We start from the raw sequence: 57,671 nt of genomic DNA, 5'->3' as shown, positions 1-57,671 counted from the left end.
TTTTAAAACTACAACCAAGTACACCAATAATTAACATAATACTGATTATTTACAGTCAATAACTATGATTCCCACCTACAAAAAAGGATAGAGCCTATAGGCTCTATCCTTTTTTGTTCTATGGTTTAACTAAAATAAAATGATTTACCTGTTATTTTAAATTTTGAACTTCAGATAAAATACCATCTAACTCTTTTGCCGCTTTTGTAAGTGTTGGCGCATCAAGCGGGGAAGACGTTGCACCAGCTTCTATTGTGTGAAGGGGAGTTTCGACCTTACCATATAGATCCGGGCTTTTAGCTTTCACGTCGTCTTCAAATGTTTGCCAAGATTCCTCAAGCTTCGCTCCACTTTCTTTTACTTTTGTAGCATCCTTGGCTTTTAGCTCTGCATTTAGGTCAGCAATCGTTTGTTTCATATCCTTCACGCCATCACTAATGGAAACAGATTTTGGAGAGGACTGTTCGGTTTTCTTGGTTTCATCAGCTTTCTTTTCGTTATTGGTACCGCAAGCAGTTAAGCTTAATGCAGCTACTACGATGATAGGAACTAGTAATTTACGAGATTTCAATTTTGTTACCTCCAGTATGTACTTTTATTTTACTATCTTTTCTTTTATTTAAAAGTGCTGCAATAACAGCAATTATAAGTAAGATCACCTGAGGGATAATACTTTCCCAGGTTGAATATACACCGAAAAAGTCAATGCTAGGGATGGGTGCTTGAGTTGCCGGTAATAACCCGGCAAGCTGCAACCCATGAATCCCCATGCCTACAAATTTAATACATAGGTAGAACATCAAAATGCTTGATACGAGGAAGAATGGACGCATTGGAATTTTCAAACCTACCTTGAGTATGAGGTATGAAACAATTACAAGGATGATCAGCCCAATGGCAATCCCAAGTAAAAGCGTTGCTAACTTAATGGAAGCAGCCATCCCGATAAAGAATAGGACAGTCTCTGTTCCTTCACGGAAAACAGCCAGAAACGAAAGAATGGCTAGGGAGAACAAGCTACCGGTATCAAGTGCTTTTGTACTTTGTGTGCGAATATATCGTTGCCATTCAGCAAGACTTGATTTACTGTGAAGCCAATAACTCATATATAGAAGCATCACTGCTGCAAATATCCCTGTCCAGCCGGATATCAAAAAATTGTTACTGCCGAATGTACCAGCAGAAAATAATAGGTTTACAATTACGCCAAGTACAAGGCTTACTCCAAGTCCGGCTCCTACTCCGTACCAGATCCATTTACTTTTCGCTTCATGGCCAGCTTTTCTCAAAAATCCAAGCAAAGCCACCACTACAAGCAATCCTTCCAATCCTTCGCGAAGAAGAATGGTCGTTGCATCAAGCATCGTATAACTTGTCTTTGCTACCAGTGGAGAGAGGTAATCACGCATACCTTCAATCGTTTTTTTTGCACCTGGTACATCTGGGTGATTGGAGGATAGCATGGCGTAGCTAGCAACCATATCCCTTTCTGCATTACCATATATCTTTGAGGATTGAGTAAGGACAATTCCCTCGACATTCAACCATGATTTTCGGAACTTCTCTATGTCCCCTCTTGCGCCTTCGATATCATTATCATTAATCTTCGAAAGAGACTGATTTAGCAGTGTCACAAGTTCTGCTACATTTCCAGTGGTACCTGAATTTTTACCACTTTTAGATGAAGAAGAATACTTACCCTCTATAAACTTTTGATTGGTCTCTTTTAATCTAATAAGTGCATTTTTTAATTTCTCATTATCCACAGGCTGCTGAGCAAAAGCGAACTGAGCTTGACCCATGTTATCTTCAATATCATGATAGGCTGGCTGAGAATGGTTTTTCACTCCATCTTCAATAGAAATCCAAGTAGATGTAAAGGTTTCGTATTGCTTAAAAGCTTCCTTTGTGTCCCCCTTATCCACAGATTGGATAGATTCTACAATTATCTCATTTGCCTTTTTCATATCATCGGATGCATTAGCTGCAAAACTATTTATTGGTAAAATGACAAAAGCTGTGAGTAAAATTAAAAAAGTCGTAACTAACTTGATTTTCATGAAGGCCCCCTATGGATTGAAAAGTATCTTGTTATGTAAAAAAAAATTTTGTAATCAGTAATGAAAATCACTATCAATTATATTCATAGAAACTATACGTTCTTTATTAATGGATGTCAATAAATATTTTGATATGAAGGGGTCGATTTAAAACAAGAAGGATGACACGGAGACGCCAGCAACATTACTAAGCTAAGACCAAGAGTCCCCGGGGCACTTAGCATGCCTCTGCCTTATGAATAGACCGAACGAAGGAATGTAAGTGCAAATGACGCTAAGAGACATGGGAGGGTACGTCATCATAAGTTTCGCAGAGCTATTGTGCATCACATAGTGGAGAAAATAGCTAATGATTTCCATTAGTTTTAGCGAAGCGTACCCTCAATTTAGTAATAAAAACCAGAATTTCAATTCTGGTTTTTATTACTATCAGTTAATCGAAAATTCATTGGATGATTTTATTGATAATTTTACGAAGAAAACTATCCAGCAATATACGAGTTAGAACAAAAAGCGTTTACAGATTGGTTTAGTCAATGTTGGAAAAAATCAGGTGGAGATATATTGAAATTACCATCATTCTTTGTTTTCCACGATGATACTAAATCATATGAGTTGAAAAATAATCAATGGATTGATGATGAAGAAAAATGGTTATAAAAAACGGTGAAGAATGCCTATATATAGGCATTCTTTTTTATTATCGATATATCAGCATTAACGAGTAACATAGCTTATTTTTAAACATCTCATATTTGCACCCAAAGCTTTGGCAGATTTAGTAACAAAATTGAATACTGAAACATAATCATCAGGCCACTAAGGATCAGTTGGCCATCAAAACAGCTGAAAATTACGAATAGGTTAAAGAGCTTGCTGCAGCTAACAATACAATTAAAAACTTGAATGCTACGCTTAAATATGGGGAAGAAAAGCTGGAAAAGCTGATAAATTAGTCACTGAACTTGAAAAGGAAATTCAAAAGGCTAATAAAGAAGTGGAGAAACACGGCAAAGAGGTTGAAAAAGTGAAAACTAAAACTGAGGCTACTGAACCAATGACAAAAGAAGAAGTGGATGCAATAGATATCACTATAGATAAAGTAGAACAACATCAACAGAAGATCTACATTAAGAAGAATATCAATTTTAGTGAAATTTCTTTTTTGTCTCAACTGTTCCTTACGATTGAGGAATTAACAGCTTAAGTACGACTGACATCTAGCTGAAAAAATTCCAAAAGATTAAAAAATTAGGAAGATTATTTGTAAAACATGGTAGAATAATATTCTAGTAAAAATGTCATAGGAGGAATTTATTAATGAAAAAATACTTAATGGCAGCAAGTGCTTTTTTGGGGGTACTATGTCTCATCTTGGTTAGCGGAGTCTTGAAGGTTTCAGCAAACGTTGGACTGGATTCCATGCAAGCAGCAAAGCTAATTAATGTAAATGCTGTTAATCATGCAATCCTTAATGGAGATGGAGATTACGAAGATTATTGGAAGTTCACGCTGAAAAAACCAGGTCAAGTCACCTTTAACATGAATAACTATCCAGGATATGCATGGGATTTTGAAATCCTGGATGGTAGTGGAAATGAGTTTACAGGTGGAACTACCGATTACAGCAATAAAGCCATGGGTGTAACGGCAAGGAAAGTAGGATTGCCAGCTGGTACATATTACTTACATATTGAAGATTATACTAATTCTATTAACAAAACCTATTATTTTGCTGTTAATTTTGAAGAAAATGCAAATGTGGAATACGAATTCAACAATAGTTCAAGTGCAGCAAATAAAATTAAATTAAATACACCTTACGTGGGTGAGATACAAAATTATAGTGATGAGGATTATTATAGATTCACCCTTCCTGAAAGTGGAGCTGTCACTCTCAATATGAGTCAAAAAGCTGGCATCGGATGGAATGCGAGTATTTTAAATTTAGAGGGTGAAGTGCTTAGTGAGTTGACGACAGAATATTCTTCGAACGTCACAAAACCGGTGGAACGGACGGTCGGACTACCTAAAGGAGAGTACTTAATCCATATTGAAGACTATTCCAGTTCAACTCACCAGCCCTATGCCTTTACCGTAAAGTTTGCAAAGTCAACTGCCTATGAAAAAGAATTCAATGACAACGCCCAGCAGGCAAACAGTATTGGATTGGGCAAAAACTATTATGGGCATCTCCAAGATTACAATGACACTGATTATTTTACGTTTTTCCTAACAAAACCATCAAGTGTATCTCTAGAGATGGGAAGGAAGCCATCTGTTAGTTGGTATATGAGCCTCTATAATTCAAACGGTGATGAAGTGGGATCCTTTAATACGAAGTATGACCAGTTTGCAAATGGAATAGAATCGAAGAGGTATTCCCTTCCTGCAGGGCGGTACTATATATCGGTGAATGATTATACAAACACCCGCAATCATAAATACCAACTGGCTGTAAAAGTTCCAACGCCGTCTATTAGCAGTAAGTCGGTACAAATAACAAATTATGTAGGCAAATCGGATAGCGTGAAAGTGAGTGCCCTTGCTAAAGGCGATGTAGTGAAGTTGTTCGATTCGAAAGGAAAGCTATTTGCTACATCTAAACCAGTTTCAGGTTCCTCTACAACTTTTAGCATCAAACAATTAGGAAAGAATGCCGGTTTTATCTATGTGTCGAACACCAAAAGTGGAATGCTCGAGAGTTCTAGAGTAAAGGTATCGTTTAAAGCAGAACCGAAGACACCTAAGCCAAGCGCTTCCAACATTATGATTAAGAATAATAAGGGGAAGTCAGATACTGTAATAGTCAAAGGATTGAAAAAAAGCGACGTTGTTAAACTCTATTCATCCTCCGGGAAGTATCTATCTAGTAAAACATCCACTTCTTCCTCTGCAACCCTTACGGTTAAGCAGTTAGGTAAGGGTTCAGGTTCTGTTTATGTAACAGTGACACGCCCTGGAATGAATGAAAGCGACAAAGTGAAGAAAACATTCAAAGCAGAATAATGCATATTAGAGTTGGGACAGTATATTAAAGAAAAGGGGGCGGCACTCAAATTGAGAGCCGTCTTTTTAGTAAAAAGAAGAGAATTAGTCATTCTTAAATAGGATGGAAAATTTGCATTGGAATTTTGGTTTATCTCATCTTTTTCGTCTCATAAGTTAAGATTTCTCTTAATAGATAGGCTATATATTTTGGGGTTTTATTACATGTAAGATTTTTTAATGACCGTTAATGTGGATTATTTCCAGAAATAATGCTGTTATTTGTAAAATACTTACTTTAAGACGGGACGCTTATGAAAAAAAACGCAACTAGCTTTAATGTTTCTCTTAATACCTCTGGCAATATTAATTTCTTTTTGGTTTTCGGAAGCCTTATTACGAGGGGAATATGATTTACTATAGATGGTTTTGTTGTAGCCAGAGCCTTAATAATTATTTACACATTACATTTATTAGGGGGATTAGGAGAATTTATTATTAAAAAAAGATTAGCCATGAGCTAATCTTTTTTTTGGGATTAATAGTTGACCAGTCCGTATTCACCGTACTTAACTTTTTTGACTTTATAATTCTTCTTTGTAATGGTATCCCCATTGTAGATATTAATGGTGTGCTTTTCTCCTGTTTCAACAGCATATTTCACTCTATCCCATATAGACTCGTCTATTAGGACCAGCATCTAATGAATAGTTTTTAGCACTTGATTTAGAAAATCCTAGACTGATGCTCAATCCTTTTATACTGCCAGATACAGTCGGACTAAACAAATCAAAAATGGAAATCATTTTGTGATTTCCATTTTTGTTTCTGTATTTTTTAGGTCATAAAATTCGTAGATTAAGTTTTGATCAACCTATTGCAGTTTTAATTTCTAATAACTGGAATGAATATAAGGTTTAACATCTTCTCCAACAAATGCTTGCCAAATAATCAATTTTAAAAGGTCGTAATTTAATATACTCCCTTTTTCATTGAGATTATATTAAAAAATTCATTTTTTGTTATTGATAGGTTTTTGTTTTACCAAATCTATATATTCTTAGGCAGCAAGGCTCATTATCTTGTGAGTTTTAAAGGAAGTCTTTTCACTCCAAAAACGAACGGACTTGGAATCGCCTCCAGCTCAGCCCCTTTTACACCCTCCAATTTTGCAAAAGTACTTAAAAGTGTCACGAGAGCTACTTCTGCCTCTAGACGTGCAAGTGGGGCACCTAAACAAAAATGAATACCAAACCCGAAACTCAAATGAGGATTTAATTTCCTTTCTAACGTAAACCGATTAGGTTCTGCAAACTTTTGTTCATCCCGGTTTGCCGAACCGACCCAGCAAATTACTTGTTCCCCCTTTTGGATTGTTTTGTCCCCAACTCTGACATGTTCCTTTGTAACACGGCCAATTGCCTGTATTGGAGGATAAAAGCGTAGTGTTTCTTCTACCAATTTTGGTATTAAAGGCAGATTTGTCCTAGCTTGTTCTTGAATGTTTTTATCTTCTGTCATGTAGCGTACGGCATTTGTAATCAAATTAGTTGTAGTTTCATTGCCCGCAACTAATAATAAAACACAGAAAGATAGTACCTCTTCTTCTGTTAATTTTTCCCCATCAATTTTTGCTGCTAATAATAGCGAAATTAAATCTTCTTCAGGCTTATTTTTTCTCTCTAAAATTATTTTTTTGAAATATTGTTTAAGAAACTCGTTTCCTTCCTTGCGTTTTTGTGTCATTACTTGGAAGGCTTCACTTGAATTGTCTTTGGCCCCTTCCACGAGAACATCGGAATAGGTTTTAAAAAGATCGCGATCCTTAGTAGGGACCCCCAATAATTCGGCAATTATAATGACAGGCAAAGGACCTGCAAGATCATGAACGAGATCCATGGTTTCCTTCCCATTAACTTGATCGAGAAGATAAAGTGTCACTTCTTCTATTTTATTTTTTAAATCCTTCACAGCTTTAGGAGTGAATGCCTTGTTCACTAAGTTTCTCATTTTCGTGTGTCTAGGAGGATCCATTGTCAAAATGCTTCCTTGAAGAGTTCCAGACCCTCGTTCCGATGAAAATAGTTTTGGGTTTTTTAGAATATAATGAACGTCTTCATATCGAAACACATCCCAGCAGCTTCGATCCTCGTCGTACCTTACAGGAGTTTTTTGTCGTAAACTATTAAAGATTGGAAAAGGAAATAATTGATCTGTGTTCAAAGCAATTTCACTCATGGGGATGAGATTAGCATACTGCTCCACTGCGCTTGTTGATTTACGTTCTTGTGTCATGGTTTCATCTCTCCTTTTATTGTGACTAATATTCAAACAGAAAATAGTCATGAACCGGTTCATTAACTAAGATAACAAACACGTAATTTGGTTTCAATTGACATAAATTGAGATATTTTTCAATAAGAAGAAAGTAATAACTCAGTATACCTATATTTACTGCACCCTTAATTTTAAGTCTGCCGCTGAAGTTTTTACCTGAAGCAATAGGTGGGTTTCTGAAAAGGGTGTGTCAATCTAGGGATGCTGGCTGCAGTTAAGGGAAACTTCATAACTATCGGGCAGAAAGGAAGTCGTAATAATTGGATCTAATGGTTTGGAGGGGTATATCAGCTGGAATTTTCTCTTTAGCCCCCATCATCCATTTCGAGATTCAGAAAAAGAAAACGTTCCAGTCGAACCTATCCGTGTTGATGAGTTAACAGGAAAGAGGTTTACTTCTTTTTTGGTTAGCCAAAGAAAAAAACAAATAACCCATATACCTATCTTGAATACATTTATTAGGCTTTCTTACGGTTTTCACGTAGTGAATAGGGTGCAATTGAATTTGAACATCGAAGGGATATAAGTTTTGATGGGGATATTTTTGAATCATAACATGAGCGGGCTCTAAACGGGTTTGCTCTTTTTGTGTGATTGAAATAATGTTGTCCGCGGTCTGTACGGGATGTCTTTTTGCTAGTTAGCGATGTGCCACATCCAGGTGAGGCGTATAAAATTTGGAGGCAAGAGTAAGCTAACATACGTATATAAGCTGCCGTGGGAGGTGAATAAGTATGAGTAATGATGCAAGAGGTTCTAAAAAAAATAAACCAAATGATGCAAACCATGTGAATGCTAAGACGAAAGCCAATCAAAGACGAATTTCAGAAAAGAATAACCAACAGAATAATGGTAAGGTTCAGTAGGGACTGATTTTTTTGATTCACTAAAAATTTCTCTCATTTAACAAATAAAGAATATAGAAATTTTAACAGAGAACTGATATACCGACATCAGTTCTCTTTATTGATTTATCACTTGAAAAGGAAGGGCATATTCAAGAACGTTAACCTCGTTAGAATATATAATATTTAATATGATCTCTATAAATATAAGATAGTTTCCTTTTGTCCTAGAGTTATTGCCTAATTGAAAACCATATTTACATAAGCTCTAGATTTATGAAGAGAAAGAGAGTGTGGCAAATTATATTTATTAATTTTTGCGTTAAATATCTATTTTACGAATTATAAGAGTGACTAGAAGGCATGTTACGGTTATTTTATATCCCACAATATTAAGAAGAGGTTAATTAATGGTTGCTGAAATGGCTTGTTTTAATTCTTCCCACACCTCTTCGTCTTATTCCATTACTAATCTTTTATGCAACCTCGATAAAACCACTTTACTACCAATAAAACTTAATGCAAAAGCGGCGTAAACTCTGATTTTTTCATTTGTGTCGTCAATACATTATCGATAAAGGGTGAAGCAATCTTTCGTAAGGAAATATGGAAAAGGATGTTGTTTTACATGGTCTGGCGATTTGAAAGACTTTTAAAAGAAGACGGCATTTAGTTTGCTATTTTTTTCGTCTCATAAGGTAAGATTACTTTTTTTAATGAGATACAATAAATAAAAGCCTCTAAGATGAACCTAGGGGCTTTTATTCTTTGTTTAAGGCTGATGTACAGGAAGAACCGTAACAGAGAATAATGAGATTGCCAATATTATATAATAATATGCTTCTTAAGTGAGGAATATAGGATAAAAATCCAGTCATTATTAACTGAAAATTCCCAATTTAAACAAAAATAAGTATATAATATTATAAAACAGTTATCTAAGTTTGTGGGTTACTACTTCTAAATAAGGAGGCGATACTCTTAAACATGTATGGAAATTTATTTTTTAGAAAGGAAATATTTGTAGGATGCAGAAAAGGAGAAATTTATTAGTCTAGAAAGGAATTAAAGCAGCTACAGTAGCCGCTGGTAATGCGGGTTTAGGTATTGCGTTTCCACCAAGTCGTTCAATGTTTATTTTATTGGGATTCGCTCCTATTGCAGCACTAGTTTCGGAAGCTCAACTTTATGTAGCATTACTTGCTGGGGGAGATTATACAGAATATTTTTAACGATGTGATTAGTTCGACGTTATTAAATTAAAGCGCTTTCAACATAATTTGTTCAGCCCATTAGCCAGTCATTTCGTGTTCCTATTCAATTAATCTATGTATTAATTAATATATACAAAAAAATACTATATATCATACTGGAGGTTTTAGGATGAAAAAGAAAAAAGCATTATCCGGCCTGATGGCTGTGAGTTTACTAACTGTAATTCCGTGGAGTTCTGGACATGCTGAGAAACCTCAATGGACAAATGTGAATACATATGAGGAACAGGACGGAAGCAAGTTTAATAGCGAAAACTATGACTTTGTGAAATTCTCACAAATTGGTTCCAAATTAAAAGAGATTGAAAAACTTTCAAACCGTGTGAAAGTTGAAGTCCGTGGAACATCAGCTGATGGAAACCCACTCTACGTTGTCACGATTGCTGACCCAACAACGCAAGGGAAGTTCGGAAAAGTGAAAGCACTTAGAAAGCAAATGTTTAAGAATCCAGGCAAAGCTCAAGAATGGATCGCCAATAATCCTGACTTTAAAGTTCCAATCATGATTAATGGTTCTATTCATGGGACTGAATTTGTCGGAAGCGATGCAATCCTTCAATTAATTGAACGTTTTGCTACCCAAAATGATGCAACGACCAAAGACGTTTTAGAGAATAATATTCTTATTTTCAATGTCGTACAAAACCCTGATGGACGTATTGATGCCACCCGCTTTAATGGTGAAGGAATTGACATAAATCGTGACTTTATCACCCAATCGCAACCAGAAACAAAAGAGATGGTTGAGCTCATTAAAGAATGGAACCCGATGGTGTTCCTTGATACTCATGGTTATGTGAAGAATTATCAGCCAAATCTACAGGGGTTAATTGAGCCTTGTACGCCACCGCATAATCCTAATTACGAGTATGACCTATACGGAAAATGGGCCTATAAACAGGCAGAAGCGATGGAAGCGGAAATAATGAAGGATCATGAGAACTATTCAGGATCCTTGTATCAAAACATGAAAGGTACATATATTCCGCTGCGCGATGACTCCGCTGGCTGGGATGATTACCCACCAATTTTCACACCAATGTATGCGATGTATCATGGTGCTTACGGTCATACATTAGAAGCTCCAACAAATGATTGGGATGGCGTACGATGGATGTATAATTCGATTATGGGGGCACTGAAATTTGCAACAGCTAACAAGCAATCCATGATTACTGACCAAATTGAAGTTTTTAAAAGAGGAATTAACTTTGACCATCCTTTTCATCAGGAAGGGTTATTTCCAAAAACCTACATACTTCCACTAGACCCTAAGGATCCGACTGTTACGAATAAGGCTGTAAATCATTTGATCAATAATGATATTGAAGTTGTTCAAGCCGTGAATGCATTTGAAGCGGATGGAGTGTCATATCCAAAAGGAACGTATCTCGTTGAGATGGATCAGGCGAAGGCAGGATTAGCAAACACGATGCTCTGGGATGGGGAAGACATCACGAACGATACCCCAGCAATGTACGACATTTCCGCATGGAGTTTACCGGAGCTTTGGGGATTCGAGGCAGTAGCCACACAAAATCCTATTAAAGTCAATGCAACGAAAGTAAACAAGATTACAGGTCAAGGAACGGTCTCAGGAAAAGGACCGTTTCTGATTCCGAATAGTTCTGTCCAATCAGTAAATTTAGTAAATGCATTGCTTAAGCAAGGAATACCTATTGTACGTGATGCACAAGGTAACTTCTTTGCAAAAGCTGTAGCTAATCAGGTATCAGCAGCGGTGAAAGAATCAGGGTTACAGGTTGGAACTGCTGAGGTACCAGCAAATGCAGTGGCTATTACGTCTTTAAAAGTGGCTATATTAAAGGATGGAGGTATGGGTAAACAGAAATCACACGCAGGAACAAAGCTAGCTTTGAAAAGACTAGGTTTTGATGTGACAGAAGTTACTCCAGTCGAAGTGGCTAAAAATACCCTTAACGGTTTTGATATTTTTGTCTATAGTGGAACGGAAAGTCTCATTTCTACCAACCTATCTGAAGCTAATAAAGAATTTGGGTTACAAAACGCCGGGCAACTTAATGAGTTTAAAGCCAATGTGACAAGCTTCTTAAATGAAGGAGGCAAATATATAGCTGTAGGTGCTGGTGCATCTAGAGCAACTAAAACACTCGGTCTTACAGACGACATCATTAATGTAGGAGGTTCCAACAGTAATGGTATCGTAAAAGTCGATTATGAGGGAAATGGTTTAACAGCAGGATATGGAGAGGATGATATCGGCTTTGTCTATCGTCCAACATGGTTCACTGGTACGGATAATGATGAAGTCGTCGCGACCCTTGCAGATTCAGATAATTTCTTCGTAGCTGGTCACTGGAAAAATAACATAACCGCCAAAGGCCAAGCTGTAATCGTAAAAGAACAGAATAAAGATGTAACTCTTATTGGGTTAGAAGCAGGTTTCCGCGACCACCCGGATTACTTGTTCCGTCTTCTATCAAATGCAATTTTCGAAAAATAGTAGAAACAGCCAAAGCCGGATTCAGCACTGAATCCGGCTTTGGCTATTTGAGTAATGCTAAACGCTTGCTCTGAACTTATTACTTTTAAATCATCTGTTGCAAAAACCGCTGAAACACGATTCTTATCAATAAGTAGTTTTTTTGCCGATTAATAATGGTGATTACTCTTATAATTCACAAGCTGGATATGGATTCACTAACCAGGAATCATTGCAGATGAAGTTAAATGATTGGTTTAGCTGAACAAAATATTAGTATCTAAAGCTTCTTTGAGCGTTTCTTGTTCATAAGTAATATCGGTTGACTTATGGAGGACGAGAGACCAACGAATTTAGCTCAATTTAAAAAGCATGAACCAAGTAGATTACCGGTTCCTGCCCTCAAGTTGCCAAATTAACTATAAAGGTTTAATTTTTTGGTTTACTTCAGGCTTTTAAATAATCAAGGTCTTTTTCAGTGCTCACCCAATATTGACTTGGGCTTTTCATGGATAGATTTCGCTATTGGACGTTCGTTAAGTATTTTCCATATACATAACCTGTTTCCTTACCGTACTTAATTTTGTACCAAGAACTGCTATTAGTAATGACGGTAACAGTTTGGCTTTTCTTCAAAGAGCCAAGAACTTTCCCTGATATGGAGGGTTTGGAACGGACATTTAACTTTGTAGCATTGACCCTACCAGTCATATTCTTCGCTGCCGGTTTGTTTAATGTGTTGGAAGTCGTCGTTGCACGGTTTGTTCTTACTTGGATCTATCGCTGTAATGTTATATACGTATACTTTCCGTTCAAAACCTTTGATACATCCCATGATGCACTTTGGACACCGGCATTTTTATTAGTATTATTGGTCAGTGTCGCCACGGTTTTGCCTTTTGCATCTTTTACTTGAACAGTTACCTTCGCCTTTTCGTTAATCTCATACTTCAAATCAACTTTATTCGTTCTTGAATCATATGAAGTTTTTATATACTTAATGGAAGGTGAAGTTGTATCGGGTTTTGTTAATGTAAATGTAACCGTTGCCGAGCTTTTATTTTGATTACTATCGATCGTTGCAATTTCAAATGAGTACTTACCGTTCAAAACCTTCGATACATTCCACGATGTCCATTGGATACCGGCATTTTTCTCTGTATTATTGATCGGAGTAGCTAGGATTTTACCTTTTGCGTCTTTTACTTGAACAGTAACCTTTGATTTTTCATTGGTCTCATACTTTAGAAAAACCTTATTCGCTTTTGAGTCATATGATGTATTTGTATTATTAATAACTGGTGCCGTTGTGTCAGGCTTTGTTAATGAAAATGGAACAGATGCTGAACTTGAATTATTACTACTATCAATCGTTCTAATTTCAAAGGTGTATGAACCGGTGCTTACCCTTGAAGCATCCCAAAAGACTAATTGCGATCCTGATGGCTTTTCGTCCCCTGAAACAAGAGAAGCGACGATATCCTCTTTTTCATCCTTAACTTCCACTGTCACATTCGCTTTTTCATTCGTATCAAAGGTTAATTTGACTTGGTCTGTTTTAGTATCATAATACGTTTTTATATCATTAATTGTTGGCGCTGTTTCATCTTTAGGGGCAGGGTCCGGAACTGGTGTTGGGATTGGCGTTGGAATGACAGGTGAAGGGTCCGGCTTTACTGGTTCTACTTCCTCAGGTTCTGGCTTATAAGCTTGTTTTAAGCTTGTCCCTTCATAATAGAATGCAAGAATCTCGCGATACGTATTTCCCTGTTCGCCAGCCTTTTTCGCGCCATACTGGCTTAGTCCGACACCATGGCCGAAGCCTTTTCCTGAAACGTTAATCGTATCCTTTGCAGTATCCACTTTGTCTATTAAAAAGCTTTTCATGAAGCTCAGACCTATAATGTCTCTAATTTTGGAAGCCGCTACATCTTCTAATATTACACTTTGTTGTAGTGCTTTCCCCTTTTCTTTCACCATAAATTCAATCGTAATACTTCCTTTACTCACCCTGCCGCCACTTGTTGGTGCTTGAAGGGTGAGGTAAAGGGACAGCGATAATTCTAATATCTTTGCCTGTATAGCCATTTGACTGTAGCCATGCTTTTATATTAGAAATTTCTTGTGTTTGTTCGACTTCCTTCGTATTAGCCCACCATGTATCTGGTTTTGTCAGATCTAAGTTTGTAAGGTCTATTTGATGCTTCTTCACACTAAAGCTCCATGCAGTTTACGGATCATATGGATCGTTTTTGACCATTAAATATGGTCGCTCTGTGCCGCCCCAAACATTTTTGTTGGACTCCGTTTTTCCACCATTGCTAGAGTAAAAAAGAGCATCTGATCCTATGTCGATACGAATACAAAGGTAGTCAATAAGGTTGCAAAAAGAAGTAATTCAAATACAAATAGATTCGTAACGACACAATGGCAAGTAGACGCACAGCTTCCATGTCCATATTGTGGTCAGTGGTTGGCAGCGACTAACTTCTCCAGACATGCCAAGCGACACTTAACAACCACACAGGATATTTTCACGAATGAGAAATTTAGAGAAAAAATCAAAGAAATGATCCAGGCGAAAAAAGAAGAATTAAATTAGAAATTATTATCATTACTAGGATAATCAAGCATTCTCCCTGTAAGGGTGGGGGTTAAATCTTACAAGAAGAATATGTGTTTATCTACCTGCAAAACCAGGCTCTGAAAGGAGAAGAAAGAACCGGAGTAACGTATATCCAAGTAAATAATTTGGATCAATAAGGATTATTATTGTATAACTAGAGACGAGATTTAAAGATTGATTTCAAAGTAGCTAAGCTTGATTCTAATAATTAAGAAGGGACGAATGGACCATGGCAAAACAACAAATCGGTGTGATAGGTTTAGTCGTAATGGGTGAAAATCTCGCATTAAATATTGAAAGTCGAAAAAGGTGGTGAGCGGAAATGAGTAAGGATAAGAAAATCAAGCTAAAGAAGCCAAAGAAGTGGTGGGGATGGGTTCTAGCAATTATCGTCATTGCTAATTTAGCAAGTGGTTGGGACCAAGAGGAAGTTGTTAAAGAAGAGAAGGAGGATGCCCCTAAGCAATCTTTACTGCTGCAAGGATTCTCGCGAGTCTCGCAATACGTCAATTTTCTCTTTTTCCATACATCAATTGTGATAAAAATATAGACAATATTACCTTCCCCCATCTATAGATCTAGACGTATTTTCAATCGACAAAATGCCTAAATCCTTCGTTATTCTAAGCATAGTTCAAAAGTGGATTGGTTTGCACCTACGATACAACAAATTTGATTTTGCATAGCTAATAACTTCTAATTTATGAACTGTCAGAAAAAAATATCGTCTGCGTTTAAAATTCAGAAAATAGGGATTTTTCGGATAGTTGTTGAAATTCCCATTAAAACCCGTTAATATACAACTATTAAAGCAACTTTATATCAGCGGATGATGATTGTGGGAGAGACTAAACGTTGTTTAGCACCGAAGGAGCAAACCCTAAAAAACAGGGAACTAATCTCTCAGGTAAATGGACTACAATTGGACGCGTCTCTGGAGAGAGCCCAAGGCCACCGAAGGAGTTAAACTCTCAGGTAAAAGGACAGAGGAAGTTAGGAAACCCCCTATCTTTCCCCTGCCCTTTTTGTATTTGGAAAGATAAAAAAGGAAAAAGAGAGGAGTGTGCATTGAAATCTGTTAAAAAGAGTTAATCTTTTAATTTCAACGATTACCGCACAATATTTTTTTCAAAAAGGTTGGTAGATTAGAAAAAAATTAAAAAAGGGGACAGAATATGAATCTATTTTGATAAAAATCTATATCCAGTACCTATTAAGGAAAGCGCTTACATTAGTGGGGTCAGTCTCCCAGTACGCTAAGTATTTAACTCATTGAAGGACTGACCCTTTATAAAGAAAAAAATCCAAGTAGCCTATAAAAGTAGAAAGTGGGGAATCGTATGCAGGAACAAAAGTTGGATAGAGGGTTAAAAAACAGGCACGTACAACTCATAGCTATTGGTGGTGCAATCGGAACGGGATTATTTCTTGGAGCGGGTAAATCTATTCATTTAGCTGGGCCATCAATTTTATTTGCTTACTTGATTACAGGCGTCATTTGTTTTTTAATCATGCGCGCTCTTGGAGAACTACTCTTATCTAATTTGAACTATCATTCTTTTGTTGACTTTGTAAAAGACTATTTAGGTAATATGGCGGCATTTGTTACTGGCTGGACCTACTGGTTTTGCTGGATTTCAATCGCAATGGCCGACTTAACAGCAGTTGGTCTTTATACCCAGTATTGGTTTCCTTCCGTACCACAGTGGATGCCAGGTTTAATTGCGCTTGTCATTTTGCTATTTATGAATCTAGCCACCGTAAAACTTTTTGGCGAAATGGAATTCTGGTTCGCATTAATTAAAGTTATCGCTATTCTAGCACTAATTGGTATCGGTATTTTCATGATTATTAAAGGCTTTTCCACAGATTCAGGCGCAGCCAGTTTCACAAATCTATGGAGACACGAAGGTATGTTCCCAAATGGAATAAATGGCTTTATCCTCTCATTCCAGATGGTAGTGTTTGCGTTTGTTGGTATTGAACTTGTAGGACTTACAGCGGGTGAAACAGAAGATCCAGAGAAAGTTATCCCAAAAGCAATCAATAATATTCCTATCCGGATTATAATTTTCTACATTGGCGCACTTATTGTCATTATGAGTGTCTATCCGTGGAACGCAATCATCCCATCGGAAAGCCCATTCGTCCAAGTATTTGTGGCAGTTGGTATCGCTGCAGCTGCCGGTATCGTCAATTTTGTCGTCCTAACATCGGCCGCTTCGGCATGTAACAGCGCAATCTTCAGTACAAGCCGGATGGTATACTCACTTGCCAAAGATAAAAATGCACCTGTGCCATTTGCAAAACTTAATGCCCGTAAAGTACCTTCCAATGCATTGGCCTTTTCAACTGTCGTCATTCTAACTTCCGTTGTTTTGAACTATTTAATGCCCGAAGGAGTATTTACGTTAATTACAAGTATTTCTACAGTATGTTTCATCTTTATTTGGGGAATTACTGTCATCAGTCATTTGAAATACCGCAAAACAAGGCCAGATCTAGCGAAAATGAACAAATTTAAATTACCACTTTATCCAATTTCTAATTACTTGATCCTTGCTTTCCTAGCGTTCGTACTTGTTGTGCTTGCACTTGCGGAAGATACTCGTGTTGCCTTGTTCGTAACTCCTGTTTGGTTTCTTTTGCTGATTGCGATTTATAAGATGCGAAAAACGAAGGTAGATCAGACGAATCAGAGGAAGGTAGTGGGAAATTAAGTGGCAGTCTGCCCGCTTTAATAAGCAACCATTAAGATATATGAATGCTTATATTTTGATGAGAAAGGGATTATTTTAGAATAGTGTTGTTAACGCTTTCAAAATTGCTTGACATAATTAATCACAACTACTATTCTAAATGTACCAAATTGAATAAGCGAATGACAGTTGTGGGAGAGTGCAATGCGACACAAGCCACCGAAGGAGCAAGTTCCAAAAAGACCCTTGGAACAAATCTCTCAGGTAGATGGAACCACAACTGGACGCACCTCTGGAGAGCGCGTATAAACAAGGACGCCACCAAAGGGGAAAGGTTCTATTTAAAATGGAGCTAAACTCTCAGGTAAAAGGACAGAGAAGGGTAGAGAACGCTACGTTACCCTTTTCTGTCCTTTTTTGCGTGCAAAAAAGGTAGTAAATCATACTGTTTTTAACAGTCTTCATAGAAAAGTAGATGTAGCGGGAAAGAGATTTTAGTGTCTCGAACCGTATTAAAATTCAGAATAATCAAAAAATGATTAGGGGGAAAATGAAATGAGTTTAAAACAAAATGATTTAACCATTTTTGAAGCGATTGAGAAGGAAGGACAACGTCAACATCAAACCCTGGAATTGATTGCATCAGAAAACTTCGTTAGCCCAGATGTATTAGAGGCAATGGGAAGCGTGATGACAAATAAATATGCAGAAGGTTATCCAGGAAAGCGCTATTATGGTGGATGTGAATTTGTCGATGTGGCAGAACAAGCAGCTATTGAGCGCTTAACGAAACTTTTTGGTGCAAAATATGCAAATGTTCAGCCTCACTCAGGTGCACAAGCCAATTTCGCAGTTTTTTTCGCACTGCTGCAGCCTGGTGATAAAGTGATGGGGATGAACCTTTCACATGGTGGCCATTTAACTCATGGAAGTCCAGTCAGCGTTTCAGGAAAATGGTTTGAAGTTGTGTCCTACGGAGTTAAAGAAGATACTCAATTAATTGATTATGATGAGTTGGAAGCTATGGCAAAGAAAGAAAAACCTAAATTGATTATTGCAGGGACAAGTGCCTATCCAAGAACGATTAATTTTGCAAGATTTAAAGAAATTGCCGATCAAGTTGGTGCAAAACTTATGGTGGATATGGCTCATATAGCAGGGCTGGTAGCAACTGGTCTTCACCCGTCCCCAATCCCATATGCAGATGTTGTGACAAGTACTACTCATAAAACATTGAGAGGACCTCGCGGGGGGATCATTTTAACGAACGATGAAGAAATTATCAAAGCGATTAATAAATCCGTGTTCCCAGGAATTCAAGGCGGCCCACTCATGCACATCATTGCAGCAAAAGCGGTTGCTTTCAACGAGGCTTTACAACCAAGCTTTAAGGATTATGCGAAACAAGTCATTGAAAATGCTGCAACACTTGGCGAAACATTAAAAAATGAAGGTGCAGCCCTTGTTTCTGGTGGAACAGATAATCATATTGTCCTTTTAGATTTGCGTCCGTGGAATTTAACAGGAAAAGAAGCAGAGAAATTATTAGAAGAAGCGGGCATTACCGTTAATAAAAATACGATTCCATATGATCCAGAAAAGCCATTTGTTACGAGCGGTATCCGAATGGGAACAGCAGCTTTAACGACTCGAGGCATGAAGAAAGAAGAAATGGTGAAAATTGGTGAAGTGATTGCAACTGTTCTAAAGAGTAAAGGAAATAAAGACGTTCTTGAGAAAGCAAGAGAAACAACCAAAGGGATTTGTGATGTTTATCCGTTATTTCAACAGCCAATAACTGTGTAAGAAAAGGGTAGCTTCGATTGCATTTTCAGCGGCTGACATGTCTCTAGCTGGAATTGAAAGCCGCATTCCTTGTGATGCCATGTATAAGGTAGGAAATGATATGCCATGGACCCTTCGAGAAACGTCATTTGGAGGCCTGGCGATGAAAGAAACCGGCAAACGGATGAAAGAACATTTATTTTGCAAATAATCATAATTGGGGGTAGATCATGGGTACTGAAACAGCATTAAAGCAAACACCGCTTTTTGAAGTATATAAAAAGTACGGGGCAAAAGTTATTGATTTTGGTGGCTGGGCTCTGCCAGTTCAATTTACAAGCATATTAGAAGAGCATGAAGCTGTTCGAACAGAAGCAGGACTTTTTGATGTTTCTCATATGGGAGAAGTGCTTGTGGAAGGGAAAGATGCCGAGAGTTATATTAACTACCTTGTTACAAACGATGTGACAAAGCTTAGCATCAATCAAGCACAGTATACCGCAATGTGTTATCCAGACGGTGGAACGGTCGATGATTTATTAGTTTATAAATTAGGGAATGAAAAATATTTACTTGTCATTAATGCAGCAAACATTGAGAAAGATTACGAATGGATGAAGCAGCGTGTAAAAGGAGAGATGGCGCTCCAAAATATTTCGGAAGACATCGCTCAGCTTGCCATCCAAGGACCAAAGGCAGAAAGCATTCTGCAAAAGTTAACGGAAATAGATTTATCAGAAATTGGTTCTTTTAAATTCGCCCAGCATGTCAACATCTCTGGGATTACCGACGTACTTGTATCCCGTACAGGGTACACAGGAGAAAATGGATTTGAACTTTATTTATCTGCAGACAAAGCGGTAGTACTTTGGGAAAAAATCTTAGAAGCAGGAGCCACGAGTGGATTAAAACCATGCGGACTAGGTGCACGGGACACGCTTCGTCTTGAAGCACGGCTTGCACTCTATGGCCAAGAACTGAGTAAAGACATCAGCCCGCTTGAAGCAGGAATCGGCTTTGTCGTAAAGACGAATAAAGAAAGTGACTTTATCGGAAAATCTGTTCTTACAGAACAGAAAGAAGCTGGATTAAAACGAAAATTAGTAGGAATTGAAGTAACAGGCAGAGGGATTCCGCGTCATGGCTACAAGGTAATTTCTAAAGGTGGAGAGGAAATAGGTATTGTTACATCCGGAACACAATCACCATCTTTGAAGAAAAGCTTAGGTCTTGCCTTGATATCAGCCGACCAAGCTGACGTGGGGGCGCCGATAAAAGTGGAAATCCGAAATAAACTGATTGAAGCCGTTATTGTTGATACACCATTCTACAAAAGATAAGTGGAAATATTTTAATAGAGTTATCGTGTAGTTTTCTTAAGTTGATTTCCGTTACCTTGCATGCAGCCCGAAATCGACGACCTGCTATGAGTAAATCACCTAAATTATATTCGGAATTATATGAATAGTGAAAAAGAAAAGGGGAAAATACAATGACAAAAGTGATATCAAGTTTACGATATAGCAAAGAACATGAGTGGGTACAACAATTAGAAGGAAATCGAGTACGTATTGGGATCTCTGATTATGCACAAAAGGCATTGGGGGATATCGTCTTTGTTGAAAATCCGGCGATTGATGATGAAGTAACTGTCAATGAATCGATGGGAACGATTGAGTCAGTTAAAGCCGTTTCCGAACTTTACTCACCTGTTTCAGGTACGGTAGTTACTGTAAACGAAGAGTTAGAAGGTTCTCCAGAGACGATTAATGAGCACCCATTTGAAGCAGGGTGGTTAGTCGAAGTAGAAATGTCCAATCCAAAAGAGTTAGATTCACTTCTAAACGAAGATGAATATCAAGCATTTACTAATGAAGGAGTGGAATAATATGACAGCCACTTATAGATACCTCCCTGATACGAAACAGGACCAAGAAGAAATGCTAAAATTTTTAGATATTTCTTGTATAGATAAGTTATTTGAAGATATTCCAGCTGAAATTAGCCTGCAGGATGAGCTAAACATTCCAGAGGCGGTTCCTGAACCGCTTCTTTTGAAAAAAATGAATCAGCTTGCTACAAAAAACAAAAATGCGAATCATTACCCAACTTTCCTAGGTGCGGGTACATATGATCACTATATTCCAAGTGTGGTAAATCATATGATTTCACGTTCCGAATTTTACACAGCTTATACCCCCTACCAACCGGAAATCAGTCAAGGTGAATTACAAGCGATTTTTGAATTTCAAACGATGGTTTGTGAGTTGACAGGAATGGATGTGGCTAACTCTTCCATGTACGATGGGTTTACATCGCTTGCAGAAGCTGCATCACTTGCCGTTGCATCTACAAGACGTTCAAAAGTGCTTGTATCCAAAGCGGTACATCCTGAATCCCGTGCTATTTTACATACAGTAGCTGGAGGTCCGGGATACACAGCTGAGGAAGTAAATCTTGTTGATGAGGTTACAGATTTAGGTAAGCTGCAAGAACAAATTGATAAGGACACTGCTGCCGTAATTGTTCAATATCCAAATTTCTTCGGTTCGATAGAGGATTTACAAGCAATAAAGAAAATTGCGGAAGAAAAAGGTGCCCTTTTAATCGTAAGCGCCAATCCTCTTGCACTAGCACTCTTACAAGCTCCTGGGAAACTTGGGGCAGATATTGTGATCGGTGATATGCAGCCATTAGGAATCCCGATGTCCTTTGGCGGTCCGCACTGCGGCTATTTTGCGGTAAATAAAAAACTCATGCGCAAAATCCCAGGACGAATTGTAGGCCAAACAGCAGATGAAAAAGGACAGCGTGGATTTGTGTTAACACTTCAAGCACGTGAACAGCATATACGCCGTGATAAAGCCTCATCCAATATTTGTTCCAACCAGGCATTAAATGCTCTTGCCTCCTCTATTTGTATGACATCACTTGGAAAGCAAGGGATTCGTCAAATGGCACAGCTAAACATTGAGAAAGCTGATTACATGGCGAAAACTTTAGAACGGAAGGGCTTTACCATAATCAATGAAGCACCATTCTTCAATGAGTTTGTTGTCGGGCTTCCTCGACCGGTAAAGGAAGTCAATGCAAAACTTCTTAAGGCGGGTATTATCGGTGGATTTGATTTAGAAAGTGATTACGGCTTTGGAAATCAAATGCTGCTTGCTGTGACTGAGCAGCGAACAAAAGAAGAAATTGACCAATTTGTTGATGCTTTGGAGGCGATTGTGAATGGTTGAATATAATGAGTTAATTTTTGAAATAAGTCGTCCAGGACGTGTAGGTTCAAGTATTCCGAATAGTGACGTTGACTATGTTGATTTAAATGACAAATTTCCAAAGCATTTAATTCGTGACGAACCGGCGGAGCTCCCAGAAGTATCAGAGTTGCAGCTTGTCCGCCATTACACAGCGCTTTCTAATAAAAACCATGGGATCGATAATGGATTCTATCCACTGGGTTCTTGTACGATGAAGTACAATCCGAAAATAAATGAAGATGTGGCACGTCTGGAAGGCTTTAGCCGCATTCATCCATATCAGCCCGTTGAAACCGTACAGGGTGCATTAGAAGTTTTATATGAATTGCAAGAAGAGCTAGCTGTCATTACAGGAATGGATGCTGTAACTTTACAGCCATCTGCAGGGGCTCAAGGGGAATGGACAGGTTTAATGATGGTTAAGGCGTATCATGCTCAAAAAGGTGAAACCAGAACGAAAGTACTTGTTCCAGACTCCGCGCACGGTACAAATCCTGCAAGTGCAAGTGTTGCTGGTTTTCAAACGATCACGATCCCATCCGATAAAAATGGATTAGTTGACCTAGCAGAATTAAAGAAACATGTGGGACCTGATACAGCTGCGCTAATGTTGACGAATCCGAATACCCTTGGACTTTTTGAAAAAGAAATTGTGGAAATCGCAAAGGTTGTCCATGAAGCAGGGGGCCTATTATATTATGACGGAGCGAATGCCAATGCCATTTTAGGTAAAACAACACCAGGTCAAATGGGCTTTGACATCGTGCACTTAAATCTTCACAAAACATTTACGACGCCTCATGGAGGTGGCGGTCCAGGGGCAGGCCCTGTCGGTGTGAAAGAGAAACTTACTCCTTACTTGCCAGTGCCGCGCATAGAAAAAGAAGGTGATAAATATGTGCTGAACGCTAATTATCCGCACTCTATCGGAAGGGTAAAAGGGTATTATGGAAACTTCGGAATTCTTTTGCGGGCGTATACTTATATTCGCACGATGGGGCCTGAAGGGCTGCGCCAAGTATCTGAAAGTGCCGTGCTTCATGCGAATTACCTTCGCAAAAGATTAGAGCCATATTTTGAAGCGCCATATTTACAAATTTGCAAGCATGAATTTGTCCTATCCGGATCTAGGCAGAAAAAGCTGGGTGTAAGAACGCTTGATATGGCAAAACGTCTGCTAGATTTCGGCTACCATCCGCCGACCATCTATTTCCCGTTAAATGTTGAGGAATGTTTGATGATTGAACCGACAGAAACAGAGTCGAAGGAAACACTCGATGCTTTTGCGGATGTAATGATTCAAATTGCCAAAGAAGTGGAAGAAAACCCAGGGGTTGTTTTAGACGCACCACATACTACGGTCATCGGGCGATTGGATGAGGTCCAAGCAGCTAGACAACCGATCTTGCGTTATTCCAAAGAGGAAGTAGTAGAGGAAGAAACGGTAAAGTCATAAATTAATGATTGAACATGAACCACCAGGGATGAAAATAAAGAGAAGAATCTCAAATCTCATTATTTCATTCATGGTGGTTTCATATAAGCACGTGTAAAAAGGATGACAAAAAGAGCGAAGATGTGCAAGGAGAAGAAGTCTTGAGAACCAAAATGTCAGAGAACGGAGAAACTCAATCGGTCTTTTTATAGGCAATTGAATAACCTCTTTAAGCTAAAATTACATATGCTCATAGGAGTGAGAAATAAAATGTCCATCAGTAATCTTCGTAAACCAGAATGGCTTAAAATTAAATTAAATACGAATGAACAATATACGGACTTAAAGAAAATGATGCGTGAAAAAAAGCTTCATACAGTTTGTGAAGAAGCAAGATGTCCTAACATTCATGAATGCTGGGCGGTCCGAAAGACGGCAACTTTCATGATTTTAGGAAGTATATGTACACGAGCTTGCAGGTTCTGTGCAGTTCAAACAGGGCTACCATCAGAGCTTGATTGGGAAGAGCCTGAACGTGTCGCAAAATCAGTAGAGCAAATGGGCTTAAAGCATGTTGTGATTACCGCTGTTGCTCGTGATGATTTAAAAGACGGCGGAGCAGAGGTATTTGCGGAAACTGTAAAGGCAGTGAGGCGGCAAAATCCATTTTGCAGTATTGAAGTTCTCCCCTCCGATCTGAATGGGGAATATGACAACTTAAAAACATTAATGGATGCAAGGCCAGACATTTTGAATCACAACATTGAAACAGTAAAACGCTTATCTCCAAAAGTTCGTGCACGTGCAACATACGAACGTTCATTAGAGTTTTTAAGGCGGGCAAAGCAAATGAATTCTACTATCCCGACGAAATCAAGCATTATGATTGGTCTAGGAGAAACACAAGAAGAAATTATGGAAACGATGGATGATCTTCGTGCTAATGATGTGGACATTATGACTATTGGTCAATACTTGCAGCCGACTAAACGACATTTGAAGGTCGAAAAATATTGGAATCCAGAAGAGTTTGAAGAACTGAAAAATATTGCCATGTCAAAAGGGTTTAGTCATTGCGAAGCAGGTCCGCTTGTTCGCTCCTCCTATCATGCAGATGAACAAGTCCGTGCAACTAAAGCTAATGCGTAATCATTTTTCAATAATTCATTAAGAAAGGGGAGAATCAGATGATAGTCAAAATAACAGAGGCAGCCATGAATAAACTGAAGGAAATGACACGTAAGGATGCGCAAATTCCTCGTATTGATGCTGATATTGCGGGCGGCTGCGGGGTGTCGGTGAAGTTCTCCCTCGTAATGGACGAGCCCCGCAGAAATGATGCAATTATTGAATATGAGGGAGTTCAGCTTAGATTAGATCATTTTACAAAACGCTATTTAGATGAAGAGACACAAATTGATTATTTAGAAGATCATGGCTTTATTGTTGGAAAAAAAATCTTTGCATCCAGTGAATGTGCTATTGAAATAAATTAAAGAATCGTCACGGCTTACCTATTAATAGAATAGATCGTGTTTAATAAGTTGTTTTTCTTACTTACTCTATCCATGGTTATGAAAACAAAAGGGGGATATATTAGGTGAATCAAGAATATGACGTTGTTATCATCGGCGGCGGTACCGGAGGATATGTTGCGGCCATTCGTGCGTCTCAATTAGGGTTAAAAACGGCGGTCGTGGAACAAGGTAAACTTGGTGGAACATGCCTTCATGCAGGTTGTATTCCAAGTAAAGCATTTTTAAGAAGTGCTGAGGTGTATTCGAATACAAAGAAAGCAGATAAATACGGTGTTATTGCACCGGAAGTGCGACTGGACTTCTCAAAAGTTCAGGCCAGGAAAGAAGAAATTACTGAACGCTTATTTAAAGGTGTACAACATTTAATGAAAAAAGGGAAAATAGATGTGTTTGAAGGTAAAGGAAGCATTTTACAGTCGAAAGATGTTTTAGTGAAATTGAATCATGAAGAACGGGAAATGATATTATGTCCTCGAAATATTTTAATAGCGACAGGATCTCGTCCAAGGACATTACCCGGCCTAGAAGCAGATAGCGAATATGTGATGACATCGGATGAAGCTCTACAAATGAATGAGCTCCCAAATTCCATCATTATTGTCGGCGGCGGTGTTATTGGAATAGAATGGGCTTCGATGCTTATTGACTTTGGATTAGAAGTAACTGTGATAGAGTATGCCGATCGCATTTTACCGACGGAAGATAAAGATATTTCAAAGGAAGTACAGCGATTAATGAAGAAAAAAGGTGTGAAAATCGTAACAGGGGCAAAGGTGCTTCCAGAATCGTTAGAAAAAGGTGAGGGTGTCTCTATTAAAGCGGAATATAAAGGGAAAGACACGACGTTTTCAGCAGAAAAATTATTAGTATCTGTCGGAAGATTACCAAACATAGAAGGCATTCACCTTGAAAATACGAAAGTTGAAGTCGAACGTGTTATTCAAACAAATGAGTATTATCAAACGGATGAGCCAAACATTTATGCAATTGGAGATGTAATTGGAGGATTGCAGCTTGCCCATGTTGCTTCACATGAAGGAATCATCGCAATTGAACATATGGCAGGAGAAAACCCTGTGCCACTTGATCCATCGCTTGTTTCAAAATGCATATATAGTAGCCCGGAGATAGCTAGTGTTGGACTAACAGAAGAGGAGGCGAAGGAGAAAGGGTATCAAGTAAAAACAGGAAAATTCTCCTTCCGTGCGATTGGAAAGGCACTTGTTTTTGGTGAATCAGGCGGGTTTGTCAAACTTGTTGTTGAAGAAGAGTCTAGTAAGTTGTTAGGAGCGCATATGGTTGGGCCACATGTAACCGATATGATCTCAGAAGCGGGTCTTGCACGAGTATTAAATGCAACAGCTATGGATATTGCGCAGACGATACACCCTCACCCAACATTAGCGGAAGCAATTGGGGAAGCTGCCCTAGCTGTATATGGTAAGGAAATACACGCCTAGTTAAAAAATTGTGAAAGAATAGGGGCGAACCTTCTGATAGGTGGGAGAAGAAAGGCGGTAAGCAGGTAGTATTATTTCCTCTACTTTAAGCGCTAAGAAACCTGAAGATATGAAGGTTGAAATGAAAAAAACGTACTTCAGTAATCTTTAAGGTTCTATCGCCCGCCCTCACTGTAGTTCATGAAGGCTAGAATTGAAATTGTAGTTACAGTATTGTTCGGACACCGAAAGAGGTTGTGTTTAGCCATCATTCTGAATTCGAAAGCTTTCTACAACTTTTACATACAACTCTAAAGGATGGTGAGAGTCAACATTGTATAAAGAAGTGAATGTTAACCGTGCTAGATTATTAATATCTTGTCCAGAGAAGCCAGGTATTATCTCGGCTGTTTCTAACCTTTTATTAAAAAGCAAAGCAAATGTTGTTCATTTTGACCAACATACGACGGATCCACAAGCAGGTATGTTTTTTATGAGGATCGAATTTGATTTAAACGACGTTGATGCTTCCTATGCAAAACTTGAGGTGGACTTACATGTGCTGGCTCAGGCTTATGCCATGGAATGGACCTTAAGTGGTAATAAGAAAAAAAAACGAATGGCCATCTTTGTATCCAAAATGGATCACTGTCTTATGGAGCTTATATGGCGTTGGAAATCAAATGAACTTCCAGTAGAAATTCCGATGGTAATCAGTAATCATCCTGATTTTAAAAAAATAGTAGAAAGCTATGACATCCCTTATTATCATATTCCTTTAACTCATGAAACGAAGCAACAAGCAGAACAGAAAGCGCTAGAACAACTGAAAGGGAAAGTAGACTTTATTGCCTTGGCTAGATATATGCAAATTCTTTCCCCTACATTTATATCGGAGTTTCCAAATCAAATTATTAACATTCATCATTCGTTTTTACCGGCGTTTGTCGGAGCAAATCCTTATGCGAGGGCCTATAATCGTGGTGTTAAGTTAATTGGAGCAACTGCTCATTATGTTACGAATGATCTTGATGAAGGACCCATTATTCAGCAAGATGTAAAGCGGGTTAATCATAGACATACAATAGAAGAATTAAAGGTTGCCGGAAGTCATGTGGAAAGACAAGTTCTTGCCCAAGCTGTTTCCTGGCATATTGAAGATAAAGTTATTATTCATGGTAATAAAACAATCGTGTTTGATTGAGTACAATATTAATACGTTTCAAGATAGGGATAAACAAAAATTTTAAGGATAATTGAGTAGCTTATTTTATTTAATATGTTCAAAGATTTTTTCTACTGATTCTATTAGAACGGACAAAAATATACAACCTTGGGAGTATTTTGTCCAATCTCAAATGGGGCACCAGAACTAGTTATACCTATTCCTGTTCCTATATTAAACCCCAATGTCCATCTCTATAATAATTGAATCAATTTCATAAAATTTTTCTTTCATAAGCATTTGTTGATTGTGGAGATATACTGCTAATCCCGGAGCATTATAAATATAAACAACCGTCGTATGATTGAGATGAACGCTGACTTTTTCGCCTATTCGATAACGGACATTATTAGTGGAAAGAATTCATTTAAATAGGCAATGACGCGTTCAACGGTGTTCTCTGCTTGAAAAGTTTTTCCATGTTTCTGACCCATAATGCAACCGGGACCGCGACACCAATCTCAGGGTTGGCAGTTATGTACGGTTTCAATGATCTTGTAAAAGAGTGACAATCACGGCTGGGATATTTTCAGGTGTAGGAGCAACGGCAGGTTTCCTTGGGTCGATCGTGTTCAAGAATTATAAGATTACGACTGTTTCAGATATAAGGGTGAATGAAGAACAAAAAGCGGCATAATGAAAGAAGGTTAATCGAATCTTTTGCCGGGAAAAGGGGCATTACACAATGAAGTACAGATCTGCATTCGATATAATCGGTCCCGTCATGATTGGACCTTCAAGCTCACATACAGCAGGAGCTGCCAGAATTGGCAGAGTAGCAAGGACATTATTCGGAAAGCAACCGAAGAAAGCCATTATTTCTTTATATGGTTCTTTTGCAAAAACATACAGGGGACACGGTACGGATGTCGCTGTCGTAGGCGGGATATTGGATTTCGATACGGATGATGAACGAATCCCTGCCTCTTTAACGATAGCGGAAGAAGCTGGCATGGAAGTTACCTTTACAATCGAGGATACTGTGATGGATCATCCTAATACAGTCAAGATCAGACTGTTCGACGAAGATAAAGAATTGGAACTAGTTGGGATCTCGATTGGCGGCGGAATGATAGAAATAACGGAATTGAATACGTTCAAGCTTAAATTGTCAGGTGAAAACCCAGCCATTTTAGTCGTGCATAACGATGTATTTGGAATCATATCTTCCGTTTCGACCGTATTGGCAAACCATGAAATTAACATTGGACATATGGAAGTTTCACGAAAAGAAAAAGGTCAAATGGCCCTCATGGTGATTGAAGTCGATCAGAAAATCAAGGGCGATGTCATGAAGGAAATTGAAGGATTGGAAAACGTGTCGCAAGTCATAAGGATGGTTGAATGATAATCATTAAAAGTGTTGGCATAGATATGGAGGTAAAAACATGTTCCGAAATGTAGCAGAGTTGGTTGAACTTGCTGAAAGTAAACATGTAAAAATCGCGGAAATCATGATTTTACAAGAAATGGAGTTCTCAAGCCTTTCGAGAGAGCAGATCATTGAAAAGATGGACAGGAATTTGACAGTGATGGAACAAGCGGTGGAAAGAGGACTGAAAGGTGTGCAATCCGTTACAGGCCTAACGGGCGGGGATGCCGTTCTTTTGCAAAATTATATCAAGTCGGGCAAGGCGCTCGCAGGCGATTTATTATTGGATGCCGTCAGTAAAGCTGTTGCGACGAACGAAGTGAATGCAGCAATGGGAATGATTTGTGCCACTCCGACTGCAGGTTCGGCAGGCGTTGTTCCCGGTACATTATTTGCCGTGAAAGAAAAATTAAACCCGACCCGAGCAGAGATGATTGAATTTCTTTTCACTTCCGCTGCCTTCGGTTTCGTGGTGGCAAACAATGCTTCCATTTCTGGAGCGGCTGGTGGCTGCCAAGCAGAAGTGGGCTCGGCAAGCGGGATGGCCGCAGCTGCGATTGTGGAACTGGCCGGCGGCACACCAAGCCAAGCCGCAGAAGCGATGGCAATCACATTGAAAAATATGCTCGGATTGGTTTGTGATCCAGTGGCTGGATTGGTTGAAGTTCCTTGCGTGAAACGTAACGCTATGGGTGCATCCAACGCAATAACGGCAGCTGATATGGCTCTTGCAGGCATAACGAGCCGCATTCCATGTGACGAAGTGATCGATGCCATGTATAAAATCGGATTGACCATGCCGGTTGCACTTCGCGAAACGGCAGAGGGTGGCCTGGCTGCCACTCCGACAGGACGTAAATTGGCAGCAGAAATATTCGGTTCATTTAAATAAACTAAAGGATTATATAAATTCATGGTTCCAAACGATTGTTGATCCATACAATAAGCTAGAACAGGCTTATATTAAAAATTACAGACAAAAAGGACTTAATAAAGAGATTCTAAGTATTATGGAAGAATGTATCGCTAAAAGGGTAAACTCTTCAATAAGTTTGCTCTTTTTTTATTATGTCCAATGCAATCAAAAAAGAATTTGGAAGCCCGAAAGAAATATTATCATTTCATTACCACATTTAGCCTTTGAACAGAGAATGGAGCCTGATCTAGGAGGAGTATCTTGTCTTTTGCAGTATGTAGGCGGCGATCATTCCCCAGATTCTATCATTATCTATATCAAAGAAGAAAAATTCTATTTCTTGGCGACTCTATTTATGCAAATATCTATTCAAACAAAAGGAATTATACGACTCAAAGTACGATTCAATTTTTAGACACAATCGATCAATTTGATGCTGAAATCTATGTCTTCTCCCATTGGAAGCCAACATCGAAGGATGAATATCAGAATGAAGCAATACTATTAAGGACTGTAGCCACCTTGACAGATCAATATAAGGGCCGCTTTAAAGATATAAAGAAATCTTATCAACTAAAGCTAAACAGGGAGATAAATGATAACTGTGGGCATTTTATAAAATTGGAGACGATGCCATTCTTATTATACAACGGGAGCTTTAGTAAATAAGTTTCAGCAAAATGGTTAGACTTTATTATAAAAATCACATACCTAATTTAAAGCAAAAACTACATTTTGATCAATCTTTAATCAAAATGTAGTTTTTGTAAAAAGAGCTTGAAACGATTGGAAAATTTGTGAAGGGGTTCGAAATAAATAATTAGCTTAATAGTTTAGTCCTCAAGGTTTATAAGAATTCTTATTTAGTTTGGCTCTCATCGCTCATTATTGACGGATGTTTAAATTTCTCAAACTAAAAATCAGTTAATTCGGTTAGATAATCGAAGGAAAACGCAGAAAGCCAAATGGTTGAAGGGATTGAGCTCCATGATGTTAGTGAATCGAGAGGGCTGATGCCTTACGCACAGCAGAAAGCTACATTTTACCTTTCGTTAAAGGCAAGAAGGGTAAAACCTCTCTGGAGTCAGAGGCCCTGGCACGTTATACATTGATATGATACGGCAACTCGGGAGACCCTACCGGTCTTTTCTTGTTAGAAGAGCATGGTGTAGAAGCGATAAAAGCTAGGAAACCAAATGCTGTGTAGGGAGTCGGATAGCAGAATTGCAAAATCTGAATCTAAGAGATTAGCTACATTTTGTGAATGGTAACTAGGAGGAGCCGTGTGCGTGAAAGCGCAAGTACGGTTCTGTGAGGGGGAGGAACATAATCTACCGCAAGGTAGAAAGGCTCCCTTCTACTCGACTAGTTCATTAAGAAGAAGAAAAAAAAGTCGATTCCTTAACGTCTTTTACGAACTTTTTTGAGTGTTACTTCTTTAAAATAGACTCTGTTAAACAATGCTTTTTTCAACTAACGAAAAAACGCTAGTTCACATAATCATCCTTATCGGCAAGAAATAAATCAAGAATAGTTTGAAATATTAGTCATTTTTGAATACTATATAATCATTAATGACTAGGAGGGTTCGGTATGGATCTGAAGGAACATGCTTACATTCTTTTAAAACGAATATTAGAGGATTCTTTTGATGAAATTTTTATTACCGATACCAATGGAAATATTATCTATACTGGAAAAACTACAGGGAAATTATTTGGAATTCCACATGAGAAAATGTTAGGTCAGAATGTTTTTCATTTAGAAAAAGAAGGTGTTTTTTCCCCATCCGCTATTGTAAATGTGTTAAAAAGTAAAAAAGAAGAAACTCTTATTCAAGAAACAAAGAACAAAAGAAAACTGATTATCTCGGGATATCCAATTTTTGATGAGACAAATAAAATGATCGGAGCAGTAAGTTTTTCCAGAGATATTACGGAATTTGAATATCTCAAAAAAGAAAATGAACAGGTGGCAAAAGCCATACAACATTACAGGGAAGAAATAGCAGAGCTGAAAAAACAAACAACCAGGCCTTTTTTCTTAAAAAATAGCAAAATGGAAAAGGTGCTTGGCGTAGTATCAAAAGTGGCAAGCTTAGGCATTACAATATTGTTGGAAGGGGAGTCAGGGATCGGAAAAAATCACCTGGCACATATGATTCACCAAGTTTCACCAAGAAGAAAGGAACCGATCATTGAAATAAACTGTGGTGCTATACCTGAATCCCTAATTGAATCTGAATTATTTGGTTATGAAGAAGGGGCTTTTACAGGTGCAAAAAAGGGAGGAAAGAAAGGATATTTTGAAAGTGCCGGCGGAGGAACCCTTTTTCTAGATGAAATTGGTGAACTTCCAATGAATCTTCAAGTAAAATTATTATCCGTTTTACAAAGCCAATCATTTATGAGAGTCGGCGGAAGCAAAAAAATTGAGATGAAATGCAGAATTATTTGTGCAACCAATCAAAACTTGGAAGAAATGATTCATAAAAAACAATTTAGAGAAGATCTATATTATCGCATTAACGTAGTTAAATTGACGATTCCGCCCCTAAGAGAGCGTAGGGAGGAAATGATTCCCTTAATTTATGAAATAACAGAAGAATTCAATACAAAGTACGGAATGGATAAGCATTTTACGCCGAGAATGGTTGCCTGGCTCAGCCAGCAGGAATGGCCGGGAAACGTTAGGGAATTGCGTAACTTTATTGAGAAGGTAATTGTAACGACCGAGTCCAAAGAAATCGACCTTGAGATCGTTGAGGATATAATAAACGGAGAGTCATCCAAAAAGGATAAGCAAGATATGACTTTGAATGAATACTTAGAAAGTGTAGAAAAAGAGTTTATTGTACAATTGTTCGAGAAATACCCCAGTAGCATTAAATTGAGTAAAAAATTGGGGATTAGTCAATCAACCGCAAACCGAAAAATACAAAAATATATTAATGGACTATAGTCAATTTTGACTATAGTCCATTTTTTTGAGTTTTATATTGGTAGTAACCCTTGAGGATAATTAAAGCGAAGTTAAAAAATAAAGAGGTAGAATGGGTCCAATGAAATTGAAATAAATTAAAGACATGACAATAGTTAATTATGACTAACACTGTTTGTTTTGTTTAAATTTTTAGATTGGCATGAAAATTGCAAATAATTAAAGCGAAGTTAAAAAAACAAAAAGGTGGGATGGTTCCAATGTAGATGAAATTGAAATAAATCAAAGGCAACGGCAAATTATGGCTGTCATGATGAAGGAAATGGACATAATGTTGGACGGTAAAAATAATCAAACAAAGTAGAAGAATTTTTAATAAGTAAGTTCCTTGCTTAATGTAAGTAAAATGGAATCTTTTAAAAGGAAATGAAGGCGTTTTTATTAATGAGTTTTTGTGTACTATGTTTTGGTATCTTATGGATTCTCCAACGAAATGGATTTCTATAAAGGAGGAATATGATGGGGGGAAAAAATCAAGGCACGAATAAATTTATTGTCGGTATAGTTCTTGCTGTCCTTACATTTTGGCTGTTTGCACAATCCATGATTAATATTATCCCGGCAATCCAAAAAGATTTAGGGGTTTCATTGGGAACGTTAAATATTGCTACGAGTTTAACTTCACTATTTTCTGGTCTTTTTATTGTTGCAGCTGGTGGTATTTCTGATCGTGCAGGGCGTAAGAAGTTAACCTTTATTGGGTTGATTTTGAGTATTATCGGCTGTTTGTTGATTATTTTTTCACAAAGCGCAACATTATTAATTATTGGACGTATGGTTCAAGGGATTTCAGCTGCTTGTATTATGCCAGCAACTATTGCACTTGTTAAGGGAGCCTTTGACGGTAAAGACAGACAGCGTGCTCTTAGTTATTGGTCCTTCGGATCATGGGGTGGTGGTGGTTTAACCACATTAGTTGGCGGTGCCATTGCCACGTATATGGGATGGAGATGGATTTTTGTAGTTTCCATCGGCATTGCTCTATTATCGATGTTATTACTAAAGAACATTCAAGAGAGCAAAGCAGATGAGCAGAGTAAAGTGAAATTTGATTTTACCGGTTTTTTTCTTTTTATCATCATGATGTTGATGATAAATGTGATTGTGACACGCGGTCAAGATTTTGGATGGACAAGTCCGTTAACACTCAGTCTTATTGGTGGTGCATTGGCAACAATAGTAATTTTCTTTGCTGTTGAACGAAAAAAGAAAAATCAATTTATTGAATTTTCCCTCTTCAAAACAAAAGCGTATACGGGAGCTGTTGTATCAAACTTCTTGCAAAATGGAATTGCAGCCACTGTCGTTGTCGCAAATACGTATATTCAATTGGCAAGGGGGTTTACCCCTTTTCAAACTGGGTTACTCACCATAGGAAACGTAATTGCAGTACTTGTGATGATTCGGGTTGGGGAGAAAATGCTTCAAAAAATGGGTGCAAGAAAGCCAATGCTTTTAGCAACTTTCATAGCCACGTTAGGTATGAGTATGACAGCTATGACGTTTTTACCGGATTTAATTTATATCATTGTCGTATTTGCAGGCTTTTTAATTTCCGGGATTGGCCTTGGAATGTATGCAACGCCTTCGATAGATGTAGCTGTCGTGAATATTGCTGATGACAAAGTGGGCGTAGCTTCCGGAATTTATAAGATGGCAAGCTCATTGGGATACTCTTTTGGAATTGCCATTTCAACAGCAGTGTATGGTGTATTAGTGGCTATAGGCAGTATTCACGTTGCTGCTACAATAGGGATTTTAGTCAATTTAGTTTTTGCAATTCTAGCATTGATTGTCGTATCCAAAACCATTCAACCGGATGAAGGTAAAGAGAAGCCCTTACAAGCCATCCAAGTAGATAAAAACCTCGTTATTCAACAAGATTAACTATTTGATGGATTGATATTAAAAGTCTACCGGGTGGTGCCATATAGAAGCAAATACTTAATCTTTTCCGTTACTATTTCAATCATAAATTAATTGGTACAAAACTTGCATTAATAATTCGATAAAATTGGAGATTAAAAGGAGGAAAAAATGATGGTAAAGCGTGATGAAAAACAAATTTTAAACCTTCCATTTACTGGAATCTGCACTTTTGGAAAATATCCAGTATGCCCGGATCTTGATCAATTGGATGCTGATGTAGCGGTAATTGGAGTACCTAATGATATGGGTACACAATGGAAATCTGGAGCAAGAATGGGTCCAAGAGGAATTCGTGAAGGTTCTACATTGTACAGCTTCGGACTCGATGGTGCCTATGATATTGAAAACGATATCATGTATCTTGGCCCGGATTGGAAAGTTGTGGATTGTGGCGATGTTGACATGGTTCATGGGGATTTTATGCAAAGCCATGAAAATACTGAAGAGGCGATTCGAAAAATTGTTTCTAAAGGTGCGATGCCAGTCATATTAGGAGGTGATCATTCCATCACAGCAGCAATTGGTAAGGGATTGGAAGATTTGGGCCCATTTCATGTGATTCAAATAGATGCCCATTTAGACTGGGCAGATCATCGATCAGGACAACGTTATGGCCACGGAAGTTGCATTCGCCGTTTGTCCGAGATGGATCATGTACAGAAAATATTCCAGTTTGGGATCCGCGGTATTAGCAGTAGCAAAAAAGAGGATGTGGATGCTGCAAGAGAATATGGAAGTGTCATTTTATCACCACGCCAAATGAGAAAATTGGGTCTAGAGCAAGTGTTAGAACATATTCCGGCAGGTGAAAAATATTATGTAACTATTGATATTGATGGTATAGATCCCTCCATAGCGCCTGGAACGGGAACCCCATCTCCTGGTGGTCTGCTTTATGATGAAGTGAATGAGTTGCTGGAGGGAATTGCAAAAAGGGGGGAAGTAATTGGTTTTGATTTAGTTGAAGTTGCTCCTCCTTATGATCCTACTGGGATGACTGGACAAGTAGCTGCCCGTATTTCATTGGATTTACTGAGCTATGTTTTAAAAGAAAAAGAGAAAAAGAGAGAAAATGAAAAAACTCTTTCAGCTCAGCTATAAAACTAAAGAATTGAACTAGTCTATCAAAGGCATTAGAAAGAGCCAATTCCCTAATAGATAAGGGATTGGCTTTTTTTATTGGATGGATATTGAAAAAATGGTGCGTGTCTATGATAATCTTCTAAGATTCTTAAGGGGGGCCTACCAGCAAAACGCGGAAAACATACGATAAGAAAAATTTGTCTATAAATCCATACCAAAAACGGTTCTTAAACAACTATTTCGGTGATTTGTTTTTGGTTTTTCTTTTGGTCATAGAAAATCTTCAAGAAAGCTATGCTACAAACTGCATCTTAAAACTCACCCCAACGAGGGTTTATGATGAAAAATATCCTTAGCGTATAAAAAGCCTGCTTTTTTATTCCAAAAATGTCTTACCGTATGTTTTCCGCGAAATGTTGGTGGGACCCCATATTGAACTATCGGGGCAGCATTCCTGTAATAACTGAAAATGAGGTTTGAACGAAAAAAGACCTCTTGATAGGATGAATGTGTCCTAAGCTGGCCAGCTAAAACAGGACAAAAACGATGAAGATCTCTTACTTTCCTTAAGACAAGTTGTAAAACGCAGTATAGGTTTAAAGAAGATACGAGCACTTAAAGAAGCAGCCAATCGTTCGATTGGTATTCGTCAAGGAGCAGCTATGGCGAAATTAGAGTTGAGAGCTTTACTAGAGAAGTATGATTTTATTCAAGTGAAATTCGAAGAATTAGATCATCAATTAGATCAGTTATTAGACCATATCCCAGGTGTCACACAGAGGTTAGAGGTGTCAGGAATCGGTCGAGATACAGTATCAGGTTTTTTCGCAGAGGTCGGCGACCTCAGAGACTATCAACATCCTCGCCAAATCGTAAAATTAGCAGGTTTAAGTTTAAAAGAAAACACATCCGGAAAGCACAAAGGTCAGACCAAGATTACCAAACGGGGACGAAAGAAATTGAGGGCTCTCTTATTCCGGGCAGTCATGATACTGGTGGCAAAGAACAAGGCTTTTAAAGCTCTATTACACAACACGTTCTCACAATCCCTTAAAGAAAATGCAATCTCTGATAGCCTTTGTGTAACAAGCTTATTCGAATTCTGTTTTCAATCGGTAAAAAACAATTTACGTTTTCAAGAAGACAAGATGTTAAAGGATATCCCTCATATGGTAACATTTGTAGTACATCAAACAGTGCATAGTTCATTGAATTTTAAGGTTACACGGTCATTTAATTAAGACTCATTTAAAAGGCACGGATTAGTCGGCAAAGCAACTAACGTGAGGACCTCGATCCTGTGGGGCAGCATGACCGACATCCACCTCATGGAAAGGTTGAACGAAGGAATGTAGGAGCATCGACTCTGTGAATGGGAGGGTTGACCTCCATGAGACATGTGGATATCCAAAAGTGCAATCATAACCATGCTTAAACCGGTTTTTTCCTATAATTGGCTAGTTTAGCATACACTTTTTTCGGTAAATCCCTATCCTTGAGGAGTAATGCCGAGCTTACATAGATAACCGTTAATGATATGACTATGAAAACCTAAGAATTCTAGAGCAATCGTGAGATTGTGTTTAGTTTATTGAGGGAGATTAGTTGAAGAAACCGACCAATAAAGGTCGGCTATTTTTCATACTATTTTTAGCAGCAGCCTCCACCAACAAAGCTGGCTCCAACAATGATTAAGAGTATAAACAAAACGACTATAAAGGCGAAACCTCCACCTCCACCAAATCCAAAACCGCCATCTGACATACAGAAACATCTCCTTTTTGTATTAAGGAGGAAATTATTGTGGGTTATATCATCTTATGCACTAATTAGGAAAATGACACAATAGTCTCCATCACTGTTCATAGGATAAAATTAAGAATGTTGGAGGTACCTCTTATTGAGATAACGAGTGCTTTAGTTCTATAAGAAGAAGTAAAAAAGTCGATTCCTTAACGTTGAGGAGATCGACTTTTCAGTTCGACTAAAGCACCCGTTACCAGGAGTGTTCTATCATCCAATAAATTGTATCAGTAGCTGGTTAAACTTATCACGCTCTTCCCAGAATGGTCCATGACCACTGTATTGAAATGGTACAAGCTGTGAGTTTGTTATTAGATTTTTTGTTTCCTGACCTTTAGTAAACGGAACGATTTTATCATGGATGCCGTGAATTATTAACGTAGGTACAAATATTTTGCCAAGATCATTGTACACATCTTCATCCCTTAATGATGTCATGATTGCAGCTGTCGACCAACTAGCTGCTTGTAATCCTAGCTGAAAAAACCAGTCCGAGAATGGTCCGGAAATTTTCTGGAAGAAAAAGAGATCCGTTACACCTTGCAGCATTTTAGGGCGATCATTAAGTGTTTCTGTAATGAACTTATTTGCAACTTCTTTTTCAACACTAGTCGGAGATGCAGCGTCTATAAGGACTAGTTTGGATACTCCAAAACCTTGATATCGAGCCATATATCGAATCGAAATCGCTCCACCTGTGGAGTGTCCTGCTAGTGTGAAATCTTTTAACTGTAACGCCTCAATTACTACACTTATATCATCTGCCAATCTGTCAAAATTGTAACCACTGAATGGTTTATCAGAATCGCCGTAGCCCCTCCAGTCAATGCCTATACATCGATATCCCATTGCTGGAAGGATATTGAACTGATATTCAAACTGCTTATGGTTTAAAGGCCACCCATGTATAAATAGGATTGTTTTATTCCCCTCAGGATTTACATCCTCTACATTTATTCTTACACCTGGTTCTACAGTAATAAAGTATCCCACGCAGACTCCTCCATATAATAAAAATTGCCTTTGCGATAAGATATTCACCTAGGGGAATAATATGCTTTTATACAATGTTGGATGAACCAGAGGGTATTTGCATAACTAATTGCCTCGTTAGTTGAAGAAGATAAACACTCAATGTTGCATAGAGAAATAAAATCGATTGGCACCAGAATTTATTTTCTTTGATTATTTATTCTTGATTTATGGCCTCTTGTCTATTCATTGTTTTCATACCAACATATTTTATAGTAAGAGTGTTAAAAGGAGGGGATTTGAATGTTTTTTTGTGATAGAAGACGCCGTTGTGACAGATTCGATCGATTTGATCGTTGTGACAGATTCGATCGATTTGATCGTTGTGACAGATTCGATCGATTTGATCGTTGTGACAGATTCGATCGATTCGATCGTTGTGACAGATTCGATCGTAGAAGAAGATGTTTTTGGTGATTTAACCATCTAACTCAAATTACAAGCTCTGGTTGAGCTAATGACTGATCTAAAATCTTTCAAAAAAACTACCTGATATAATTATCTCGGTAGCTCTGGGTGAACACCTATTTCACAGTTTAATCCTGTTCTTGGATAGTTATCTAATACCTCTTGTAAATGACGTTCCACGTCATCTATATTTTAATTCACTTAGCAGGCACCTCTGTGTCTGTTACATATTTTTTAGAATCCCTTTTTCAACGAACTGGTCAGTTTTCGTTGAAGAACCTAATCAAGTAGTTTACATAAGAGAACTTAGAAAAAGTACAATTAAAATTCGTTCGTAAAGGTACACTTTTATAACATATAGAGTCCATCTGTTTTATGTGTGACAAGAAGACGTATTGTCACATTGTAAGTTGCGTATGGAGCATAGTTTTGATAATCATCAAGGCCACAAAAAACCCGGCACCCTGTACGATAAGGGCCCGGGGTTCTCATATTGCCCAATATACTGTAAATCCAAGGAAACCGTATCATACAACAACAAATTTGTGTTGACTTTCTATACCTTCCTGTTTTATTGTGTACTCAAGTTTTTATAAGAAAGTTTTTGATAAGTCTTGATGTGTTGGTCTAATTTCTGACTGCTTTAAATAGTCTCATGGCTATTTAAAGCAGTTGCTTCAGCAATCTGAATCAATTCTTTTTTCAATTGATTGATCCTGTATTCTAATTCATCTATCTCTATAAATATTATACAAATTCCTCTAATCACTCATTATCTTTAACTGCCTGTTAATAAAAGCCTTTCTTAGGTTGGCAGAACGATGAGGGCTTATTTTTATTTAGTCTTCTCGCTTGCACATGTAAAATTAAACAACTTTATTGTCATTATTTGTAATTAAACAAACTATTTTTGTAATCAACTAATGAAAGGAACAGAAGGCATTGAAACACAATAGAGCCTATTTCATCTTGTTAAATAACAAACATTTAACACAAATTCGTGTACCGGCATTTGTTCAAGCATACTTTGGTTTCGGAAAATATTAGTAATAGCTTCAGTTTGTTTAGATGGAAAACGACTAGAAACATTGTTTTTGAATTTTTGTTCTAGCAATGGAATCCCTTCTTTACGTCTCCTTTTATGTCCAATCGGGTATTCTACTTCAATTTTCTCCCGTACAACTGCCATCTTTAAAAAATACCTGTATTGCGTTGGCGATAGATCTTTTTTCAGGATCAAGATAATCTTTAGAGTATTGTTTATTCTCTACGTGTTCATTTTGCTACGAAGGAAGTCAATTCGAGAATCCTGAGCTATTTTTTCTTCATAATGGTCAGCAGAAGTCTGGCAAGGTGTCTTCGATCACAAAAAAGTTTGGTGTGTCTACCGAAACAGTCCGCAGTGGAGCGGTTTTAGATAATGCGAACAGTCAAGAAATCAATTTCTCATTGCGGGAAACCAAAAATATTGAGGAAAAGATGGAAATAGCGAAGATTGCTGCACATTATGTTACAGAAGGACAATCCATTGCATTAGATGTCAGCACAACAAATACCGAATTGGCGAAAGAATTAAAAAGCAGGTTTCAAAGACTTACCATTTTAACAAATTCATTAATTATTGCCAATGAACTTTCTGAAATGCCTCATTATACGATTTTGATGCCCGGGGGTGTACTCCGAAATGAAGAATTATGCCTGGTAGGTTCTTAGGCGAAGAATTTTTTAAAGGATTTCACATTGATATTTTTTTTATGAGCATCAGTGGTATTTCCTTGACGGAAGGGCTGACGGATTACGGTTTAGGTGAGTACCAAGTGAAAAAGAAAATGCTTGAGAATTCTCAAAGTTGCATTGTGCTAGCGGATAGCAGTAAATTTGATGTTGCCTCATTATTGAGAGTCTGCCATTTTGAAAGGGTTGACCGTATTATTTCTGATTCAAATCTATCCGAAAAGGTACTGCGGAAATATAAAAAAGAAGGTATTGAAATTGTGAATAAGATTAATTTGGAGGAAAAGTAGCCGTCTACTTTCCTTTTTTTATGTATTGCTTAAACTCAGTTTATCTCATTTCATCTTCTCTCCTCAAATTTCAAGTAGCAAATAAATCTTTTATTTTTTCAGCCACGAAATAAAATCCACTATCAGCTATTTATGTGTAATTGTGTGATTTAGTGTAATTTTGCATAAAAACAACATTAACTTACACTATATTTACAGAAAACCAATACAGATTGTGTATTATTTGTTATGCAAGAGGTAATTTGTGTGAGTGTGTTACCTTTTAAGTTATTATTTTGAGGTGGTGTCTATTGTCACGTATTCCCTATTCTAGGGGGGTGTCCCTTATATCGGCGTACCAGGATTAATGTTAATTGTCATCATTGCTTTAATCGTAATTGTCCCTTCTAAGTTGCCCGAAAATGGACGTGCTTTTGGCAGCACATTAATAGAGTTTACAAACTCTATTAAAGATTTGATTTCTTCAGACGAGAAAGAAGAAAAGACACAATCCAAGTAATGATTAAGAAAAACTAATGCACCAATTAGTGAATGGGTTGTTTTAAGGGTTTCCCCAACAATAATTTTTGTCAGTAACCATCGTTTCTTTAGTTTTCGGAAAATTATATATTAACAGTTTCCTTGAAATTGCCTATCTATCATTTGGAGGAGTGAAAAATAATGAAAAACGATGAATTGAACCATGAAAATGATAAATCGTTACAAGATGATCTTCTAAAAAAGGGGATGGATCGTCGGACCTTTTTGGAGGGGACAACTAAAATTGCAGGAATGACTTTAGGATTAACTCTAGTAAACTCGTTAACTAGTTTACCTGTGAGTGCAGCATCTAGCTCTTCTGTTTTTAATTCACTTAGCAATAAACCAGATCTCGTTTTTCCTGTTATAAGCGATATTCATATTCAACGTCAGAGCGATGATTTTTTAAATAAGTTTGTTACTACATTAGAACAGTTAAATAAGGTTGCTCCTAAGCAAGATGCTTTTGTCGTTGTTGGAGACTTAACGGATTTGGGAACTGAATTAGAATATGATAAGTTTATGTCTGCTTATAATCCACGAAAGCAATCAAAAGCAGTTTCTATGTTTGCGATTGGAAACCATGACTACTGGAATGGTTTATCAGCAGCTGATTCTCAAAAACGGTTCTGTGAGAAAACTGGGATGGAATCGCATTTCTATCATAAGGTAATCAAAGGTTACCATTTCATTGTTCTTGCTACGGAAGATGGCAACACATCTGGGACCTTTTCAGTGAATCAAATTGAATGGATGGGTGAACAATTAAAGATAGCAAATGCTGATGATCCGAAAAAACCAATTTTTGTCTTCCATCACCAGCCTATCAAAGGAACCATTTATGGAAGCGAATGGGGCTTCTCGCAGAATAGAGACCTTTTTTACGATACGTTGAAAGAATATCCGCAAGTCGTCACGTTTTCTGGTCACACACACTATCCACTAGATGACCCTAGAATCATTCATCAAAAAGATTTTACGACTATCGGAACTTCTACAGGTGCCTATTTGTGGATAGATGGTGGAAGAATTCAAGGAGAAGTACCTGAGGGGGCAGGTTTCCTAAATCAAGCTTTGATTGTAGAAGTTTACAACAATAAATTAATCATTAAACGCCGTGATATACATAACAATGATTGGACAGGGAAACCATTCGAAATTAGTCTTCCTGCTAAGAAAGACAAATTTAAATATACTGAGGATCGAGACAATAAGGCTCCTTTCTTTACAAAAAATGCCATGATCTCTATCGATCATGATAAGACGACCGTTACAAGCCTAGCAATTATGTTGACTCAAGCGAAAGATGACCTTATTGTACACGACTATAAGGTAGTGGCAAGAAATGCAGAAACAAAAGAAGTAGCCAATGAGTTTCTTGCATTCTCAGAATTCTACAAAGATCCTGTGCCTAACCCTTTAACATTGCCAGTCGGAGAATTAAAGCCTAATACAACCTATGAGATTGAAGTACATGCTCTTGATGCATACGAAAATGTAAGCCATAACTCTTTAAAAGTATTAGGGAAAACGCTGGACGGTGTAGTAAAAGATGTAACGATTACTTTATCTAAAGATGTATTAAAAGGAGTAGAAGATACAGTAGAAGTTACGGTAGAAAATGCAAGAGCTCCGAAAAGTGATTGGATAGGTTTATATGAAGTAAATGAAAAACCAGGAGATATCGCTGCAATTTGGTGGATGTATACTAACCCGACAAATGGAACAGTTAAATTTACTCATAAAGGAAGTGGTTCTTCAAGATTCAAGGAAGGTTCAACTTATAAATTTATCTATTTCTATGGCAGCGGATATGACGCTGTTGCTTCAAAAACATTCACTGTTGGTAGTAAAGAATAGTAGTAATAATAACTTTCACCATTTCTTAAAAAGATCTTATGACAAGGATCTTCTAACAATTTAGGTTAAAAGATTAAAAGTCTAAAATGAACAATTGGAGGTCAACGTTAATGTTTCAAAATATAGGAATTCCCGGATTAATACTAGTTCTTGTAATTGCACTTATCGTTTTCGGTCCATCAAAATTGCCAGAACTAGGTCGTGCAGTTGGCTCAACATTAAAGGAATTTAAAAACTCAACACGAGATCTAGTTTCAGATGATGAGGCAGATCAAGAGAAATCGAATAATAAGAACGAAAAAAGTATTTAATATAAATCTAGTAGGAGCAAAAGGGCAAGGGAAACATATGGGAAAACCAGGATAAGATGAAAAGACTTTAAAACGAGCTATTAAGCTATATAATGAACGTGAAACAAACGGAATGAGTGTGAATGACATTGTAAAAACTACAAGCGTTCCACGTTATATGCAAAAAAAGAAAGCCTACTTCCTTAAATAACAAGGATCGCAGGCTTTTTTTACTTTATTCTAAAATCAATACGTCCACATTGGCTTCTTTAACTCTATAACAAAGTGAGCCAAATGTTAAAACCTCTTTATCTTGTAGATATTCTTTATAGTATTCTTTTAAAAGGTCAATAAAATGATCTTTTCTTAACTCAACATAACAATTAGGATTCATGACTGGATATAGAGTTTGCTCATTTTCTAATTCTAAGTGTTTAGAGTCTCCTTTTGCTTCATCATAAAATTTAAAATTCGAAATAGAAAATTCTTAAATTGACTAGGTGCGTTAGTTGAGATCCGGGGCTGCCATTTGGCGGCCTTTTTGCTTAATGAACTCCCTCAGTTTAATAGATAATGCTCACGAATACTCGCTTATTCGGAGGATTTCAAACCACATGGTATAGGTTGCTTTAGATGAACGAAAGAGATAGGACCGTTTTGATAAGATAAGGGCAGATTGAAATAGGGGATCTATTGAAAATCCCATATTATTATATATGCTGCACGCATTCTCCACGCTGCCCTTGGAGGCTTTCCCTCCCATGTCTCAACGGGTCATATTCATATGCCCTTTCATTCTTTCGTCATGCCTATCCAAGGGGGGGAGGCCAGTTTTGCTAACGGAACGGGTCATTGCTCTTTTGTTCATTACATCCAGTACTCGTGCTAAGTCCTTTAATCGCTAGTATTTTTTCAGCATAAGGAATTTTCATGAGTATGTTTGCGACTTCCTGTTCAACTGCTTCAAGTTGGACGTTCGCAAGATCGTATTACTCAAGCAATTGCTTCAAATGAAGTTTATAAGCATCAAGAGCTTTTTTTGTACCAACCGATTTGTTCGCTAAGTGGATCAGTGAATGAGCCTTTGGAACACCTGCATGTCTTTTCATCACTGATTTCCATCCCATAATGATATCTTGAGGCTGTAACGAACGTAGTTCGACTGGAGTGGGAAATAAGCGAAGGGTTGCGATTGCTCCCTTAGCTGTTACATCTTTGAAGACTTGTCGTAGTTCAGGAAAGACGATATCTATCCAGCGATTTATTTGGTTGATTGAGCTGACCAGCCGTTTAACGATCATGTCCCTGTTAGACATAAGGACTCGAAGTTTTTCTATGGATTCTGGGCTATGATGAATCAATGTATAATAGCCATTTTTCACTACATCAGCGATGACGAGACCGTCCTTTTTATCGCTTTTAGATTGGGTATTATCTCGGTTCTCTTTATTCCTTTTAACAAGGTGCGGATTTACGGTAACAACTTCAACGTTTTGTTCAAATAACCATTTTGATAGATTCAACCAGTAATGACCGGTAGGTTCCATGCCCACGATGGCAGTGTCTAAACGGTTTATTCGTTTAAGTTCTTTAATCCAACTTAGAAATTTAGTAAACCCCCATCGTTATTTTAAAAGGTTAGAAGGATGACCGACCACAATTTCTCGATAGTTAACTGCTCGAGCAACATGAAATTGTTGTGCAATATTAATTCCTACAACAAGATGACGATTCGTGATTCTTTCAATTAGTTGATTTTGTTTGTTTTGCATTTTAAAATTCATAGTAGGGCTTCCTCCTTAAGATGAGTTTTGGTTTGTGTGTTCTCTCATCATACTGAGGGGCTCTGTTTTTTTCAAAGCCGATATTTAACGCTCTACAGGAATGCTAAAGGGGCAGTTAGTGGAAGAAGGATTCCTTGAATTTTTGTGGAATATATCACCTTAAAAAATCTGGTGTTGTGTAATATTTACATTGTTAATAACCAGACAGTGGGGGAGATTAAAATGTCATTAAAAGTAGGAGACATAATTACGTTTGAACGAACTTTTACAGTAAGAGATGTTGAATTATTTACTGAGATTTCAGGTGATGAAGGGATTCATCATATAACCCCAGATGAACAAGGAAGACTTGTCATTCAAGGGTTATTAACGGCAACTCTGCCAACAAAAGTAGCTGGAGATAATAACGTACTGGCTCGTAGTACGAGTTTTGAGTTTTTAAGACCTGTTTTTACGGGAGATACAATAGTTTGTAAAGTTAGAATTGAGAAATACGAAAGGCAAGAAAATAATAGGACAGCTTTTGTTGCATCCTTTTTATGTAAAAATCAGAATGAAAAAGAAGTATTGAAAGGAGATGTATCAGGCGTAATTCTTTAAACTTTCTTAAACTATCTGGAGCAATTTCGAAAGCTCAAGACTGTCATTTGACGGTCTTTTTTTTATGCATATGGCCCTGGCAAATGAACTGGAAGAATATAAGATCATCCAATCGATTCCCGGTATAGGAGAAAAAATCACAGCCACGATTATCTCTGAAATGGGTGAAATCGATCGATTTAATCATCCGAAAAAACTGGTGGCCTTCGCTGGAGTGGATCCAAGTGTTGACTCATCGGGTAAGTTTACGGCAACCATTAATCGTATGACTAAAAGGGGTTCGAGCAGACTACGTCATTCTCTGTATCTTGCCGTACTATGCGGCATAAGAAGTTCAAGGAACAAAATGCTTAAAGCATTCTATGATAAGAAAAAATCAGAAGGAAAACCGGCCAAAGTGTCCATCGTTGCCTGTATGAATAAGTTGCTTCATTGGATTTATGCTCTATTAACGAGAAAAGAAACGTTCCTATATTTAGCATAATTAACGGTTTTGTGAAACAGAGAAAAATCCTTCCAAAAGGGTTTTGGAGGTTTATTTGCCATGGACAAAAATAGTATATCATAAGGGAAATGAAAATTTAGAGAAAGATATTGACATCCTAATAGCTGGTTTAGTTCTATAAGACTTACTAAAAAAATCAACTATCTTATAATAACTGTATACTGAATCACAAAAAAAGAATCCATTTCGATCAATCTTTTTTCAAAATGGATTCTTTTTATTTACGCTAATATGGGGGTTCGGGTGTTTATGAATGAAGATTCCCATTTAGTGGTTTCTTTGTTGGCATCCCTTCTAAAAAAAGAACTAGCCATTAGCTAGTTCAATTCCATATCAAAACTTCTCCTATATCTTTCGTCTAAACCATACACATAAACATTTGTCCTGCGAAAATAGGTCAGACCTTTTGAACGGGAACTTGAATTTCAAAGGTAATCTCGTTTGGTTTATCTGTGATCGTAATATCAACATGCATAATTTGCAGCGCATCGCCGGTAATTTGATAACCACCTTCATCAAGATAATCCAATATTTTACTCAAGCTTTCGCGTCGGTTCCATAATAATTCTCCGTTATAACGGATACACGCAAATAACCCCGCCGGAACGATCCTTTGGTACTGTTTTGGTATTTTTTCTTTACTTTTTGCCACAATGAAAATGACTGATGGTTCTTCAAAACGTTTAGATCTAAGATCCGCCTCCTGAATAAGAATTCCTAGCCTGTTGCTGGCCAGAATCGGTGTCTTCTCAGCAAGCATATTTTCCAGCCTTAGAACACCATAACAGAGTTCCAAATTATTATTGATTTTTTCATTCAATGTAATTAACTTCCTGCGTCCTATTTCGCGGAACATAACCGTTTGAAGTTCCTTTTCTCTTGCTACTTGATCTAAGTAAACAATTTTTTCCCGAATATTTTCCTCCAAATCAGTTAATGCGTTTAGCTTTGAAACAAGATCTGCGTGTTTGGCTTTAAGAAAGTCCAAAGACTTACTAAAATTGCGTTCATTGAAATAATCCTTTATTTCGTCCGTACCCAATCCAAGTTGCCGTAACTCTTTAATAGTCCCTAAAACCTCGTACTGGAAAATAGAATAGTAGCGATACCCCGAGTGTGGATCGATATATTGTGGCTTGAATAAGTCAATCCGATCATAGTGGCGCAAGGTCTCCGAAGTCATCCCTCGTAACTTTGCCATCTCACCAATGGTTAACTTTTCTTTCAGTTTAAACACCTCCTTAAATAATATAATACAGCTATTGACCTTTGTGTAACAAAAACCTTTATAATCAAGATACAAAATATTCTAAATCATCTGAGTATTCTTTGTAAATAGGGGGGAGCTGATTTATGGAAAGTAAGAAGCTTGTTAGAACGCTTACTTTGTCACAGGTTGTTTTTTTAGGGATTGCTTGGAATAACCCCATGGTATTTTTTAATACCTACGGAATAGCTGCCGTAACCTCTCATGGTGTAATTACGGGTGCATACAGTATTGCATTTCTAGCAATACTGTTTACAGCGCTCAGTTATGGAAAGATGGCAAAAGCATACCCTATCTCAGGTTCAGCTTATACATTTACTCAAAAATCTATTAATTCTGAAATGGGGTTTCTTGTCGGTTGGACAATTATGCTTGATTATATCTTAACACCTATGGTGACGTGCTTGATGTCCGCTGTCTTTTTACATGCAGTGTTTCCAGGGATTCCGCATTATGTGTGGATTATTCTTTTGACTGCCATCATAGTGGTACCGAGCATTCTAGGTGTAACGATATCAGCATCCGCAAGTAAAATTTTCGTTATTGCTCAAATCATTTTCGTTTGTTTTTTCTGGATATTAACCGTTAAAAGTTTATTAGAAGGAGTAGGGACAGGCACTTTTTTCTCAAGTAAATCATTGTTTAATTCAGAGGTTCCCTTGTCCTCCATCTTAGCAGGAGCTTCAATTCTTTGTTTTAGTTTCCTCGGTTTTGACTCACTTACTACCTTGTCAGAGGAAACAATTAATCCCGAAAAAACTATCCCAAAAGCAATTATCATAATGCTGTTGTTTATAGGGGTCTTATACATTGGCTCTTCTTACTTAGCACAATTGGTGCAGCCGGGTTTTTCGTTCGAACACGCTGATTCTGCAGCTATAGAAATTACGATCCTTGTTGGAGGAAATTTATTCAAATCATTATTTATTACTGCGGTAATTGTTGGGAACTTCTCTTCGGGAGTTGCTGCAATTACAAGCGCATCACGTGTGTTATATGTCATGGGACGGGATTCTGTATTGCCTAAAAATCTATTTGGTTATATTCATCCCAAATTTAAAACACCGTCACACGGCATTATCGTGATAGGTATAATTTCTTTACTAGGTATCTTGTTAACCCTGGAGCAAGTCATCAAGTTTATCAATTTTGGGGGGCTCATTGCTTTTACATCCGTTAATCTATCTGTCATCGCCCATTATTTTATAAGAAATCAGCAACGTTCTTTTAACGACTACATACGGTATCTATTTTTACCGCTCATAGGTGCAGCATTTACTTTGTGGTTATGGTCACATTTAGAAATGGAGGCATTGATCTTTGGAGGAATCTGGCTGGTATGTGGTTTGGCATATCTTCTTTATATGACAAAATTTTTTCGCAAGCCCCTTCCGGAGTTTCATTTTGATGAAGAGATAATGTCTCAAGATGAAGAGATAATTTCTCAAAAGGTAGAAGACTTGTAATCCGTTTTTTTAGTAAAAGGCAATATGTAACCGATTGGGATATTAACTTTTAGAAAATAAAGAAAAATGAAAGCGTTATCTATTTCGGGTGTAAGATCGTTAAAGCAAGAATAACGAACTGGAGGTATTTCAAATTGTTGAAGTTGAAAATGTTTATAAACGGTGAGTGGATGGATTCTTTGAGTAGACAAAAGAGCAGTGTTGTAAACCCGTCACACGGCAAGATCATTGCAGAGGCTCCCCTTGGAAATACAGAAGATGCCCGGATGGCCATTGATGCGGCACGAACCGCATTTGATTCCGGGATTTGGTCAGACTTACCGGCTTCGGAACGGGCTTCCTATTTATTTAAAATAGCGGAGAAGCTCGAAGAACATGCATCTGAGCTTAGCCAGCTTGAAACAGCCAATACCGGAAAGCCTCTTAGAGAAGCAGAGTTTGACATTGCGGATGCAGCGGATTGTTTTCGTTATTATGCCGGTTTAGTCACCAAACCAGACGGCCAAACGTATCCTGTTTCCGGCCCTGTACAGGCTATGGTTGTTCGAGAGCCGGTAGGGGTATGTGGACTGATCGCTCCATGGAATTTCCCTTTACTGACAGGAGCCTGGAAAATAGCCCCTGCCCTTGCTGCAGGAAATACGGTTGTGTTTAAAACATCCGAGGTAACTCCGATTACGACTGTTAAACTATTTGAAATCATCAAAGAAGTTGGCATACCAGATGGCGTGGCAAATCTAGTTATGGGTGGTGGTGCAATAGTAGGAAATGAACTAGCGGAAAGCGATAAAGTCGATATGGTTTCGTTCACTGGCAGTACAGCGACAGGCAGAAGCATCATGAAAGCATCAGCTGGAAATATTAAAAACATTGCACTCGAATTAGGCGGCAAGTCACCTAACATCGTTTTCGCCGATGCGGACTTTGAGACAGCCGTGGATTATGCTTTATATGGGATTTTTGTCAACGCCGGTCAAGTTTGTAATGCAGGATCTCGTTTACTGCTTGAAGAGAGCATTCACGACAAGTTTATCGATAGATTGATAGAGAAAGCGAAAAAGATTCGAGTCGGCCCTGGCGATCAACCGTCTACAGAAATGGGTGCTCTTGTTAGTGAAGACCATATGATTAAGGTGCTCAAATATATTCAACTTGGCATAGAAGAAGGGGCGAAATTAGTCTGCGGCGGCAAGCGGATCACAAGCAACGGGCTTGAAAATGGCTATTTTGTTGAGCCGACGATATTTGTTGACACTAAACCTGACATGAAAATTGTTCAGGAAGAAATATTCGGTCCGGTACTGACTGTGCAAAAATTTAAAGATGAAGCGGAAGCCATCCAGCTTGCCAATGATACCCCATATGGCCTCGCAGCAGGTGTATTTTCCCAAGACGGTGCGAAGGCTTTACGAGTAATTAAGAAAATAAGAGCCGGAATTACATGGGTTAATGCCTATAATCTAGCCTACAATGAAGCACCGTGGGGAGGATACAAGCAGAGCGGAATTGGCCGGGGGTTAGGAACTTTTGGGTTAGATGAGTTTAGTGAGGTAAAACAAATTAACATTAATTTAGAAGTAGAGCCAACTAAGTGGTTTGACCATTAAAAATTGAAAAGTAGATATAAAAGAGTAAAAGAGAGTGAGTCACTATACTATTACACTATTTGAAAAATTGAAAGGGGAAATTAATGATGATCTGGGATTTTAATTTCAATATTCCTACCTCTATAGAGTTTGGAGCCGGAAAAGTTAAAAATATTGGGAAAAGAGCAAAAGAGCTAGGAGGAAAAAAGGCTCTTCTTATTACCGATAAAGGACTAGCGCAAACTGGAATTTTGCAAAAGGTTACAGATTCGTTAGACCAAGAAGGTGTCAATTATATTGTTTTTGATGAAATTACTCCTAATCCAAAAGATGTAGATTGTCAAAGAGCCTATGAGCAATTTAAAGACGAGGAAATAGATCTTTTGATTGGTCTTGGCGGAGGAAGTTCAATGGATACAGCCAAAGCAATTGGTACACTTTTAACCCATGGAGGAGAGCTTAGAGAGCGTTACGGTGTAAATTTACTAGATCAAGAAATCACTCCACTTATTTGTATTCCTACAACTTCAGGTACTGGAAGTGAAGTTACAACAGGCTCTGTCATTACAGATACAGTTACAAAACAGAAAGAGGCTATACTTGACATTAGATTGGCTCCGAAACTAGCAATTTTGGATCCTGAATTAACTCTAACTCTGCCTAAATCTATTACGGCTGCTACTGGAATGGATGCACTTACACATGCTATCGAAGCTTATACCAGCAATATTGCTGAACCAATTTCAGATGCTCTCAGTCTTTATTCAATTGAATTAATTGCTAAGTACCTTCCGTTAGCTGTAGAAAATGGGAACGACTTAGAAGGACGGAAAAATATGCTTGTAGCCAGTTTAATTGCAGGTATGGCATTTAATCACGCGGATCTTGGTGCTGTACATGCTATGGCTGAACCACTTGGAGGTCTTTATGATACTCCACATGGGGTAGCAAATTCTATATTTCTTCCACATGTGTTTGAATTTAATATTCCTTCAAACCTTGAAAAGCATGCAATTGTAGCTGAAAAACTTGGAGCAAATAAAGAGGGTAAAACCATTGAGGAAACTGCCTATGAAGGTGTTGTATTGTTAAAAGAGCTTGCTCGTAAAATTGGCATTCCTGATTTTCGAGATTTAAATAATGTCAATCCTGAAGATTTCCCATTCCTTGCTGAAGGGGCAGCAGTTCATTTATGTACACAGACGAATTCAAGAAAAGTGACACGCGAGGATTATTTGGCATTATTCCAAAAGACTTATGAGGCGAAAAACACAACATTAATTTAACTATATAGATCGATTTAGAAAATTTGACATGACCAATTCTAAATGTTCCTCAATGGAATGAAGATGTGTCGAGTTATTAAGTGTTAATGTGGATTAAGAGTTTTTGAATCGGTGGTCAGCTTGATAGGAGTTTTAATTGGGCGGCCACCATGGCTTACATAAAAACTGGAGGTGTTTTTAAAGTGTTAAATCTGAAAATGTTCATAAACGGTGAATGGATGGATTCTTTAAGTAAACAAAAGAGTCAAGTTGTAAACCCTGCTAACGGCAAGGTCATTGCAGATGCTCCCAAGGGAAATGCAGAAGATACCCGAATGGCCATTGATGCAGCGCGAACCGCATTTGATTCCGGGATTTGGTCAGATCTGCCAGCTTCAGAACGGGCTTCCTACTTATTTAAAATAGCGGAGACACTTGAAGAACGTGCATCTGAGCTTAGCCAGCTTGAAACAGCGAATACCGGAAAACCTCTTAGAGAAGCGGAATTTGACATTGCGGATGCAGTGGATTGTTTTCGATATTATGCGGGTTTAGTCACTAAACCCGATGGACAAACATACCCAGTTTCGGGTCCTGTACAGGCTATGGTTGTTCGGGAGCCGGTAGGGGTATGCGGACTAATCGCTCCATGGAATTTCCCTTTACTGACAGGAGCCTGGAAAATTGCCCCTTCCCTTGCTGCAGGAAATACGATTGTGTTTAAACCAGCCGGGATCACTCCGATTACGACTGTTAAATTATTTGAGATTATCCAAGAAGTCGGCATACCGGATGGCGTAGCCAACCTAGTTATGGGCGGCGGGGGAACAGTAGGAAATGAACTAGCGGAAAGCGATAAAGTCGATATGGTTTCGTTCACTGGCAGCACAGAAACAGGCAGAAACATCATGAAAACAGCAGCTGGAAATATTAAAAACATTGCACTCGAATTAGGCGGCAAGTCACCTAATATTGTTTTCGCGGATGCAGATTTTGAAACAGCTGTGGATTATGCTTTATATGGGATTTTTGTCAACGCCGGCCAAGTTTGTAATGCAGGATCTCGTTTACTGCTTGAAGAGAGCATTCATGACAAGTTTATCGAGAGACTGGTAGAGAAGGCGAAAAAAATCCGGGTCGGCCCTGGCGATCAACCGTCTACAGAAATGGGGGCGCTTGTCAGTGAAGACCATATGAATGAGGTGCTCAACTATATTCAATTAGGTATAGAAGAAGGGGCGAAACTAGCCTGCGGAGGCAAGCGTATCATAAGCGATGGACTTGAAAATGGTTATTTTGTTGAGCCGACGATATTTGTTGACACTAAACCTGACATGAGAATTGTTCAGGAAGAAATATTCGGTCCGGTACTGACTGTGCAAAAGTTTAAAGATGAAGCAGAAGCCATCCAGCTTGCCAATGATACCCCATATGGCCTCGCAGCAGGTGTATTTTCACAAGACGGTGCGATGGCTTTACGAGTGATTAAGAAAATAAGAGCCGGAATTACGTGGGTTAATGCTTACAATCTAGCTTACAATGAAGCACCGTGGGGAGGCTATAAGCAAAGCGGAATTGGCCGGGGGTTAGGAACTTTTGGTTTAGATGAGTTTAGTGAGGTAAAACAAATCAATATTAATTTAGAAGTTGAACCAACCAAGTGGTTTGATCATTAGAAATTTAGAAGTAGAGATAAACGAGTAATTAGAAAATATGTTGGTTCCTGGTAGTCATTATTGACTAAACAATTCCGTTTTGCCTAGTTTTATAGGTTTGCATGAAGCTTGCATATATGAACGAGTAAGTAATATAAGTGGGAGGCAAAGCACATGTCGAATAATGAAAAACAACATCTTAATTTACCTTTTACCGGAATCTGTACTTTCGGGAAATATCCCGTATGTCCTGATTTAGACCAGCTAGATGCAGATGTAGCTGTAATTGGAGTTCCAAATGATATGGGAACACAATGGAAGTCTGGCGCAAGAATGGGCCCAAGAGGAATTCGAGAAGGCTCTACATTATATAGTTTCGGGTTAGATGGAGCCTATGATATTGAAAATGATATCATGTATCTTGGCCCAAAATGGAAAGTTGTTGATTGCGGTGATGTAGACATGGTACATGGGGATATGATGCAATCCCATGATAATACGGAAGAAGCCATTCGAAAAATCGTTTCAAAAGGTGCAATGCCGGTTGTTTTAGGTGGAGATCATTCCATTACAATTCCAGTAGGAAAGGGCTTGGATGAACTCGGGCCATTTCATGTGATCCAGATTGATGCGCATTTAGACTGGGCAGATCACCGTTCAGGAATGCGGGTTGGACATGGAAGCTGCATCCGCCGCTTATCTGAAATGAATCATGTTCAAAAGATTTTCCAATTGGGCATTCGTGGAATCAGCAGCAGTAAAAAAGAAGATGTCGATGCTGCCAGAGAATACGGAAGTGTCATCTTGTCTCCCCGCCAAATGAGAAAGATGGGATTTGAACAGGTTCTGGAACTTATTCCAGCAGGTGAAAAATATTATATTACCATGGACATTGATGGCCTCGACCCATCGATCGCCCCTGCGACAGGCACACCTTCTCCTGGAGGCCTGCTTTATGATGAAGTCAACGAATTACTCCATGGAATTGCAAAAAGAGGAGAAGTTATCGGTTTTGATATGGTAGAAGTAGCTACTCCTTACGATCATACGGGAATAACTGGACAAGTGGCAGCTCGTCTCTCATTAGACTTGCTTAGTTTTGTTTTAAAAGAAAAAGAGAAAAACCGGGCTGCACTCAGCGATCATCAAGAGCTGAACTTCATAAAGAAGCATTAGTCTGTTAAATTTGAAAGCGTGAGGATATAAAGTGATTTTCCTCCGTTTTATCTTTTCTTAGTTTCCTGAATATGTATAAATATAGAGGCGATATCATAAAAAATATTTATTTAAATAATTGTCTATTTCGAATGTTTATGGTATTTCAATAGAGGATAACGATTGTAGATAAGTTATATTTGAAATTCAAATTCCAACTAGAAAATCTTGACCTTTGTGAAACACAAAGGTTTATATTATATCTATCACTCTAATAAGATGGTATAACGGGGTGAGAAAAAGCTTGATTTTGTCTATATATCAGGTTCCTTATCTCGACGTCGGAGGACCAGCCGCCAATGAACTATCGTTTATTGTGAGGTATCATTAAAGAGTGAATATAGACAAATTTAATAGAATTTTCAATTCTGTATGATCCGATAGATGAACTCTAAGCAGTGCCAGCTGCTTAGAGTTCATTTATCTTATGTCTGATCATATAAATAAAAAATATAGAAAGGAAAAGAAAACTAATATGAAATTATGGTTTACAGAAAAACAAACCGAGTCTTTTGGTATTACAGTAAGAGTTAATAAAACCCTTCACTCCGAGAAAACAGAGTATCAACAATTGGACATGATTCAAACCGAAGAATTCGGTAATATGCTTCTACTTGACGGAATGGTTATGACCACCGAAAAGGATGAATTTGTCTATCATGAGATGATTGTTCATGTTCCATTGTATACTCATCCTAATCCACAAAAGGTGCTCGTTGTTGGCGGCGGTGATGGGGGAACGATTCGGGAGGTATTGAAACACCCAAGCGTTACCAATGTTGTTCAAGTTGAAATCGATGAGAAAGTAGTGGAATATTCAAAGCAGTATTTACCCAATATCGCCTCTGAGTACAGAAACCCGCGCGTAGAGCTTAGTGTAGGTGATGGCTTTATGCATATTCTAAATAGTGAAGATGAATATGACGTCATTTTGGTCGATTCCACCGAGCCTGTAGGGCCAGCTGCTAATTTATTTACTAAAGGGTTTTATGCGGGAATATCAAAGGCATTAAAGGAAAACGGCATCTTCGTGGCCCAAACAGATAATCCTTGGTTTAAAGGGGATCTAATACGAGATGCGATTCATGATACAAAAGAGATTTTCCCGATTGCTCGCCTTTATACTTGTAATATTCCAACATATCCGAGTGGATTGTGGACATTTACGCTTGGAGCGAAGACACATGATCCACTGGATGTAAATGTCTCTCGTCTCTTTGATCTTGACACAAAGTATTACACGCCTGAATTGCATAAAGCATCATTTGTTCTCCCTAAATTTGTTCAGGATTTGTGTAAATAGTGTTATAGAGTAGTAATTATTTGGGCGGCCACCTAACTGGTGAGGAGATGGCGGTCGCATTCAGCAAGGCCCTGGGCCAGCCGGTGGAATACAACGATGGGGGCGGCTAACGTGTATCGCAGCTCTGGCTTCCTGGGTGTGGAGATCATGTCAAACACATACCAGTTCTATCGCGACTTTAACGAATACTACTGCGATTTGCGTGATCTTGCAGAGACCAGAATGCTCAACCCCGAGATTCAGACCTTAAAGAATTGCTTCGCCTTGCATAAGGGACTAATTCCGCTTGAGTCGTAAAGGCCAAAATCCCATCGAGCACTGTGGCGGTCGCTGAGTTTTGTCTCTTTGGGTAGGCGCGATTGATGAAGATCACAGGTAGAAAATGATCAAACTTAAATCTGCTGAAGAAGAATCCATTTTGATCAATCCTTTTTCAAAATGGATTCTTCTTATTTATCATAAAATATGGGTTTCCTGCTAGCATTTCTTCGTTTTCATGGTTCGACACTAACTACTCCCCCTAATATTCTATAAACTCTAACCTCCCGTGTTTTAAGTACATTACTACACAATTAATTAATAAAATAATATCCAAGTGGTATTCCATTAAATGGCCCTTTCATGGAATACGATTGGCGATTTTAAACAATTATTACTCCAGAAAAGATCTATGATCGGAATGAAAAAAAAGAAGTTGTTTAAGGTAATGAATATTTATAGTTGCATTCTCAGCAATTAAAGGCCCTGAAACTTATAAAATTTCAAGAACTTTTTAATATATGTGAGAAAATTTATACTCAAAAATAAATAT

46 protein-coding genes, 4 pseudogenes and 3 riboswitches are annotated in these 57,671 nt (G+C 38.0%); of the genes and pseudogenes, 39 read left to right on the top strand and 11 right to left on the bottom strand.

The genetic code is table 11. The annotated features are described in order from the left end of the window. Positions 1-151 precede the first annotated feature (151 nt). Positions 152-571 carry a hypothetical protein gene (locus ACFRAK_RS19835; protein ID WP_387595086.1) on the bottom strand — a complete coding sequence of 140 codons (420 nt, stop codon included), beginning with the start codon at positions 569-571 and terminating at the stop codon, positions 152-154. Continuing rightward, complete coding sequence (locus tag ACFRAK_RS19830; protein ID WP_387595089.1) at positions 558-2,060, bottom strand: FTR1 family iron permease; 1,503 nt, start codon at positions 2,058-2,060, stop codon at positions 558-560. The genes ACFRAK_RS19835 and ACFRAK_RS19830 overlap by 14 nt, the downstream gene beginning before the upstream one ends. A 1,027-nt stretch (positions 2,061-3,087) precedes the next feature. Here ACFRAK_RS19830 and ACFRAK_RS19825 point away from each other — a divergent pair. Both ACFRAK_RS19825 and ACFRAK_RS19820 read left to right on the top strand, forming a co-directional pair. Further along, positions 3,088-3,267, top strand: coding sequence for a hypothetical protein (locus ACFRAK_RS19825; RefSeq protein ID WP_387595092.1), 180 nt, complete (start codon positions 3,088-3,090; stop codon positions 3,265-3,267). 113 nt (positions 3,268-3,380) lie between these two features. Beyond that, a complete protein-coding gene (locus ACFRAK_RS19820; RefSeq protein ID WP_387595095.1) occupies positions 3,381-5,069 on the top strand; it encodes a hypothetical protein in 1,689 nt (562 codons plus the stop codon). A 1,056-nt stretch (positions 5,070-6,125) separates the two neighbouring features. Here ACFRAK_RS19820 and ACFRAK_RS19815 read toward each other — a convergent pair. Further along, on the bottom strand, positions 6,126-7,343 hold the full coding sequence (locus ACFRAK_RS19815) for a cytochrome P450 (protein ID WP_387595097.1): 1,218 nt from the start codon (positions 7,341-7,343) through the stop codon (positions 6,126-6,128). Between the two features lie 776 nt (positions 7,344-8,119). On the opposite strand from ACFRAK_RS19815, the gene ACFRAK_RS19810 reads away from it, so the two are divergent. After that, positions 8,120-8,251, top strand: a complete 132-nt coding sequence (locus ACFRAK_RS19810) for a hypothetical protein (RefSeq protein ID WP_286182172.1) — start codon at positions 8,120-8,122, stop codon at positions 8,249-8,251. A 1,362-nt stretch (positions 8,252-9,613) separates the two neighbouring features. After that, on the top strand, positions 9,614-11,989 hold the full coding sequence (locus ACFRAK_RS19805) for a M14 family zinc carboxypeptidase (protein WP_387595100.1): 2,376 nt from the start codon (positions 9,614-9,616) through the stop codon (positions 11,987-11,989). 501 nt (positions 11,990-12,490) lie between these two features. Here ACFRAK_RS19805 and ACFRAK_RS19800 read toward each other — a convergent pair. From ACFRAK_RS19800 to ACFRAK_RS19790, 3 genes are all read right to left on the bottom strand, one after another. Next, positions 12,491-12,679: an SH3 domain-containing protein gene (locus tag ACFRAK_RS19800; RefSeq protein WP_387595103.1), complete on the bottom strand. Its 189-nt coding sequence runs from the start codon at positions 12,677-12,679 to the stop codon at positions 12,491-12,493. A gap of 66 nt (positions 12,680-12,745) precedes the next feature. Continuing rightward, positions 12,746-13,978, bottom strand: a complete 1,233-nt coding sequence (locus ACFRAK_RS19795) for a hypothetical protein (protein WP_387595106.1) — start codon at positions 13,976-13,978, stop codon at positions 12,746-12,748. After that, the gene (locus ACFRAK_RS19790) at positions 13,971-14,180 is read right to left on the bottom strand and encodes a hypothetical protein (protein WP_387595108.1); all 210 of its coding nucleotides are present in this window, start codon (positions 14,178-14,180) and stop codon (positions 13,971-13,973) included. The genes ACFRAK_RS19795 and ACFRAK_RS19790 overlap by 8 nt, the downstream gene beginning before the upstream one ends. Positions 14,181-14,823: 643 nt before the next feature. Here ACFRAK_RS19790 and ACFRAK_RS29825 point away from each other — a divergent pair. From ACFRAK_RS29825 to ACFRAK_RS19690, 21 genes and pseudogenes are all read left to right on the top strand, one after another. Then, a pseudogene (locus ACFRAK_RS29825) lies at positions 14,824-14,898 on the top strand (NAD(P)-binding domain-containing protein); the annotation flags it as partial. Between the two features lie 18 nt (positions 14,899-14,916). Further along, on the top strand, positions 14,917-15,144 hold the full coding sequence (locus tag ACFRAK_RS19785; RefSeq protein WP_387595111.1) for a hypothetical protein: 228 nt from the start codon (positions 14,917-14,919) through the stop codon (positions 15,142-15,144). A gap of 279 nt (positions 15,145-15,423) precedes the next feature. Further along, positions 15,424-15,523: riboswitch (glycine riboswitch) on the top strand. A gap of 3 nt (positions 15,524-15,526) precedes the next feature. Next, positions 15,527-15,583: riboswitch (glycine riboswitch) on the top strand. 351 nt (positions 15,584-15,934) lie between these two features. Next, positions 15,935-17,314: an amino acid permease gene (locus ACFRAK_RS19780; protein WP_387595114.1), complete on the top strand. Its 1,380-nt coding sequence runs from the start codon at positions 15,935-15,937 to the stop codon at positions 17,312-17,314. Between the two features lie 261 nt (positions 17,315-17,575). After that, positions 17,576-17,679, top strand: a riboswitch (glycine riboswitch). A 169-nt stretch (positions 17,680-17,848) separates the two neighbouring features. After that, entirely contained in the window at positions 17,849-19,099 is a 1,251-nt protein-coding gene (gene glyA, locus ACFRAK_RS19775; protein ID WP_387595117.1) for a serine hydroxymethyltransferase, read from the top strand. After that, positions 19,092-19,289, top strand: coding sequence for an L-serine ammonia-lyase, iron-sulfur-dependent, subunit alpha (locus ACFRAK_RS19770; RefSeq protein WP_387706650.1), 198 nt, complete (start codon positions 19,092-19,094; stop codon positions 19,287-19,289). Before glyA ends, ACFRAK_RS19770 begins: the two co-directional genes overlap by 8 nt. Before the next feature lie 19 nt (positions 19,290-19,308). Further along, positions 19,309-20,418 (top strand): glycine cleavage system aminomethyltransferase GcvT, encoded by a 1,110-nt coding sequence (gene gcvT / locus ACFRAK_RS19765; protein WP_394572300.1) that lies wholly within the window; start codon positions 19,309-19,311, stop codon positions 20,416-20,418. 152 nt (positions 20,419-20,570) lie between these two features. Continuing rightward, on the top strand, positions 20,571-20,966 hold the full coding sequence (gene gcvH, locus ACFRAK_RS19760; RefSeq protein ID WP_387595123.1) for a glycine cleavage system protein GcvH: 396 nt from the start codon (positions 20,571-20,573) through the stop codon (positions 20,964-20,966). Position 20,967: 1 nt separating this feature from the next. Then, on the top strand, positions 20,968-22,320 hold the full coding sequence (gene gcvPA / locus ACFRAK_RS19755) for an aminomethyl-transferring glycine dehydrogenase subunit GcvPA (RefSeq protein WP_394572299.1): 1,353 nt from the start codon (positions 20,968-20,970) through the stop codon (positions 22,318-22,320). Further along, the gene (gene gcvPB / locus ACFRAK_RS19750) at positions 22,313-23,797 is read left to right on the top strand and encodes an aminomethyl-transferring glycine dehydrogenase subunit GcvPB (protein ID WP_387595128.1); all 1,485 of its coding nucleotides are present in this window, start codon (positions 22,313-22,315) and stop codon (positions 23,795-23,797) included. The genes gcvPA and gcvPB overlap by 8 nt, the downstream gene beginning before the upstream one ends. A 249-nt stretch (positions 23,798-24,046) precedes the next feature. Next, positions 24,047-24,925, top strand: coding sequence for a lipoyl synthase (gene lipA, locus ACFRAK_RS19745; RefSeq protein WP_394572298.1), 879 nt, complete (start codon positions 24,047-24,049; stop codon positions 24,923-24,925). Positions 24,926-24,963: 38 nt separating this feature from the next. Continuing rightward, complete coding sequence (locus ACFRAK_RS19740) at positions 24,964-25,272, top strand: iron-sulfur cluster biosynthesis family protein (protein WP_394572297.1); 309 nt, start codon at positions 24,964-24,966, stop codon at positions 25,270-25,272. A 104-nt stretch (positions 25,273-25,376) separates the two neighbouring features. Continuing rightward, the gene (lpdA, locus tag ACFRAK_RS19735; protein WP_394572296.1) at positions 25,377-26,774 is read left to right on the top strand and encodes a dihydrolipoyl dehydrogenase; all 1,398 of its coding nucleotides are present in this window, start codon (positions 25,377-25,379) and stop codon (positions 26,772-26,774) included. 313 nt (positions 26,775-27,087) lie between these two features. Beyond that, positions 27,088-27,957 carry a formyltetrahydrofolate deformylase gene (gene purU, locus ACFRAK_RS19730; protein WP_387595138.1) on the top strand — a complete coding sequence of 290 codons (870 nt, stop codon included), beginning with the start codon at positions 27,088-27,090 and terminating at the stop codon, positions 27,955-27,957. Positions 27,958-28,483: 526 nt separating this feature from the next. Continuing rightward, positions 28,484-28,615, top strand: a complete 132-nt coding sequence (locus ACFRAK_RS19725) for a hypothetical protein (protein WP_387595141.1) — start codon at positions 28,484-28,486, stop codon at positions 28,613-28,615. Positions 28,616-28,663: 48 nt separating this feature from the next. Beyond that, positions 28,664-29,326, top strand: coding sequence for an L-serine ammonia-lyase, iron-sulfur-dependent subunit beta (gene sdaAB, locus ACFRAK_RS19720; protein ID WP_387705986.1), 663 nt, complete (start codon positions 28,664-28,666; stop codon positions 29,324-29,326). A 40-nt stretch (positions 29,327-29,366) separates the two neighbouring features. Then, positions 29,367-30,242 (top strand): L-serine ammonia-lyase, iron-sulfur-dependent, subunit alpha, encoded by an 876-nt coding sequence (sdaAA, locus tag ACFRAK_RS19715; RefSeq protein ID WP_387595147.1) that lies wholly within the window; start codon positions 29,367-29,369, stop codon positions 30,240-30,242. Positions 30,243-30,527: 285 nt separating this feature from the next. Continuing rightward, positions 30,528-30,935: an MBL fold metallo-hydrolase gene (locus ACFRAK_RS19710; RefSeq protein ID WP_387595150.1), complete on the top strand. Its 408-nt coding sequence runs from the start codon at positions 30,528-30,530 to the stop codon at positions 30,933-30,935. 924 nt (positions 30,936-31,859) lie between these two features. Continuing rightward, positions 31,860-33,227: a sigma-54 interaction domain-containing protein gene (locus ACFRAK_RS19705; RefSeq protein WP_387595153.1), complete on the top strand. Its 1,368-nt coding sequence runs from the start codon at positions 31,860-31,862 to the stop codon at positions 33,225-33,227. A 498-nt stretch (positions 33,228-33,725) separates the two neighbouring features. Continuing rightward, on the top strand, positions 33,726-35,153 hold the full coding sequence (locus ACFRAK_RS19700; RefSeq protein ID WP_387595156.1) for an MFS transporter: 1,428 nt from the start codon (positions 33,726-33,728) through the stop codon (positions 35,151-35,153). A gap of 153 nt (positions 35,154-35,306) precedes the next feature. Next, positions 35,307-36,296 (top strand): agmatinase, encoded by a 990-nt coding sequence (speB, locus tag ACFRAK_RS19695; protein ID WP_394572305.1) that lies wholly within the window; start codon positions 35,307-35,309, stop codon positions 36,294-36,296. Positions 36,297-36,832: 536 nt separating this feature from the next. Then, positions 36,833-37,519: pseudogene (locus ACFRAK_RS19690) on the top strand (transposase); the annotation flags it as partial. A gap of 409 nt (positions 37,520-37,928) precedes the next feature. Here ACFRAK_RS19690 and ACFRAK_RS19685 read toward each other — a convergent pair. Together ACFRAK_RS19685 and ACFRAK_RS19680 are read right to left on the bottom strand one after the other, a co-directional pair. Further along, on the bottom strand, positions 37,929-38,042 hold the full coding sequence (locus ACFRAK_RS19685; protein ID WP_082527405.1) for a YjcZ family sporulation protein: 114 nt from the start codon (positions 38,040-38,042) through the stop codon (positions 37,929-37,931). 249 nt (positions 38,043-38,291) lie between these two features. Beyond that, the gene (locus tag ACFRAK_RS19680) at positions 38,292-39,074 is read right to left on the bottom strand and encodes an alpha/beta fold hydrolase (protein ID WP_394572295.1); all 783 of its coding nucleotides are present in this window, start codon (positions 39,072-39,074) and stop codon (positions 38,292-38,294) included. A 310-nt stretch (positions 39,075-39,384) separates the two neighbouring features. On the opposite strand from ACFRAK_RS19680, the gene ACFRAK_RS19675 reads away from it, so the two are divergent. Next, complete coding sequence (locus tag ACFRAK_RS19675; RefSeq protein WP_387595165.1) at positions 39,385-39,543, top strand: hypothetical protein; 159 nt, start codon at positions 39,385-39,387, stop codon at positions 39,541-39,543. 942 nt (positions 39,544-40,485) lie between these two features. Here the strand turns inward: ACFRAK_RS19675 and ACFRAK_RS19670 are convergent. Then, positions 40,486-40,710, bottom strand: coding sequence for a hypothetical protein (locus ACFRAK_RS19670; RefSeq protein WP_387595168.1), 225 nt, complete (start codon positions 40,708-40,710; stop codon positions 40,486-40,488). A gap of 164 nt (positions 40,711-40,874) precedes the next feature. Between ACFRAK_RS19670 and ACFRAK_RS19665 the strand changes: the two genes are divergently transcribed. From ACFRAK_RS19665 to ACFRAK_RS19645, 5 genes are all read left to right on the top strand, one after another. Continuing rightward, the gene (locus tag ACFRAK_RS19665; protein ID WP_387595171.1) at positions 40,875-41,234 is read left to right on the top strand and encodes a DeoR/GlpR family DNA-binding transcription regulator; all 360 of its coding nucleotides are present in this window, start codon (positions 40,875-40,877) and stop codon (positions 41,232-41,234) included. After that, complete coding sequence (locus ACFRAK_RS19660; RefSeq protein ID WP_394572293.1) at positions 41,216-41,545, top strand: DeoR/GlpR family DNA-binding transcription regulator; 330 nt, start codon at positions 41,216-41,218, stop codon at positions 41,543-41,545. Before ACFRAK_RS19665 ends, ACFRAK_RS19660 begins: the two co-directional genes overlap by 19 nt. Before the next feature lie 328 nt (positions 41,546-41,873). Next, positions 41,874-42,044, top strand: coding sequence for a twin-arginine translocase TatA/TatE family subunit (locus ACFRAK_RS19655; RefSeq protein ID WP_387596039.1), 171 nt, complete (start codon positions 41,874-41,876; stop codon positions 42,042-42,044). A gap of 161 nt (positions 42,045-42,205) precedes the next feature. Continuing rightward, positions 42,206-43,924 carry a metallophosphoesterase family protein gene (locus tag ACFRAK_RS19650; protein WP_394572292.1) on the top strand — a complete coding sequence of 573 codons (1,719 nt, stop codon included), beginning with the start codon at positions 42,206-42,208 and terminating at the stop codon, positions 43,922-43,924. A 110-nt stretch (positions 43,925-44,034) separates the two neighbouring features. Continuing rightward, positions 44,035-44,235, top strand: coding sequence for a twin-arginine translocase TatA/TatE family subunit (locus tag ACFRAK_RS19645; protein WP_387595180.1), 201 nt, complete (start codon positions 44,035-44,037; stop codon positions 44,233-44,235). Positions 44,236-45,098: 863 nt separating this feature from the next. Here the strand turns inward: ACFRAK_RS19645 and ACFRAK_RS19640 are convergent. Then, positions 45,099-45,998, bottom strand: a pseudogene (locus tag ACFRAK_RS19640) (IS110 family transposase); the annotation flags it as partial. Between the two features lie 222 nt (positions 45,999-46,220). On the opposite strand from ACFRAK_RS19640, the gene ACFRAK_RS19635 reads away from it, so the two are divergent. Both ACFRAK_RS19635 and ACFRAK_RS19630 read left to right on the top strand, forming a co-directional pair. Next, positions 46,221-46,598: an FAS1-like dehydratase domain-containing protein gene (locus ACFRAK_RS19635; protein ID WP_387595183.1), complete on the top strand. Its 378-nt coding sequence runs from the start codon at positions 46,221-46,223 to the stop codon at positions 46,596-46,598. A gap of 73 nt (positions 46,599-46,671) precedes the next feature. After that, positions 46,672-47,082, top strand: a pseudogene (locus tag ACFRAK_RS19630) (transposase); the annotation flags it as partial. Positions 47,083-47,500: 418 nt separating this feature from the next. Here the strand turns inward: ACFRAK_RS19630 and ACFRAK_RS19625 are convergent. Then, on the bottom strand, positions 47,501-48,406 hold the full coding sequence (locus ACFRAK_RS19625; RefSeq protein WP_387595186.1) for a MerR family transcriptional regulator: 906 nt from the start codon (positions 48,404-48,406) through the stop codon (positions 47,501-47,503). A 50-nt stretch (positions 48,407-48,456) separates the two neighbouring features. Between ACFRAK_RS19625 and ACFRAK_RS19620 the strand changes: the two genes are divergently transcribed. From ACFRAK_RS19620 to speE, 6 genes are all read left to right on the top strand, one after another. After that, complete coding sequence (locus ACFRAK_RS19620) at positions 48,457-49,836, top strand: APC family permease (RefSeq protein WP_394572291.1); 1,380 nt, start codon at positions 48,457-48,459, stop codon at positions 49,834-49,836. A gap of 134 nt (positions 49,837-49,970) precedes the next feature. Beyond that, entirely contained in the window at positions 49,971-51,443 is a 1,473-nt protein-coding gene (locus tag ACFRAK_RS19615; protein ID WP_387595192.1) for an aldehyde dehydrogenase family protein, read from the top strand. A gap of 83 nt (positions 51,444-51,526) precedes the next feature. After that, a complete protein-coding gene (locus tag ACFRAK_RS19610; RefSeq protein ID WP_387595195.1) occupies positions 51,527-52,708 on the top strand; it encodes an iron-containing alcohol dehydrogenase in 1,182 nt (393 codons plus the stop codon). A 182-nt stretch (positions 52,709-52,890) separates the two neighbouring features. Further along, on the top strand, positions 52,891-54,363 hold the full coding sequence (locus ACFRAK_RS19605; RefSeq protein WP_387595198.1) for an aldehyde dehydrogenase family protein: 1,473 nt from the start codon (positions 52,891-52,893) through the stop codon (positions 54,361-54,363). A 153-nt stretch (positions 54,364-54,516) separates the two neighbouring features. Next, a complete protein-coding gene (gene speB / locus ACFRAK_RS19600) occupies positions 54,517-55,518 on the top strand; it encodes an agmatinase (protein ID WP_394572288.1) in 1,002 nt (333 codons plus the stop codon). A gap of 514 nt (positions 55,519-56,032) precedes the next feature. Further along, the gene (speE, locus tag ACFRAK_RS19595) at positions 56,033-56,860 is read left to right on the top strand and encodes a polyamine aminopropyltransferase (RefSeq protein WP_394572286.1); all 828 of its coding nucleotides are present in this window, start codon (positions 56,033-56,035) and stop codon (positions 56,858-56,860) included. The last annotated feature ends 811 nt before the right edge of the window (positions 56,861-57,671 follow it).

It is taken from the genome of Peribacillus sp. NPDC056705, from assembly GCF_043656335.1.
This window is presented reverse-complemented; position numbering and strand designations above follow the sequence as displayed.

What these genes read in the sequence shown, in the direction of transcription:
- ACFRAK_RS19830 (WP_387595089.1), bottom strand. Translation starts at nt 2,060, where the DNA reads ATGAAAATCAAGTTAGTTACGACTTTTTTAATTTTACTCACAGCTTTT.
- ACFRAK_RS19820 (WP_387595095.1), top strand. Translation starts at nt 3,381, where the DNA reads ATGAAAAAATACTTAATGGCAGCAAGTGCTTTTTTGGGGGTACTATGT.
- ACFRAK_RS19815 (WP_387595097.1), bottom strand. Translation starts at nt 7,343, where the DNA reads ATGACACAAGAACGTAAATCAACAAGCGCAGTGGAGCAGTATGCTAAT.
- ACFRAK_RS19810 (WP_286182172.1), top strand. Translation starts at nt 8,120, where the DNA reads ATGAGTAATGATGCAAGAGGTTCTAAAAAAAATAAACCAAATGATGCA.
- ACFRAK_RS19805 (WP_387595100.1), top strand. Translation starts at nt 9,614, where the DNA reads ATGAAAAAGAAAAAAGCATTATCCGGCCTGATGGCTGTGAGTTTACTA.
- ACFRAK_RS19800 (WP_387595103.1), bottom strand. Translation starts at nt 12,679, where the DNA reads ATGACTGGTAGGGTCAATGCTACAAAGTTAAATGTCCGTTCCAAACCC.
- ACFRAK_RS19785 (WP_387595111.1), top strand. Translation starts at nt 14,917, where the DNA reads ATGAGTAAGGATAAGAAAATCAAGCTAAAGAAGCCAAAGAAGTGGTGG.
- ACFRAK_RS19780 (WP_387595114.1), top strand. Translation starts at nt 15,935, where the DNA reads ATGCAGGAACAAAAGTTGGATAGAGGGTTAAAAAACAGGCACGTACAA.
- glyA (WP_387595117.1), top strand. Translation starts at nt 17,849, where the DNA reads ATGAGTTTAAAACAAAATGATTTAACCATTTTTGAAGCGATTGAGAAG.
- gcvT (WP_394572300.1), top strand. Translation starts at nt 19,309, where the DNA reads ATGGGTACTGAAACAGCATTAAAGCAAACACCGCTTTTTGAAGTATAT.
- gcvH (WP_387595123.1), top strand. Translation starts at nt 20,571, where the DNA reads ATGACAAAAGTGATATCAAGTTTACGATATAGCAAAGAACATGAGTGG.
- gcvPA (WP_394572299.1), top strand. Translation starts at nt 20,968, where the DNA reads ATGACAGCCACTTATAGATACCTCCCTGATACGAAACAGGACCAAGAA.
- gcvPB (WP_387595128.1), top strand. Translation starts at nt 22,313, where the DNA reads ATGGTTGAATATAATGAGTTAATTTTTGAAATAAGTCGTCCAGGACGT.
- lipA (WP_394572298.1), top strand. Translation starts at nt 24,047, where the DNA reads ATGTCCATCAGTAATCTTCGTAAACCAGAATGGCTTAAAATTAAATTA.
- ACFRAK_RS19740 (WP_394572297.1), top strand. Translation starts at nt 24,964, where the DNA reads ATGATAGTCAAAATAACAGAGGCAGCCATGAATAAACTGAAGGAAATG.
- sdaAB (WP_387705986.1), top strand. Translation starts at nt 28,664, where the DNA reads ATGAAGTACAGATCTGCATTCGATATAATCGGTCCCGTCATGATTGGA.
- sdaAA (WP_387595147.1), top strand. Translation starts at nt 29,367, where the DNA reads ATGTTCCGAAATGTAGCAGAGTTGGTTGAACTTGCTGAAAGTAAACAT.
- ACFRAK_RS19705 (WP_387595153.1), top strand. Translation starts at nt 31,860, where the DNA reads ATGGATCTGAAGGAACATGCTTACATTCTTTTAAAACGAATATTAGAG.
- ACFRAK_RS19700 (WP_387595156.1), top strand. Translation starts at nt 33,726, where the DNA reads ATGGGGGGAAAAAATCAAGGCACGAATAAATTTATTGTCGGTATAGTT.
- speB (WP_394572305.1), top strand. Translation starts at nt 35,307, where the DNA reads ATGGTAAAGCGTGATGAAAAACAAATTTTAAACCTTCCATTTACTGGA.
- ACFRAK_RS19685 (WP_082527405.1), bottom strand. Translation starts at nt 38,042, where the DNA reads ATGTCAGATGGCGGTTTTGGATTTGGTGGAGGTGGAGGTTTCGCCTTT.
- ACFRAK_RS19670 (WP_387595168.1), bottom strand. Translation starts at nt 40,710, where the DNA reads ATGGCAGTTGTACGGGAGAAAATTGAAGTAGAATACCCGATTGGACAT.
- ACFRAK_RS19660 (WP_394572293.1), top strand. Translation starts at nt 41,216, where the DNA reads ATGCCTGGTAGGTTCTTAGGCGAAGAATTTTTTAAAGGATTTCACATT.
- ACFRAK_RS19650 (WP_394572292.1), top strand. Translation starts at nt 42,206, where the DNA reads ATGAAAAACGATGAATTGAACCATGAAAATGATAAATCGTTACAAGAT.
- ACFRAK_RS19645 (WP_387595180.1), top strand. Translation starts at nt 44,035, where the DNA reads ATGTTTCAAAATATAGGAATTCCCGGATTAATACTAGTTCTTGTAATT.
- ACFRAK_RS19635 (WP_387595183.1), top strand. Translation starts at nt 46,221, where the DNA reads ATGTCATTAAAAGTAGGAGACATAATTACGTTTGAACGAACTTTTACA.
- ACFRAK_RS19620 (WP_394572291.1), top strand. Translation starts at nt 48,457, where the DNA reads ATGGAAAGTAAGAAGCTTGTTAGAACGCTTACTTTGTCACAGGTTGTT.
- ACFRAK_RS19610 (WP_387595195.1), top strand. Translation starts at nt 51,527, where the DNA reads ATGATGATCTGGGATTTTAATTTCAATATTCCTACCTCTATAGAGTTT.
- speB (WP_394572288.1), top strand. Translation starts at nt 54,517, where the DNA reads ATGTCGAATAATGAAAAACAACATCTTAATTTACCTTTTACCGGAATC.
- speE (WP_394572286.1), top strand. Translation starts at nt 56,033, where the DNA reads ATGAAATTATGGTTTACAGAAAAACAAACCGAGTCTTTTGGTATTACA.